57 protein-coding genes, 1 tRNA gene and 1 pseudogene (2 of these 59 cut by a window edge) are annotated in these 57,671 nt (G+C 39.6%); 20 read left to right on the plus strand and 39 right to left on the minus strand.

The window, feature by feature from the left end:
- On the plus strand, positions 1-338 hold the end of the coding sequence (porK, locus tag G0Q07_RS02360; protein ID WP_163344573.1) for a T9SS ring complex lipoprotein PorK/GldK. 1,024 nt of this gene lie to the left of the window's left edge; the window shows 338 of its 1,362 coding nt (coding positions 1,025-1,362); its start codon lies off the left edge, out of view; its stop codon occupies positions 336-338.
- 33 nt (positions 339-371) lie between these two features.
- On the opposite strand, the gene G0Q07_RS02365 is transcribed toward porK, so the two are convergent.
- Positions 372-2,210 carry a TonB-dependent receptor gene (locus tag G0Q07_RS02365; RefSeq protein WP_163344574.1) on the minus strand — a complete coding sequence of 613 codons (1,839 nt, stop codon included), beginning with the start codon at positions 2,208-2,210 and terminating at the stop codon, positions 372-374.
- A 59-nt stretch (positions 2,211-2,269) separates the two neighbouring features.
- Positions 2,270-2,671, minus strand: a complete 402-nt coding sequence (gene nikR, locus G0Q07_RS02370) for a nickel-responsive transcriptional regulator NikR (protein WP_163344575.1) — start codon at positions 2,669-2,671, stop codon at positions 2,270-2,272.
- 116 nt (positions 2,672-2,787) lie between these two features.
- On the opposite strand from nikR, the gene G0Q07_RS02375 reads away from it, so the two are divergent.
- Complete coding sequence (locus G0Q07_RS02375; protein WP_163344576.1) at positions 2,788-3,192, plus strand: OsmC family protein; 405 nt, start codon at positions 2,788-2,790, stop codon at positions 3,190-3,192.
- Between the two features lie 3 nt (positions 3,193-3,195).
- Here G0Q07_RS02375 and G0Q07_RS02380 read toward each other — a convergent pair whose 3' ends face one another.
- From G0Q07_RS02380 to G0Q07_RS21235, 4 genes are all read right to left on the minus strand, one after another.
- The gene (locus G0Q07_RS02380) at positions 3,196-5,124 is read right to left on the minus strand and encodes a M1 family aminopeptidase (protein ID WP_163344577.1); all 1,929 of its coding nucleotides are present in this window, start codon (positions 5,122-5,124) and stop codon (positions 3,196-3,198) included.
- A gap of 409 nt (positions 5,125-5,533) precedes the next feature.
- Entirely contained in the window at positions 5,534-6,241 is a 708-nt protein-coding gene (locus G0Q07_RS02385) for a hypothetical protein (protein ID WP_163344578.1), read from the minus strand.
- A gap of 90 nt (positions 6,242-6,331) precedes the next feature.
- A complete protein-coding gene (locus G0Q07_RS02390; RefSeq protein ID WP_163344579.1) occupies positions 6,332-8,677 on the minus strand; it encodes a TonB-dependent receptor in 2,346 nt (781 codons plus the stop codon).
- Between the two features lie 6 nt (positions 8,678-8,683).
- The gene (locus G0Q07_RS21235) at positions 8,684-8,914 is read right to left on the minus strand and encodes a DUF4249 family protein (RefSeq protein ID WP_394366530.1); all 231 of its coding nucleotides are present in this window, start codon (positions 8,912-8,914) and stop codon (positions 8,684-8,686) included.
- Positions 8,915-9,163: 249 nt separating this feature from the next.
- Here G0Q07_RS21235 and G0Q07_RS02400 point away from each other — a divergent pair, with 249 nt between their 5' ends.
- Positions 9,164-9,961, plus strand: a complete 798-nt coding sequence (locus G0Q07_RS02400; RefSeq protein ID WP_163344491.1) for an IS982 family transposase — start codon at positions 9,164-9,166, stop codon at positions 9,959-9,961.
- Positions 9,962-9,974: 13 nt separating this feature from the next.
- Here G0Q07_RS02400 and G0Q07_RS02405 read toward each other — a convergent pair whose 3' ends face one another.
- From G0Q07_RS02405 to G0Q07_RS02420, 4 genes are all read right to left on the minus strand, one after another.
- On the minus strand, positions 9,975-10,640 hold the full coding sequence (locus G0Q07_RS02405) for a DUF4249 domain-containing protein (protein WP_163344581.1): 666 nt from the start codon (positions 10,638-10,640) through the stop codon (positions 9,975-9,977).
- Positions 10,640-11,146, minus strand: a complete 507-nt coding sequence (locus tag G0Q07_RS02410) for a hypothetical protein (protein WP_163344582.1) — start codon at positions 11,144-11,146, stop codon at positions 10,640-10,642. The genes G0Q07_RS02405 and G0Q07_RS02410 overlap by 1 nt, the downstream gene beginning before the upstream one ends.
- A gap of 80 nt (positions 11,147-11,226) precedes the next feature.
- Positions 11,227-11,958 carry a hypothetical protein gene (locus G0Q07_RS02415; RefSeq protein WP_163344583.1) on the minus strand — a complete coding sequence of 244 codons (732 nt, stop codon included), beginning with the start codon at positions 11,956-11,958 and terminating at the stop codon, positions 11,227-11,229.
- Between the two features lie 18 nt (positions 11,959-11,976).
- A complete protein-coding gene (locus G0Q07_RS02420) occupies positions 11,977-12,168 on the minus strand; it encodes a hypothetical protein (protein ID WP_163344584.1) in 192 nt (63 codons plus the stop codon).
- A gap of 521 nt (positions 12,169-12,689) precedes the next feature.
- On the opposite strand from G0Q07_RS02420, the gene G0Q07_RS02425 reads away from it, so the two are divergent.
- The 9 genes from G0Q07_RS02425 to porX all read left to right on the plus strand — a co-directional run bounded on the left by G0Q07_RS02425 (position 12,690) and on the right by porX (position 24,309).
- Positions 12,690-13,958, plus strand: a complete 1,269-nt coding sequence (locus tag G0Q07_RS02425; protein ID WP_163344585.1) for a PSP1 domain-containing protein — start codon at positions 12,690-12,692, stop codon at positions 13,956-13,958.
- A 66-nt stretch (positions 13,959-14,024) separates the two neighbouring features.
- The gene (locus G0Q07_RS02430) at positions 14,025-14,495 is read left to right on the plus strand and encodes a gliding motility lipoprotein GldH (RefSeq protein ID WP_163344586.1); all 471 of its coding nucleotides are present in this window, start codon (positions 14,025-14,027) and stop codon (positions 14,493-14,495) included.
- A gap of 44 nt (positions 14,496-14,539) precedes the next feature.
- A complete protein-coding gene (trmB, locus tag G0Q07_RS02435; protein ID WP_163344587.1) occupies positions 14,540-15,280 on the plus strand; it encodes a tRNA (guanosine(46)-N7)-methyltransferase TrmB in 741 nt (246 codons plus the stop codon).
- A gap of 122 nt (positions 15,281-15,402) precedes the next feature.
- Positions 15,403-15,729: an MGMT family protein gene (locus tag G0Q07_RS02440; protein ID WP_163344588.1), complete on the plus strand. Its 327-nt coding sequence runs from the start codon at positions 15,403-15,405 to the stop codon at positions 15,727-15,729.
- A gap of 85 nt (positions 15,730-15,814) precedes the next feature.
- A complete protein-coding gene (locus G0Q07_RS02445; protein WP_163344589.1) occupies positions 15,815-16,534 on the plus strand; it encodes a fibrobacter succinogenes major paralogous domain-containing protein in 720 nt (239 codons plus the stop codon).
- 1 nt (position 16,535) lies between these two features.
- On the plus strand, positions 16,536-17,273 hold the full coding sequence (locus G0Q07_RS02450) for a fibrobacter succinogenes major paralogous domain-containing protein (RefSeq protein WP_163344590.1): 738 nt from the start codon (positions 16,536-16,538) through the stop codon (positions 17,271-17,273).
- A 136-nt stretch (positions 17,274-17,409) separates the two neighbouring features.
- Positions 17,410-18,525 carry an Mrp/NBP35 family ATP-binding protein gene (locus G0Q07_RS02455; RefSeq protein WP_163344591.1) on the plus strand — a complete coding sequence of 372 codons (1,116 nt, stop codon included), beginning with the start codon at positions 17,410-17,412 and terminating at the stop codon, positions 18,523-18,525.
- A gap of 211 nt (positions 18,526-18,736) precedes the next feature.
- On the plus strand, positions 18,737-22,426 hold the full coding sequence (gene porW, locus G0Q07_RS02460) for a type IX secretion system periplasmic lipoprotein PorW/SprE (RefSeq protein ID WP_163344592.1): 3,690 nt from the start codon (positions 18,737-18,739) through the stop codon (positions 22,424-22,426).
- A 326-nt stretch (positions 22,427-22,752) separates the two neighbouring features.
- The gene (porX, locus tag G0Q07_RS02465) at positions 22,753-24,309 is read left to right on the plus strand and encodes a T9SS response regulator signal transducer PorX (protein WP_163344593.1); all 1,557 of its coding nucleotides are present in this window, start codon (positions 22,753-22,755) and stop codon (positions 24,307-24,309) included.
- A 278-nt stretch (positions 24,310-24,587) separates the two neighbouring features.
- On the opposite strand, the gene G0Q07_RS02470 is transcribed toward porX, so the two are convergent.
- From G0Q07_RS02470 to G0Q07_RS02480, 3 genes are all read right to left on the minus strand, one after another.
- Positions 24,588-25,436, minus strand: coding sequence for a damage-control phosphatase ARMT1 family protein (locus tag G0Q07_RS02470; protein WP_163344594.1), 849 nt, complete (start codon positions 25,434-25,436; stop codon positions 24,588-24,590).
- Positions 25,437-25,577: 141 nt separating this feature from the next.
- Complete coding sequence (locus G0Q07_RS02475; protein ID WP_163344595.1) at positions 25,578-26,333, minus strand: ABC transporter ATP-binding protein; 756 nt, start codon at positions 26,331-26,333, stop codon at positions 25,578-25,580.
- Positions 26,330-27,034, minus strand: a complete 705-nt coding sequence (locus G0Q07_RS02480) for an MlaE family ABC transporter permease (protein ID WP_246222971.1) — start codon at positions 27,032-27,034, stop codon at positions 26,330-26,332. The genes G0Q07_RS02475 and G0Q07_RS02480 overlap by 4 nt, the downstream gene beginning before the upstream one ends.
- 202 nt (positions 27,035-27,236) lie before the next feature.
- On the opposite strand from G0Q07_RS02480, the gene G0Q07_RS02485 reads away from it, so the two are divergent.
- Complete coding sequence (locus G0Q07_RS02485) at positions 27,237-28,325, plus strand: mannose-1-phosphate guanylyltransferase (protein WP_163344597.1); 1,089 nt, start codon at positions 27,237-27,239, stop codon at positions 28,323-28,325.
- Positions 28,326-29,115: 790 nt separating this feature from the next.
- Here the strand turns inward: G0Q07_RS02485 and G0Q07_RS02490 are convergent.
- The 5 genes from G0Q07_RS02490 to G0Q07_RS02510 all read right to left on the minus strand — a co-directional run bounded on the left by G0Q07_RS02490 (position 29,116) and on the right by G0Q07_RS02510 (position 36,552).
- Positions 29,116-32,562, minus strand: coding sequence for an efflux RND transporter permease subunit (locus tag G0Q07_RS02490; protein WP_163344598.1), 3,447 nt, complete (start codon positions 32,560-32,562; stop codon positions 29,116-29,118).
- Positions 32,563-32,586: 24 nt separating this feature from the next.
- Positions 32,587-33,708, minus strand: a complete 1,122-nt coding sequence (locus G0Q07_RS02495) for an efflux RND transporter periplasmic adaptor subunit (protein WP_163344599.1) — start codon at positions 33,706-33,708, stop codon at positions 32,587-32,589.
- Between the two features lie 24 nt (positions 33,709-33,732).
- Positions 33,733-35,076 (minus strand): TolC family protein, encoded by a 1,344-nt coding sequence (locus G0Q07_RS02500; protein WP_163344600.1) that lies wholly within the window; start codon positions 35,074-35,076, stop codon positions 33,733-33,735.
- Positions 35,060-35,686, minus strand: a complete 627-nt coding sequence (locus tag G0Q07_RS02505) for a TetR/AcrR family transcriptional regulator (protein ID WP_163344601.1) — start codon at positions 35,684-35,686, stop codon at positions 35,060-35,062. Before G0Q07_RS02505 ends, G0Q07_RS02500 begins: the two co-directional genes overlap by 17 nt.
- A 194-nt stretch (positions 35,687-35,880) precedes the next feature.
- Positions 35,881-36,552, minus strand: coding sequence for a 2-C-methyl-D-erythritol 4-phosphate cytidylyltransferase (locus tag G0Q07_RS02510; protein ID WP_163344602.1), 672 nt, complete (start codon positions 36,550-36,552; stop codon positions 35,881-35,883).
- A gap of 239 nt (positions 36,553-36,791) precedes the next feature.
- Between G0Q07_RS02510 and G0Q07_RS02515 the strand changes: the two genes are divergently transcribed.
- The 4 genes from G0Q07_RS02515 (at position 36,792) to G0Q07_RS02530 (ending at position 39,930) form a co-directional block, all read left to right on the plus strand.
- Positions 36,792-37,445, plus strand: coding sequence for a DUF2461 domain-containing protein (locus G0Q07_RS02515; protein WP_163344603.1), 654 nt, complete (start codon positions 36,792-36,794; stop codon positions 37,443-37,445).
- Between the two features lie 247 nt (positions 37,446-37,692).
- The gene (locus G0Q07_RS02520) at positions 37,693-38,391 is read left to right on the plus strand and encodes a DUF5020 family protein (protein ID WP_163344604.1); all 699 of its coding nucleotides are present in this window, start codon (positions 37,693-37,695) and stop codon (positions 38,389-38,391) included.
- 20 nt (positions 38,392-38,411) lie between these two features.
- The gene (locus G0Q07_RS02525) at positions 38,412-39,704 is read left to right on the plus strand and encodes an NCS2 family permease (protein ID WP_163344605.1); all 1,293 of its coding nucleotides are present in this window, start codon (positions 38,412-38,414) and stop codon (positions 39,702-39,704) included.
- Between the two features lie 151 nt (positions 39,705-39,855).
- Positions 39,856-39,930 (plus strand) — tRNA-Val (locus tag G0Q07_RS02530).
- 223 nt (positions 39,931-40,153) lie between these two features.
- Here G0Q07_RS02530 and mnhG read toward each other — a convergent pair.
- From mnhG to G0Q07_RS02580, 11 genes are all read right to left on the minus strand, one after another.
- A complete protein-coding gene (mnhG, locus tag G0Q07_RS02535) occupies positions 40,154-40,435 on the minus strand; it encodes a monovalent cation/H(+) antiporter subunit G (protein ID WP_163344606.1) in 282 nt (93 codons plus the stop codon).
- Positions 40,432-40,704, minus strand: coding sequence for a monovalent cation/H+ antiporter complex subunit F (locus tag G0Q07_RS02540; protein ID WP_163344607.1), 273 nt, complete (start codon positions 40,702-40,704; stop codon positions 40,432-40,434). The genes mnhG and G0Q07_RS02540 overlap by 4 nt, the downstream gene beginning before the upstream one ends.
- A 3-nt stretch (positions 40,705-40,707) precedes the next feature.
- Positions 40,708-41,034 carry a Na+/H+ antiporter subunit E gene (locus tag G0Q07_RS02545; RefSeq protein WP_163344608.1) on the minus strand — a complete coding sequence of 109 codons (327 nt, stop codon included), beginning with the start codon at positions 41,032-41,034 and terminating at the stop codon, positions 40,708-40,710.
- A gap of 2 nt (positions 41,035-41,036) precedes the next feature.
- Positions 41,037-42,047: a proton-conducting transporter transmembrane domain-containing protein gene (locus G0Q07_RS02550; protein ID WP_246222972.1), complete on the minus strand. Its 1,011-nt coding sequence runs from the start codon at positions 42,045-42,047 to the stop codon at positions 41,037-41,039.
- Positions 42,038-42,526, minus strand: a complete 489-nt coding sequence (locus G0Q07_RS20180; RefSeq protein WP_203532654.1) for a hypothetical protein — start codon at positions 42,524-42,526, stop codon at positions 42,038-42,040. Before G0Q07_RS20180 ends, G0Q07_RS02550 begins: the two co-directional genes overlap by 10 nt.
- Before the next feature lies 1 nt (position 42,527).
- Positions 42,528-42,872: an NADH-quinone oxidoreductase subunit K gene (locus tag G0Q07_RS02555; RefSeq protein WP_163344609.1), complete on the minus strand. Its 345-nt coding sequence runs from the start codon at positions 42,870-42,872 to the stop codon at positions 42,528-42,530.
- A complete protein-coding gene (locus G0Q07_RS02560; RefSeq protein WP_163344610.1) occupies positions 42,863-43,288 on the minus strand; it encodes an MnhB domain-containing protein in 426 nt (141 codons plus the stop codon). Before G0Q07_RS02560 ends, G0Q07_RS02555 begins: the two co-directional genes overlap by 10 nt.
- Positions 43,285-45,294, minus strand: coding sequence for a hydrogen gas-evolving membrane-bound hydrogenase subunit E (gene mbhE, locus G0Q07_RS02565; protein ID WP_163344611.1), 2,010 nt, complete (start codon positions 45,292-45,294; stop codon positions 43,285-43,287). The genes G0Q07_RS02560 and mbhE overlap by 4 nt, the downstream gene beginning before the upstream one ends.
- Positions 45,291-45,497, minus strand: a complete 207-nt coding sequence (locus tag G0Q07_RS02570; protein ID WP_163344612.1) for a hypothetical protein — start codon at positions 45,495-45,497, stop codon at positions 45,291-45,293. Before G0Q07_RS02570 ends, mbhE begins: the two co-directional genes overlap by 4 nt.
- 160 nt (positions 45,498-45,657) lie before the next feature.
- Positions 45,658-46,806, minus strand: a complete 1,149-nt coding sequence (locus G0Q07_RS02575) for a universal stress protein (protein WP_163344613.1) — start codon at positions 46,804-46,806, stop codon at positions 45,658-45,660.
- Between the two features lie 873 nt (positions 46,807-47,679).
- Positions 47,680-48,594 carry a nuclear transport factor 2 family protein gene (locus G0Q07_RS02580; protein ID WP_163344614.1) on the minus strand — a complete coding sequence of 305 codons (915 nt, stop codon included), beginning with the start codon at positions 48,592-48,594 and terminating at the stop codon, positions 47,680-47,682.
- A gap of 368 nt (positions 48,595-48,962) precedes the next feature.
- Between G0Q07_RS02580 and G0Q07_RS21240 the strand changes: the two genes are divergently transcribed.
- The 3 genes and pseudogenes from G0Q07_RS21240 to G0Q07_RS02595 all read left to right on the plus strand — a co-directional run bounded on the left by G0Q07_RS21240 (position 48,963) and on the right by G0Q07_RS02595 (position 50,493).
- Positions 48,963-49,142, plus strand: coding sequence for a twin-arginine translocation signal domain-containing protein (locus tag G0Q07_RS21240; RefSeq protein ID WP_203532655.1), 180 nt, complete (start codon positions 48,963-48,965; stop codon positions 49,140-49,142).
- A pseudogene (locus G0Q07_RS02590) lies at positions 49,121-49,771 on the plus strand (ThuA domain-containing protein); the annotation flags it as partial. The gene G0Q07_RS21240 and the pseudogene G0Q07_RS02590, both read left to right, overlap by 22 nt.
- Before the next feature lie 17 nt (positions 49,772-49,788).
- The gene (locus tag G0Q07_RS02595; protein ID WP_163344615.1) at positions 49,789-50,493 is read left to right on the plus strand and encodes a hypothetical protein; all 705 of its coding nucleotides are present in this window, start codon (positions 49,789-49,791) and stop codon (positions 50,491-50,493) included.
- A gap of 6 nt (positions 50,494-50,499) precedes the next feature.
- Here G0Q07_RS02595 and atpG read toward each other — a convergent pair whose 3' ends face one another.
- The 10 genes from atpG to G0Q07_RS02645 form a co-directional block, all read right to left on the minus strand.
- Positions 50,500-51,375: an ATP synthase F1 subunit gamma gene (gene atpG / locus G0Q07_RS02600; RefSeq protein ID WP_163344616.1), complete on the minus strand. Its 876-nt coding sequence runs from the start codon at positions 51,373-51,375 to the stop codon at positions 50,500-50,502.
- Between the two features lie 82 nt (positions 51,376-51,457).
- Entirely contained in the window at positions 51,458-53,035 is a 1,578-nt protein-coding gene (gene atpA, locus G0Q07_RS02605; RefSeq protein ID WP_163344617.1) for a F0F1 ATP synthase subunit alpha, read from the minus strand.
- A gap of 30 nt (positions 53,036-53,065) precedes the next feature.
- Entirely contained in the window at positions 53,066-53,611 is a 546-nt protein-coding gene (atpH, locus tag G0Q07_RS02610) for an ATP synthase F1 subunit delta (protein WP_163344618.1), read from the minus strand.
- A 2-nt stretch (positions 53,612-53,613) separates the two neighbouring features.
- Complete coding sequence (locus tag G0Q07_RS02615) at positions 53,614-54,108, minus strand: F0F1 ATP synthase subunit B (protein WP_163344619.1); 495 nt, start codon at positions 54,106-54,108, stop codon at positions 53,614-53,616.
- Positions 54,109-54,174: 66 nt separating this feature from the next.
- Positions 54,175-54,474, minus strand: a complete 300-nt coding sequence (gene atpE / locus G0Q07_RS02620; protein ID WP_246222973.1) for an ATP synthase F0 subunit C — start codon at positions 54,472-54,474, stop codon at positions 54,175-54,177.
- 18 nt (positions 54,475-54,492) lie between these two features.
- Complete coding sequence (gene atpB, locus G0Q07_RS02625) at positions 54,493-55,647, minus strand: F0F1 ATP synthase subunit A (RefSeq protein ID WP_163344620.1); 1,155 nt, start codon at positions 55,645-55,647, stop codon at positions 54,493-54,495.
- A gap of 219 nt (positions 55,648-55,866) precedes the next feature.
- The gene (locus G0Q07_RS02630) at positions 55,867-56,247 is read right to left on the minus strand and encodes a hypothetical protein (protein ID WP_163344621.1); all 381 of its coding nucleotides are present in this window, start codon (positions 56,245-56,247) and stop codon (positions 55,867-55,869) included.
- Positions 56,244-56,495: an AtpZ/AtpI family protein gene (locus tag G0Q07_RS02635; protein WP_163344622.1), complete on the minus strand. Its 252-nt coding sequence runs from the start codon at positions 56,493-56,495 to the stop codon at positions 56,244-56,246. Before G0Q07_RS02635 ends, G0Q07_RS02630 begins: the two co-directional genes overlap by 4 nt.
- A complete protein-coding gene (locus tag G0Q07_RS02640) occupies positions 56,458-56,871 on the minus strand; it encodes a bactofilin family protein (protein WP_163344623.1) in 414 nt (137 codons plus the stop codon). The genes G0Q07_RS02635 and G0Q07_RS02640 overlap by 38 nt, the downstream gene beginning before the upstream one ends.
- A 311-nt stretch (positions 56,872-57,182) precedes the next feature.
- Positions 57,183-57,671: the final stretch of a beta-ketoacyl-ACP synthase III gene (locus G0Q07_RS02645; RefSeq protein WP_163344624.1), read on the minus strand. Its footprint extends 510 nt past the window's final position; the window shows 489 of its 999 coding nt (coding positions 511-999); its start codon lies off the right edge, out of view; it ends in the stop codon at positions 57,183-57,185.

A 57,671-nucleotide genomic window follows, 5' to 3' on the forward strand; every position in this document is an offset into this window, starting at 1 on the left:
CAACCATGAAAGTGGGGCAATTCGATCCTAATCCATACGGTGTTTACGATATGGCCGGGAATGTTGCCGAATGGACTTCAACAGCTTTTTATGAAGCAGGCTACAATGCTATCGACGATTATAACCCGGAAATTCAGTACAATGCCCGCCCCGATGATCCTGCGGTTATGAAACGTAAAGTAGTACGTGGTGGATCGTGGAAAGACATAGCTTATTACATTCAGTCGGGTACACGTACATTTGAATACCAGGATACGGCAAAATCATACATCGGTTTCCGTTGCGTAAGAACTTCTTTCCGCGATGATCTTGGTGGCCGACGCGGTATTCAAGAATAAAGTTTAATACTCGCGCAGTTCATTATTATCTTTTCAGAACGTTAAATTCAATCCGCCAAATACCGTAATCTCCGGCATGGTATAATATCGGTTCACCGCGTAGTTGGTGCTTAACAGATTCTCTCCACTAACATAAAGTTTTACATTTCTTGTCAGGTTGTAGCTGGCCTTGGCATTTAATAAGGAGTAACTTTCAAGGTTGGTAACTGCTGTTGGATCGTTATCCAGCCCCGAAACATGCTGCATATTGGCCACCAATAAAAGTTTCTTTATACGGTAGGAAGCATTTAAGAAAAGATGATGTTCCGGCGTAGCATAAACCGGATTTTTCATATTGGTGTAACTGTAAGTTGCATTAACTGTAAGTTGTTTAGTTGGTGAAGCATCCAGCGAGAATTCTATTCCCTTATTGGAAACCTCTCCGGTATTTTGGAAGCCGTTTGGTTGACCTGTATTTACAATCAAGTTATCGCCTTTAACCAAAAAAGCTGTTAGTTCAATCTGCATTCTACGATCGAAAAACGCTTGAATGATGCCTGTTTCGTAATTCCAGATCGTTTCCGGGTTGAGATTGGGATTTGGTCCCCACATAAATAATTCGCGCATTGTAGGGCTTCTAAAGCCTTTTGAGATGGTCCCCTTCCAGGTTGTTGATGGCGAAAATGAATTGGAGAAGCCAACTGAAGGAATCCAAACCGAACCATATTCGCTGTGATTATGGTAACGAATTCCGGCATTTATTATCAGTTTCTCACCAATGCTTTGTTGAGTAAATAAGTAAGCACCAACTTCGGTAATAGTGGTATCGGCAAAAGTCAGTCCCTTTCCACCCATTGCAAATTTGTTTTCTGCTTTACCCCCATAATTCATCAGATCCATTCCGGCAGTAAGATTATTGCCCTCAAAAAGTTCGAACGATTCATACAAATTCAATCCATAATTATGGTCGTTTGAATGAAATCCATCCGTAATTTTATGCTCTCCAAAATTATAAAAGAACTTAACTGCGCCCGATGCCTTGTCAAAATTGTTACGCAGCGAAAATGATCCGTATCCACGCAAAATGTCAATCGTTTGTCCGGGCGTAGCGTTAAGTGTATCGGGGCCGGGATCTGAAGCATCGAAAGCGGCCACACTAAAATCGGCTGCTGCATCAAAATGCTTGCTGATTTCGTACCCAAGTTTCAGATAGCCATTGGTAATTTTAAAATCAGAATTGGGGCGGTGGCCATCAGTCTGGTCGTGATTTGCTGAAATAAACACGCTGAACTTATCCTTTTTATAACCAACCGAGCCCATGTATTTTTGTGTGTTATACGATCCGTAAGATATGCGTGCGTTGCCATTAAAACCATCCGCATCTTGTTTTTTTGTGATAATATTTATAACGCCACCCATAGCATTCGATCCGTAGAGAATGGATGCTGGTCCGCGAATAACTTCCACGCGTTCAACATCCGAAGCTACATACGAATCAGGAAGTGGATGCCCCATAATTCCCATAAATTGCGGGTGCCCGTCAATAAGCATTAAAACACCGGTTGTCGGACTTCCGCCAATTCCCCTGATGGAAATCTGTCCTGCTGATCCGGCAGCAACGCCAAAACCGGTTACGCCCCGCTCGGTAACAAACAAACCCGGCACCCGGCCATTTAAAATCGGAAGCAATGCCGACTCGTCGCTTTCCTGAATTTGGGTGCGGTTAACCACCGAAACGGACATCGGAACATTGTTGCGGTTTACCTGAACCTGTGTTCCGGTAACCACCACTTCGTTGATGGTTATGGTGTCGTTGGTTGCAAAGTGCATTTGTGCCCGGCCAATTCCATGGGCAGATAGAATGATGAGAAAAATGAAGGTAAATATTCGCATTATTATAATTTATTGTGTTACGTATTAGTTTAAACGTGTTACCAATTGATCAAATTTTTTTATTCCGCTTTACTCATAACCAATTTTCCGTGCTCTATTCCTTTCAGACTAATCAGCAGATCTGAAATTTCAGTAAGTTTTCGCGATGGGCCTTTCACCGCAATAATTTCCATATAGTTTTTCTCATTTAAATGAAAGCCCTGAGAGGAAAGAATAAACTCCTTGTGTTCGAATTGAATTTCAGAAGATTTTTTAAGTATTTCCTTTTTCTTGTGATTGAAAACGATGATCACGGCTCCGGCCACAATGTTATCACATTTCCACTTTTCTTCCACCAGGTTCTTTTCTATAAGATGCCGGATTGCTCTTGAGCGGTTAGCAAAAGCATTGTCCTCAACATATTTATCGAGAGCTTCAAGGAGTTCTTCATCCAACGAAACGCCAAACCTCGAAACGGTCATGGTATTACTAATTTTAAAATTCGTAACACGAAAGTAGGAAAAACGAACGAAACTGTAGCCGTAAAATAAGGATTGTTTTAAATGCTATACCTTTAAACAGCACAAAATGATTTGGTATGACAACAATAAAAACAATTTATCTGGGCGAATTACGCACCGAAAATGAGCACCTGCAATCGGGCAATAAAGTGATAACCGATGCGCCAACCGACAACCGGGGTAAAGGAGAGTATTTCTCGCCAACCGACTTGCTGGCAACGGCTCTGGGAAGTTGTATAATGACTATCATGGGAATTAAAGCCCGCGATAATGGCATCGATATTGAAGGTACACAGGTTGATGTAACAAAAATTATGGCTTCTGATCCGCGGCGTGTGGCAGAGGTAATTGTAGAATTTACTTTTCCTGCAAAAAATTATACCAAGGAAGAAAAGCAACTGGTGGAAAGTGTTGCCGGAATTAGTCCGGTGCCATTAAGTTTGCATCCCGATCTGGTTCAAACCATAAAATTTAACTGGTAGCTTTTAGTGTTTTACAAACTTACTGCTGAAAATTCCGGAGGAATGTTCGGCATTTAACACATACGTTCCTACTGGAAGATCGGAGATATTTATGATTGGTTTATAGGCATTGAGATGTTTTACTTCAATCCCCGCCATATCAATAATCCGGATGTGGGAGATATGAATCGCTGTTGGAACAACCAAGGTAATTTCGGTAGTGGCCGGGTTCGGAAATATTTTGATCGAATGTGTACTGAGTTCATCCGTGACCCCAACAACCTCTTCGGTTTCTGAAAGCAACCAAAGATCCGGATCGATGACCAGCTCTGCAATATGGAAATCGGTTTCTAAGATAAATTGTTGTTGATTATTGGTATGTTCAAGCCTGGCATTTAGAGAATCGGTTCGGCCTGCATTGTACAAGCGCACAGGCACCGGCATTCCGAAAAAATCGACTGATTCATGAGTAGTGGACTGACTTAGCGTTATTAATGTTTTTCCGTAATCGGTTGGTTTAAAACTGGCCGAGTAAATGGGATAACCTTCGCCGTAAAGCCAGTCGTTAAAGAACCCTGTTAAACTGGTATCTGCAGCCTGTTCAAAATGTGATATAACGTCCTCCGATCGGGCAAAACCATTGGCAATTGCGGGATCTTCGAAATAATTTTTAAGCCCCTGGAAAAAGGCATCTTCACCAATTACCCAGCGTAACATGTGCAAAAGATAAGCACCTTTTGCATACGACAGGCGGCTACTGAAAAGGCGCTCAACAGAAGTGGTGTCGGTAACATATACTGCTCCACCGGGTTCCTCTTTTACTTGATCAGAATACACCTGTTTCCATACCGGCCACCATTCGGTTTCAATGTTTTCGTATGAAAGCCCGGTTAAATAGGTCGCAAAACCTTCGTTAAGCCAAATGTCTTGCCACGATCCCATTGTTATATAATCGCCAAACCACTGGTGCGCCAGCTCGTGCGCAATCAGTCCGAAGCCAAAACTTCCCATAAAACTCATGGTTTGATGCTCCATGCCGCCGCTCCAGCCGAACTGTGCATGGCCGTATTTTTCGGCAGCAAAAGGATATTCTCCTATCAGGTTTTCATACAGCTGCATAATTTCAGCAGTTATCGGTGTTTTCCTCTGTGCATCTTCAAAATCCTCGGGATATACGTAATTTAGAATTTCAATTGTATCGCCATTTTCTTTTTCCAGATAATCAGAATAGCGCTTGTAATCGGTTACAGCAATGGCAACCAGGTACGTGGCAATGGGAAAACGGTGTTGCCAGTGCATGATTCTGGTGGTGTCGTTCAGCTGCTCAGAAACTAAAATTCCGTTGCTTGCCGTTTTGTATTGTTCCGGCGTTGTAACAATTATATCTATCGAATCGATTTTATCGGCCAACGATTGTTTGCAGGGCCACCACTCCATTGCGCCGTATGGCTCCGAGAGTGTCCACAGAACAGGAGTGAATTCCGTGCCGTGGCTGCTGGTTTCAAACGAGCCAAAGCCCGATTTGGGAGGAGTTCCGTGGTAAAAAATCGAAACAGAATCGAGTTGATCGTTCGAAAGAGGATCAGTCAGTTCAATACTAATTTTATTATCCTGATGTGTGAAAATTGCTTTGCTATTTCCTGTGAAAACAGAGTCAACAGTTAATGAATCGCTTAAATCAAATTCAATACTATTCAGTAATTCTGTTTGGCTTTTAAAATAGGAGGTCACGTTGCCCGAAATGTACCTAACTGCCGGATCTACCTGCCACTCCATTCGTTGGTATATAAAATCAGTAAGTGTGTTGTTCCGGCTTTCAACAAAATTCGATTTCAACAGAAAATTCCGGCTTTCTTCAAGCGCTATTTTGTCTGAAATGAACAGTTCATCTTTCTGTGCGATAGCAGTGAAGCAAATGCACAGTAAAAGAAGTATATTGGCTAATCGAATCATTGCCTAAAGATAATAATAGCAGACAGAACATTATTGTAATCTGTTTCATGTTTTAATTGTTTGTAAGAGTTACCAAGGATATCATCTCTTTAGAAAGATTACATCCTTTTTAAAGAATAAAGAACTACTTGTTGAAAGAATACCGAATTCCCCATAAATGCCTCAGGCCAACAACGTCATCATTAAAATAAACTTCCGGGGCAAGTTCAATAACCAGCGAAAGCCTTTTAAACGATTGCAACGGAAAAATTTCTAAAGCCACAGGCACTGAAAAAAAAGCATCTTCACCTGAATAAGGTATCAATCCGAAACCCAGCCCGGCAGCGAATTGGTGAAATTCGCCCGGCTTGAATTTGTAGGTGCTGTTTAATCAGTGAGACTGTGGTTTCAGGAACAACGTGAACTGAAATTACCAAGCCGAACTGATCCCGAGCATAGCCGAGGGATCTTTTGGGTTATATTCCCCGCCCTCGGGGCGATTAAAAGAAGAATTCCTTATTGATTCCCCGTCTGCTCTGCGGCGGGGTAGTTCATTTATTCCGGTATTATATTCATTTCCTTCGAGAGAAGTTTCATCGCAATACTGAACCAGCGCTTCTCCTGCTTCATCATCTTCATCTGAAATTGTGGTTTTCGTTGTTTGAGTTATTGTTGTATCATCGTATTTAGACCTTGTAGTTGTCGAGAGTGCTGTAGGGTCACCGTCATTCATCTCTTTGTAACGTTTTGTGGAAAGGGGAGTTGCTGCTCCCCAATTCGGTAATCCACGAATTGTTTTTATGGATACCGGGTTGCGGATGGTGCGGCTGATTAAACGATAATACCTGACAGATAGCGAAAATATCACGCAAATTATTGAATAGAACACTGGAATAAGTGGAATTAACCCACAAGGGAGTGCATTGAAGTCGGGAGTTCGTGAATTTAACACAAGGGGTAATGAAAACAACTCCAGCGTTGATGCATTGATCTCCACGGTAAATGAAAACATCATAACAATTGATGAAAACAACACCCGAAGCAGTGAATTGAACCCGGCGATGAGTGAAAAGATCTCGGGGCTTAGTGAATTGAACTCTGCGGTTAATGAAAACATCTCGCGAGGTAGTGAAAACATTACGAAGGGCAGTGAAAACAACTCCGATATGAGCGCAAAGAACATCTGGTGAATGAGTTACGAATTTTTCTGAATGGTAATCACATCGTTTTAAAACCTCCAACTATAACTAATAGCCGGCAAAAAAGGTAAAAAACTACTCTTGTAAAGTTCGGTTGTATAATCGCCACGCCAGGGTTTTCGTTGTTTGTAAAAGTAGTAATACGGATTTTTTCGGTTGTACACATTGTAAATTCCAATGGTTAATGTGCGCTCTACTCCATAACTTTCTCGCGTTCTGGTAAAACCAATGTCGAGGCGGTGGTAACTTTGCATGTTAAACGAATTTTTAGCCCCATAATATTCGCCATATTCATCAAACTGATAGTAGTTATCCGAACCATTTGGGATATCATTCATTTCAATGGTATTCATTTTTCCCAAAGCAAGTGTGATGGGGTAGCCCGAACCATAAACCCAGGTACTCGAAAAATTCCACTCTTCGTTTATTGGGACACTTACCACCACGCTTACATCGTGTCGGCGATCGTATTTAAACGGGTAGGTTTCGCCGAAGTTAATTTCGTCAAATTGCCGGTCTGATTTTGCCAGTGTATAACTCACCCAGCCGGTTATTTTTCCGGTTTTCTTTCGGGCAAAAAATTCTATGCCTTCCGAGGTTCCTGTTCCGTTAATGGCAACACGGTCTTGCCAGTCGGTTGCATTTCCCTGGAAAACTTCTCCTTCTTTAAAAGTAACCAGGTTGTTTAGCTTTTTGTAATACGCTTCAATTCCGGCTTCAAATTTTGTGGTATTTTTTTCAATACCAACGGCGAATTGTCGCGAGCCGCTTGGCGGAACTTTTTCGGTTGCCGGAACCCAGAAATCGGTTTCGAAACCTGCTGTTGGATTCGAAAGCATATTAACATACTGGTGCATTTGAGTGTACGATGCTTTTACCAATGTTGATGGGGTGATGGGAATACCAAGTGACAGACGCGGTTCAGCATAAAAGTAATTTTTGCCGTCAACCAAAAAATGACTGAGGCGCGCACCAAGGTTAAAATTCAAATGCTTGAACGAGAATATGTTTTCGATATAAGCCTGGCTTTCAAAAGCATTTAACGAAGTACTTCCATAAGTGCTGTCGATGTATGTTTCGCCTTCGTTTATGTTGCTGGCCCTTGTTTTTCCCGGCATGAAAAAATGAAAAGTGGCACCGGCACCGGCCAGCATTTTATACGCATTCCCCGGCTGAAACTCAACATCGTTGTTAACAGCCCAGTCGTAAATACGGCTTTTAAATGCCGAGTTGTACTTTGTATTGTCCGATTTGTTCTTGTACAAATCCTTGTCGATAAACCGGTACTTGGTAAACGACACTTTTGTGTTGTTGATGAGGCCCGGTTTAAACGTATGATTCAGACGTGCAACAGCAAGTAGGTTTCCCCATTTTACCTTTTGTTTTGCTTTTTCACCAGTTCCTAATACCTTCTCCCGATAGCTAAATACCAGTTTATCGTCGCCGGAATACAGGCTTAAAAACAGTTTGTCTTTTTCTGATAATTGTAGTGTTGCTTTAGCGTTTACATCGTAAAAGCTATAGCCGAACGAAGCCTTGTCGAAAGCAGCGAAAGAAAATGGACGTGTTAGCAAATCGAGCCACATGCGCCGTACGGAAATGAAATAGGAACCTTTGCCTTGTTGCAATGGCCCCTGCATATTAAAACGACCCGAAATAGTCCCGATGCTTATAAATGTTTGATCTTTGTTTTTATTGCCTTCCTTCATTTGTACATCCAGAACCGACGACAGGCGGCCTCCGTAACGAGCAGGAAAACCTCCTTTGTACAATTTGAAATTGTTAACGGCCTCGGGATCGAAAATAGATGAGAATCCACCCAGGTGATTGACGTAATATAACGGCGATCCATCTAATAAAATAAGGTTTTGTCCCGGTCCTCCGCCCCGAACGTGCAACCCGGTTTTTCCTTCGCTTCCACCCTGCACACCCGGCAAAAGCTGGTAGGTACGCAGCAGGTCGACCTCGCCACCAAGTGCCGGAAGTTTTTTCAACTCCTGCACCGGAATTTCGGTAAGGTTTGCTCCCATTCGTTTCTCAGAAAACAGGGGGGCTTTTATCGTAACTTCATCAATTTCAACGCCCGGTTCAAGATAATAATACTGCGGTGCTGGATTCTTTAGGTTAATTTGTTCTTGCCTCGTTTTATACCCGATGTATCGTATTGTAAGCATGTTTTGTGTTGCATCGGCAAGGCGCAACGAAAAATAACCGGTGTTATTGGTTGACGTTCCGGTACTGGTTCCGCTAATTGAAATTGTGGCTCCAATCAACGGTTCGTTGTTGGTTTTATCTTTTATATAACCGTGAACAATTACCTGCGGCTTAGCTACGATACATGAGCAAACAAATAATATGGTGAGTAGTGTTTTCAAGTGGCGTTATTCTGAAAAGTTTAAATAATAAATATCGCGCTGGTACCCGGCAAAAATGCCTTGCCCGCCGGAAACATTGGAATAGAGAGGAATAGGAGAATAGGGTTTGAAAGGATCTTCGTATGAGTAGGGCTCGTGTTTTAGAAGACGTTTGCGATATTGATAGTAATTTGCTGTGCCAGTTTCCAATAGTACCCTTAATTTGTCATTGGATTCATATTCAGAGCTGGCATTCACAGTTAATTTATAGTTTCTAACCCGTTGTGCGGTTTAATTTGTTAATAACCTTATTAATATCTATAACTAAAAAAAGTTATGCATAATCATGATATTCAATATCTTAGAAGTATAAAACACCACATTTTTACTTCTGTTATGCATAACTTGAAATCAAATTACGACAGATTCTTTCTCATTACCAAATCTGTATTTAAAAATCGCATCAACTCTTTCGATAATTTCTATTCGTATAGAAACCGCCCAAAGATGTCTGATTGTCAAATTATTGCGTTCTCTATTACTGGCGAGTCACTCGGAATCGACAGCGAAGCTTTTTTGTGGGCTAAAATCAAAAGCGAACATGCTGATGATTTTCCCAACCTAATCGACCGAAGCAACTTTAACCGCAGAAGAAAACGCCTTTATCCTTTTATCGAAGAATTGAACAAGACTGTAGCCGGCTTTCTCAATGCAGGAGAAGACTGTTTCCTGGTTGATTCGATTCCCATCCCTGTTTGCAAGAACGCCCGTGAACAACGCAGCAGGATTTGCAAAGAAAACTTTGAGACAGCACCAAACAAAGGCTATTCTGCTGTTAATAAAACCTGGTATTACGGCTACAAGCTTCATTTGCTTACCTCTGCAAACGGGGTTTTTCATAGTATGGACTTAAGCAAGGCTAGTGTCCATGATGTTCATTACCTGTCGCAGGTAAAGCATTCTGGGCTAAACAATTGTATCCTGCTGGGAGATAAAGGATATTTATCCAGTTCTCAGCAAATTGACCTGTTTTCTTCCTGCAACGTTAAACTGGAAACCCCCATGCGGGCTAATCAAAAAGCTTACACTTTGTACCCACCTGTTTTTAAAAAGTTTAGAAAAAGGATCGAAACATTGTTTTCTCAACTTTGCGACCAGTTCATGCTTAAACGTAATTACGCCAAAACACTTATTGGATTGTCAGTCAGAATACTCACAAAAGTTACTTCGGTGACTTTACTGCAATACATTAATTTAAAGAACGGTAAACCAATTAATAATTTAAAATATGCCCTGGCAGTTTAAACCGCACAACGGGTTAGTTTCTATTAAAAAAGAGTGCGTCGTTAAAAACAAAATAGGAACAATAGTCATTTTTTGTGATGCCTTCGGCTATGATAACTGGATCAAAACTTGTCTGTTCAATCGGATACCAAATTACTTCCGAACCGGCTGGATAACCATTTTGATCATAAAGAGGTTTCTCCCATCTGGAGTAAATTTGAATAGAATAGTATTTTACATTTGGATGATCAGTAAATGAGGTAATAATTTCTCCATAAGGATCTCCTTCTTCGTCCACTCCTGCGTTTTGCCTGTAGTTACATTCCTGAATTGAAACCTTTTCTGGTATTGTATCGCTTGCCGTTGCAGTTGGATAACCTGACACATCTACTTTTATGGAATACATATTTCCGTATGTAGGGGAAATTGAATTTCTGGTGTAAATGCCATTTTCAGTGTGTTTTAAAGTACCTTTTAAAATGTCGTTTTCATAAATCGAAACTGTGGCATCTTCAAGGTTTCGATCTGTTAAATCGGGGTAGGCTGCCAGGCGGCTAACATTTACAACAAAAGGCTGGCCTTCGGTAAAGAAACAATTTACCACTAGTTCGTGTGGTGTTTCTTCCACATCCAGGTCAACAACCTCAATGCAAGCCGAAAATAATCCGATCAACAGTATAATAAAGAAGATTTTATGCATTAAAAACGGTATTTAATTCCTATGGCAAAAGTAGTTTTCATAGCTTGTCCAAAAACAAATTCGGTGTTTAGTCCAAAGTCTTTGTAGATGTAGCAATCAATGCCAGGGGCGTATCGAAAATTGTCAGTTATGTGACCTTCTGAAAAAACAACAGAATATCTGATACTGTTGTACACTTTTAAATTGTTAACCAGCCATTCGTTTTTCGTAAACCAGGGTAAAACATTGAGTTTGTAGCCTATGCTAATCGGAGCGTAAGAAGAATGAGTGTAATTTGTTGTTTTGATCTTTCCAATACGTTCTACCATCAATTCGGCTGATGAACAATTAGTAAAACTGTATTCGGCGCTTAAACGTGGGTAACTGTAGCCATCATAAAATTCATAAGAATTCATCGATCGATGCACAAAATGAGCTCCGATGTTCCATTTTTTAGTGCTGTTGTTTTCGGTTTGAGCAAAAGCCAGAACTGGAAAAAGAAGTAAAAAAGTTAATATTGTTTTCATGGGTATAAAATAATTTATTTGTTGTTTAAAAATAGCTTTTGGTATTTCATCTCCGGATTCCTCCGGAGATGAAATTTTTTTTAGTATTGATGGCATTCAATCATATTCGTATCGTAAGAAACTGTTCCGTAATTTGAGAATTTCCACGAGTATTTCATGTCTAAACGAAATCCTGTTAATCTTCTTCGATTATCCCACAATGTCTTTTTTAGATTATCTGTGTAAGAAAATCCATAAGAATAAATAATGTTATTTTGTTTACCAATTCTTCGATAAAAACATCTGGAGGTAATTGTTTTATAATCTCCTCCACTCGGAGGGACAATTCCTAAAGGCGAATCTATCGTTTCATGTTTTAGGTAAAGTGGTTTCCCCGAGAATACGGTATAAATTTTAGAGACTAAAGAATTATAAATGCCGTACTTATTGTAGTCAACGGATGTTACTATACCATCACCTGGTTCATGTACAGAGTTCTCTTGTCCACAATAACCTGCAACACTTTTTAAATTTTCACCTTTTAAGATTGCAAATACATTATCATCATAGCTAAATTCTTTCATTGAATTTGCATCTACACTCTTTAATTCATAATCATCATCGATAAACAGAGCTTCGACCTTTTCTTCATCATGATTCAAAGTGAAAAGGTAGTGTTCAATAATAATTTGCATTTGCGGATTCAATAATGTGGCAAATTTTTCATCTTCAATCGGACAAGTTTGCATTACGCTATTTGACAAAGCAAGAAGTGAACTAAAACCAACTTCTTTCTCAAACAATTGATAATCTTTCACCTCAATAGTTCCCAAAAAGTCCAGACATTTTTGTTAGTCCTCTTCAGTTTCAAATACCATTATATTATTCTCAACTGAGAATGCAATGGTGTCAAGTCCTGCAAACAAGGGATTGTTTGTTGTTTCTTGATCTACAGTCGGATCAATAAAATCATCACTCTTTTCGCAAGCATTAAAAATGCTTAAACATGCTACAGTCATAGCAAACAAAACTAATTTTTTCATTTCTTTGTAAAGTTTTGTGGAAAGGGGAGTTGCTGCTCCCCGTTCCGGTTTATAAAACAAGTTGTGTAACCCGGTTCTTTTAAAGGGCTGGGTTACTTTTTGCCCTTGGTTTTATGTTGTTATAATTGTTTTCTATCCTTAAAGTATACACCAACCTCATTAGGTATAATCTAAAAATCAAACGTTGTAAACACCTCTGTGCTTTACACACTCCACCCTAAAATTTATGTCCCTCGTTAAAATTGTGTCGAAAAGCAGGGGCCTTCCTGAATCAACGTTACGAATATAAATCATTCTGTATTTTTATTGCGCAAAAAATATGTTAAAAAATTTATGGGGGGGGTAATTTTTACTTCTTCTAAATAAATCCTTCTTTTTAGATTCATTTTAAAAACCAAGCCATTAGCTATCAAATTGCTATTAATCATTACTTTTGTAGGTTAAATGATTATATTGGCATTGCCATATAAAAGAGACCAAAGATCGCGAGTCTAAACGTCTCTGTACTACTAATCTACAAGATGAAAGAAGTAAATACCACAGATAGAGGGATTTGTCGAACGAAAGTTGGGAACTGCGGAAAACTGCAGGTAACCGACTGGCTTGGCGATGTTCAGCCTGCATACAAAGGCGAAGATATTGTTGAAATACGTTTTAAAAATACCCGAAAAGATTACTACAAAAACGTAAATAATTTAAAGCTTAAAGTTGGCGAGTTGGTGGCCGTTGAAGGAAATCCGGGTCACGATATTGGTATTATATCGCTAATGGGGGAGTTGGTGTTTGAGCAATTAAAACGCCACAAAGTAACCCTGAATAATGGCGAATACCGCAAAGTGTACCGACACGCCAAAACAGTTGATATTGATAAGTGGAAAGAAGCCATTTCGCTGGAACATGAAACCATGATTCGGTCGCGGCAAATTGTAAAAGATCTTGGCCTAAACATGAAAATTGGTGATGTGGAATACCAGGGCGATAAAACCAAGGCGATTTTCTATTACCTGGCAGATGGACGTGTTGATTTTCGTGAGCTGATAAAAGTGCTGGCCGAAACTTTCCGCATCCGTATCGAAATGAAACAGATTGGTGCGCGCCAGGAAGCCGGTCGTATTGGTGGAATTGGTCCTTGCGGACGAACACTCTGTTGCTCCACGTGGATGAGTAATTTTGTATCGGTAACAACCAATGCTGCACGTCATCAGGAGATTTCGCTAAACCCGCAAAAACTGGCCGGACAATGTGGTAAATTAAAATGCTGCCTCAATTTTGAGGTAGATGCCTACATTGATGCACAAAGAGATTTCCCGCCAAACCATATTCCGCTTGAAACGGAACACATGACATTCTCCTTTTTAAAAGCCGATATTTTTGGTGGCATGTATTGGTATGCACCACGTGGTAACGGACCAGGTACGTTGGTCGCTGTTCCGGTAAAACGGGTGAAAGAAGTGTTGCGATTAAACCGTAGCGGCAAAAAACCCGAAAAGCTGGTAGTTGAAAAATATGATGCCGGAGCTCAGAAAGACGACACATTCCATAATGTGGTGGGGCAGGAAGATCTGGATCGTTTTGACCGGGGAAAGAAAAAAATCCGTTCGAAAAAACGGAGTAACAGGCGTAATCCAAACCGGAATAGAAATCAAAATCAGCCAAAATCACAGGGTCAACAGCAAGACAGCACGCAAAACAATAATCAGGAAGGTGGCCAAAGCCGTAGCTCGAAACAAAACCGCAGGCCGAAGCAAAATCGCCGATCTAATCAAAATCGTAACCAAAACCGTAATTAAAGAAAACAACTTACGTATTATAACGTTTGATTTAGTAATCTTTTGAAGAATATTAGTTTAAGTAGAATGAGTCGTTTTTTTCAAAGTATACTTTTTGTGGGAATTGTGGTGTTGCTGGCAGCTTGCGATTCGCAAAGCGTTTTCGATAAATATAAACCAATAAATAAAGGCGTTTGGCACAAAGATTCGCTGGTGGTGTTTAATGTGCCGGTTACTGATACCCTACAAAATCATAATCTTTATATTAATGTTCGCAACAGTGTAGATTACCGCTACAGCAACCTTTGGCTGTTTGTTACCATTGGGCAGCCCAATGGCCAGGCGGTTAAAGATACCTTCGAAATAGTGCTGGCCGATCCGTCGGGGAAATGGCTGGGCGAAGGTTTTGGCGGATTAAAAAACCGAAAGGTAATTTACCGGCGAAATGTGTTTTTTCCGCTATCGGGCGATTACACGATAAGCCTGCAACAGGGCATGCGAAACGATGAGCTAAAGGGAATTTCTGACGTGGGTGTACGGGTGGAAAAAGTCAAATAAAAAATCAACAGAATTTATTAATACAAGCAGTTTATTTTTGAAAAGTGGGAAAAGGAAAGCTGAAAAAGTTTGATGAAATGAAAAGCTTTGAACATGTTGTTCAGGCGCCGTTTCATAAGGTTGGCCACGATGATTTTCATTTAAAAGGAAAATGGGCGGCCGAATTTTTTAAAAACGATAATCCCATAATTTTGGAATTGGGATGTGGTAAAGGAGAGTATACCGTTGAATTGGCGGCCTTAAATCCAACTATCAATTATATCGGTGTGGATATTAAAGGTGCTCGTTTGTGGAAAGGAGCAAAACAGGCTTACCAACGCGGGATGACAAATGTGGGGTTTTTGCGTACCAATATCGAACTGATTACGCAGTTTTTTGGTAAAGATGAAGTGGATGAGATATGGCTAACTTTTCCTGATCCGCAAATGCGAAAAGCCCGGAAACGCCTTACTTCAACAACATTTCTGAATAAATACCGGAATTTTTTGAAACCAGGCGGCGTGGTACATTTAAAAACCGATAGCAATTTTCAGTATAACTACACGCTGGAAATGGCCAAGCTGAATAAGTTCGAAATATTGGCCGAAACCGATAATTTGTACGAATGGGAAGGTTTGACTGATATATTGCGTATTCGTACTTTTTACGAAAAGCAGTGGCTCGACCGCGGAATTCCCAGTAAATACGTGGCATTTATTCCACACGATGGCGAATACATTGAACCCGAAATAGATATTGAACGCGACGAGTATCGTAGTTTTGGGCGTAGTGCACGAGATTTGTAGATAACCTGTTATTTCGAAGGAAGAATGATTGAGAATTGAAAATCAACGGAGTTAAATCTGTGACTACAGTGAATAATTGTAACAGATTTCTCACTACGTTCGAAATGACAAAAGACTAAACAGTGAGTGATTTTTTTAACCAGGTATACGAAGTAGTAAAGCAAATCCCGCCGGGACGAGTGACATCGTATGGTGCAATAGCCGCCTGTTTAGGATCGCCGGGAGCCGCACGAATGGTGGGCTGGGCAATGAATGCCAGTCATTCGTACCACGAGTTTGTTCCGGCTCATCGGGTAGTAAACCGCAACGGACTGTTAACCGGGAAACATCATTTCGATAATCCAAATGCCATGCAGGAGCTGCTTGAAGCCGAAGGCCTGAAGCTTGATGGCGACAAAATCCTTGACTTCAAAGAAAAGTTCTGGGATCCGGGGAAAGGGTTGGGATAGAGTTAAGTTTGTATCAAACAAGTGTTCCCAAACATGTAAGCCGAAAGATATTGTTCTTTCTAATATTTATAATATTGTAGATGCAATGAATAATATTAATAAATATGTAGAACTAAGCGCCGCTATGTGTAAATTCTATATCATTCTATTTGTACTACTTTTCTCCGCATGCGATAAAGATCAGTTTGAAACCAACAAGGGGACATTTACCGATGATCGAGATGGACATGAATATAAGTGGGTTAAAATAGGCGATCAAATTTGGATGGCCGAAAACCTGGCTTATGTCCCTTATGTTTGCAGCCCCAATTCTGGTTGTGGTATTTATGTGTACAGTTATTCAGGAGAAGGGGCATATGGTAAAAATTATACAAATTATGGTGTTCTTTACGATTGGCATACCGCACAGGAAGTTTGTCCAAAAGGTTGGCATTTGGCCACAGATGAAGAATGGATGACACTGGAACTTTTTTTAGGAATGGAATTTAACGATTTGGATCATCCGAATGGCAAAGGAGACGAAGTGAATATTGGAGGAAAACTAAAGGATGCTGATTCCGGACATTGGGATGAACCCAATATGGGAGCAACAAATGAAACAGGCTTTTCTGCTCTTCCCGGTGGATATTTAAATAAGTACGACAATAGATTTTATGGTTTAAATCGTGTTGCTGCATTTTGGACTGCTTCAGAAGATGAATATTACAGAGCAATGAATAGAAAATATTCGTTTCATTACAATGGTAGAGAGCGGGAAAGTGTCTTGAAAGAACATGGCTATTCAGTACGATGCATCAAAGATTAAGATGAATAAGAAAAATATCATATACTGTTTATTTGGAATTCTTCTCATTTTAATATCCTGTAATAAGGACGAGATTGAGATAGAATCGGGAGTATTTATAGATGCTCGGGACAATCAAAGCTACAATTGGGTAAAAATCGGCGAACAAATCTGGATGGCCGAAAATTTCGCTTATGCTCCTGAATTATTAGACGACACAATAAACAGTGGTGTTTGGCTGGCAAAATTGAGTTTGTTTTCCAGTTCTGATACCGGATTCTACGATAGACAGTTTATAAAGGAAACAAGAGGATGTCTTTACAGTTGGGAGAAAGCCATGGAATTATGTCCTGATGGTTGGCATCTTCCAACAGATGAAGAATGGATGGAGCTTGAAACGTTTTTGGGAATGAACAGTGAGGAATTAAATCAGGAAGGAGAGCGGGGAGTTGATGAGAACGTTGGCGGCAAATTAAAAGAAACTGGTACTACTTTTTGGGATCCTCCTAACATGGGAGGGACAAATGAGTCTGGGTTTACAGCTCGTCCCAGCGGTCATCATAATTATTTTGCGTATTACCCCGACGCTACTTTTAAATTTTATGATGACTATTTTGATGAAGTTGCCTTTTATTGGACTGCAACAGGTGAAAATGAAAATGCAGTTATTCGATACCTACGGGATTCCAGATATGGAATCTACCGACGAAAATTCATGAAGACTTTTGGCTATTCGGTCAGATACGTAAAGAATAATTAGCTGTATGCTTTTATCATGCGAACAAATGTTCGTATAGATTTCCCAAAACAATTCACCCTCCCGAATGTTTTTATAATTGCAATTATTACTTTTGCACACAAATAATCAGTATTAAACAGACAATAATCAATTGAATATGGCTGAAAGTCAAAGAAAATTAATTGTCCCGAAAGATGTAACCGACGCCTTGCGTACAGTAAAATATCCGGGAAGCGAAGAAGATGTGGTGCAACTGGAAATGCCGCAGGAAATCCGCATTGCCGGTCAACGCGTAAGTTTTTCGCTGGTTTTTCAGAAAAGCAACGATCCAAATATTGAAGCACTTGTATTGGCATGCGAAGAAGCCATAAAAAAATACCTGGGTGAGCAGGTTGAAATTGAAGACAATATTGCGGTGAAATTTATTCACGATATGGAGCGCCCCGTTTTGCCCAACGTTAAAAACATTGTGGCCATTGCATCGGGTAAAGGTGGAGTTGGAAAATCGACTGTTGCCGTTAATACCGCTGTTGCATTAGCCAAATCGGGAGCAAAAGTTGGTTTGTTAGATGCCGATATTTTTGGCCCCTCAATACCAAAAATGTTTGGTGTTGAAGGCGAACGTCCGGCAGGTGTAAAAATTGGCGATCGCGAAATGATCAACCCATTGGAAAAATACGGTGTAAAGTTTCTTTCGGTAGGCTTTTTTGTTGATACCGACAGTGCCATTATCTGGCGCGGACCAATGGCATCGAACGCCTTGAAACAATTGATCTCGGAAGGAAACTGGGGCGACCTGGATTATTTACTGATCGACCTGCCTCCGGGCACCAGCGATATTCACCTGACTTTGGTACAAAGTGTTCCGGTAACCGGAGCAGTTATAGTTACCACTCCTCAGGATGTGGCTTTGGCCGATGTGGTGCGCGGAACAAGCATGTTCCAAAGTAAATCGGTTGATGTGCCGGTATTGGGTTTGGTAGAAAACATGGCCTGGTTTACACCGGAAGAACTACCTGAAAATAAATATTATATTTTTGGAAAAGAAGGTGGTAAAAGACTAGCCGATAAACTCGGCTTGCCTTTGTTGGGGCAAATTCCAATCGTTCAGAGCATTCGCGAGGGTGGCGATGAAGGAACTCCGGTAGCTGCCAATGGCGATACAATTACCGGGCAGGCTTTTGCCGAAGTAGCCGATAAAGTAAAGCACCGGGTTCATTTGCGCAACATTCAGATGGCGCCAACCAAAAAGGTGAAAATATCCCGAAAATAGAACCAAAAAAGTAGAGATGTACCTTTGTGCATCTCTACTTTTTTTGGTCCTCAATCCCTAAAAATATATTATTCCTGCCTGGCGATAATTAATTCTTTTGCACATTCATTTTTTCTTATTTTTGCAGCGTTTATAAAATGCAATAATTCAGTATTCACAGGCAATAATCTTGTGATTCCTGAGTTTATTCAATGAGTTAACAAAAAACTGTTTGAAGAAACGACTTTTACATACTATATTTCTGTTCTTATTGGTTTCGATTTTTGCCGGCTGTTCCACTGAAAAAAACACCCGCGCATCACGAACTTTCCATAATGTTACTTCGCGTTACAATGTTTATTTTAATGCCAACGAGGCAGTAAAAGAAGGCGTTGCAACCATTGAAGAGCGCATTGAAGACGACTTTACCCGAATTTTGCCCATCTACAAAGAAAGCGATCCGTCGGCTACGCGTTTGGTAAAATCAGATATGGATTACGCTGTTGTAAAATGTTCGAAACTGATAGAGATTCATTCCATTACAAAAAAACCGAAACGTAAAAAGGGTGGTGGTTCGCGTAAATACCAGGAATTTGCCAGTCAGGAAGAGTTTAATAAGTGGATTGACGACAGTTACCTGCTAATGGGGAAAGCCTATTTCTACCAACATAATTTTTATGCTGCTATCGATAATTTCTCGTATGTGGTTCGTAAATACCCCGACAATGAAACTGCCGATGAGGCACAGGTATGGCTGGTCCGTGCTTATACCGAGTTGGAACGATACATTGAAGCCAACGAAGTAATTCAGGCCATTCAGGCCTATGATGATTTTCCGAAAAGTTTGGAGCGTGATTTTGCCATCGCCACTGCGTTCTACTATAAAAAGCAATTTGAATATGACAATGCCATTCGCTTGCTCGATATTGCTATTGACAAAACATTTTGGAAAAAGGATAAAGCCCGCTTGCAATACATTGTGGCTCAGCTCTACCGGGAACTTGGCCAGAATGAGGCCGCAGCGACAGCCTTTAAAAAGGTAACCAAAATGAATCCTGATTACACCATGGCCTTTAATGCAATGATAAATGCTGCAGGTGTATTTTCGGGCGAAGGAAATATTGAAGATCTGAAAAAGCAGTTAAATAAAATGCTGCGCGACAAAAAGAATGTCGATTTTCGCGACCAGATCTATTATGCTTTAGGTAATATCTTTTTCCGCGAAGGAAACAGCGATGTTGCTAAAGATAATTACAAACAATCGGTAGCAAGCAGCTTTAAAAATCAGTACCAACGGGCGCTGTCGTCGATAACACTGGCCGATATTTATTTTGAAGATTTGAATTACCGTGGTGCGCAGTCGTATTACGATAGTGCGATGATCATTATCGACGAAACGTACCCAAATTACGAAAATGTGTCGGCACGTTATAAAAGTTTAAGCAGTTTGGTTGATAACATCCTTACCGTTGAACGTGAAGATAGTTTGCAACGAGTGGCACAAATGCCCGATGTAGAGCGAGAAGCACTTATTGCCAGTTTGATGAAAGCCGAGCAGGAACGTCAACGAAACATGGAAAACCTGTCGATGCAAGGTGCACGCAGTCAAGGCTACTATCGCTCAAACCGTTACCGAATGGGAATGGGAAATTCGGGTGGCGGTGGCTGGTATTTTTACAATCCGCAAACCGTAACCTATGGGCGGGTGACTTTTCAGCAACAATGGGGACGACGAACACTGGAAGACGACTGGCGCCGTTCGAACAAGAATACCATGTCGATGGAAGAAGGCGAGGAAATGGCAGAAGCAGAGGAAGAAGAACAGCGCATACAGGATCCGTTGAAAAAAGAATTCTATACGCAGGACTTGCCATTAACCGACTCGCTGATGACGGTGTCGCACGAGCGAATTCGCGATGCACTGTATAATGCCGGAAAAATATTCAAATCAGAATTTGAAGATTATGAACGTTCAGCCGAGGCTTTTGAGGAGCTGATAGAACGTTATCCAAACAATATTTACTTGCTGTCGGCCTATTTCGATTTATACGATTTGTACGAATTAATGGGCGATATTGCAAAATCAAATTATTACCGTAATCTCATTATTTCAGATTATCCGAACAGTAAGTTTGCACAGTTTCTGCAAAATCCAAATTTCTTTGTCGAGATGGCAGCCAAAACGGATAGCCTGAACCGCTTGTATCAGGAGACTTTCAGAAATTACAAACTGGGAAGGTATCAGAATGTAATGTCGCTTACCGGGCAAATGAAAAACATGGAACCGGACAGTGTGATTGTTCCAAAAATTGATTTTATGCAAATGGTGGCCGACGGAGTTTTAACCGATGTTCACAATTTTGAAGCCCTGCTAAAAGGCTACTTGGCACAATATCCGGCAAAAGAACCTTCGCCGCTGGCACAGGAAATACTTACGCTTATTCAGGACAGTACGCTCACCGACTACCAGAAACTGGTGGAAATGGGTTACATCAGCGAAGAGATTCAAAATGAAGAATTGTTGCCCGAAAACTTTATGGCTGATGACGAGTTTGGTGGGAAGTTCAGTTACGACGAAGATCTGTTGCATTACTTTGTAATTGCTTATCCACGCGAAGATGAGGATGATATTGATTTGAATCGCCTAAAGTTTGACATTGCCAATTATAACATCGATCATTACACAAAAATTGATTACGATATTGAAACAGAATACCTCGATGACAAACTGGCTTTTGTGCTGGTGCGCTCAATGACCAACAAAGAGAATGCACTGATTTATCATGGAGCGATTATCCGAAAAGCTTCTGTTTTCAAAACCTTACAGGGCATTGATTACATGAACTTTGTAATATCGTCGACTAATTACCGCGCGGTTATGCAAGAACGTTCAACGGCCGATTATATGAAGTTCTTTGTGAAAAATTACAGCCGTTTTATCCGCTCAAATTTCTCTGACGACGAAATGGATATTTCGCCTGAAGAGCTAATGGCGCGTGCCGAAGCAGAAGATAATGCGCTGAAAGAACGAGGGACTTTCGTAACGGTAAAATCCGGGCCGCAAGGATTGTATAATACCACCGTTGATACCACCCAGAATTTTGTGATTGCTGTTAAAGACAAAGGTCTTTCGCTGCGACCGTTAATGCGAGGATTTGCTGACTTTAACCGCGACGAGTTCCGGTCATGGAATCTGGCGCTACAAGTAAAAGAAGTGGGCGATTACCAGTTGCTGGTTATTCACGGAATACCTGCGCTGAACGAATCGATGTCGTATTTCCGCAGGGCAAATACCACACGTAGTTTGTTTGAGCCGCTCGGACAATCAACGTATCGCAACTTCCTTATTACGGATGAAAACCTGGAGACTTTGCTCGACGAGAATAAAGTGGATCAGTACATCACTTTCTTCCGCAACAATTACATCCAGCGCAGGGCTTCCAGTTCGTCATCGGCGGCTGAAAGTCAGACTACAACTCAACCAACAACTACGCAGGCAGCAGAACCATTACCGGCTGTTGAGGCAGACGATACCTCAATAGAAGATTTACCTTACAACCAGGAAATTGAAGGCCCACACCGTATTGTGTTCGTAATTCCAGCAGTAGGTGTATTTAAAGATGCTTTTATAAAAGGAATTCAACAATATAACCAGTCGAATTTTGCCAACTCAGGCTTTACCATCGAAGAACAACAACTCGATCAGGTTCGCCAACTGATTATTGTAAAAGGGATGGAAGACCAGGCAACGGCTCGCCTGTACTTTAGTGTGGTGGTGCGTAACCGCGATTTGTTCGACCCGCTTGGAACTGCCCAGTACCGTAATTTCCTTATTTCGGATGAGAACTTCGAAATTTTCCTCCGCGAGAAGAACATTACCGACTACATGGACTTCTACAAAAAGGTATACCTCGAGAAATAGTCATCGTTTCGCATTAATTTTTTGCGATTGATAACGTTGGAACAGAACTCTTAAAGTTTGTTAAGCACATACTTTAACGGTACCTTTTTTGTTGTTACCTTTAGGTAGTGTTGTGTCATGCCTGCTCTAACGGCCCAAGTTTTGTTCTTTTTCGTTTTTGCTCATCATAAAAAGATTCACGTAGCTATGGCTATGCTTACTTTTTATGATTTCGTAAAATTCAAAAAAATAACTGCAACTTAACCGTCATTTCAGACATGACACGACACTTCTTTTAATTGATTAGGACATTAGAAAACAGAAATAGAAAACAAAAAGAATTACACATGAACAAGCCAAGAATACTTTGGACAGACGACGAAATAGATCTCCTGCGTGCACACATTATATTTCTGCAGGAAAAAGGATACGAAGTAGAAACCGCCACCAACGGACTCGATGCTATTGAGAAAGTGGAATCGGGGTATTTCGATATTATTTTCCTCGATGAAAATATGCCGGGCATGACCGGTTTGGAAACGCTGACAAAAATTAAAGATATAGCGCCCAATGTACCGGTGGTAATGATTACCAAAAGCGAAGAGGAAAATATTATGGATGAGGCAGTTGGCGCAAAGATTTCCGATTACCTGATAAAACCGGTAAACCCGAAACAGATTTTATTGACGCTGAAAAAGAACATCGACCAGAAACGACTGGTTACTGAGCAAACAACATCGAAATACCAGATGCAATTTGCCCAGATTGGGATGAAATTGAACGACCGCCTTACTTTTGACGAGTGGAAAGATATTTACCGGCAGCTGGTGTATTGGGAGCTGGAATTAAGCGAGTCGGAAGATTCAGCCATGGATGAGATTCTGACCATGCAGAAAGAGGAAGCCAACAAAGCTTTTTTCCGGTTTATAAAAGAAAATTATCAGGATTGGTTTACTACCGATTTTGAAGATCGCCCGATGTTGTCGACTGATATTTTCAAGCACCGTGTTTTTCCGCATCTCAACGATGGTAAAAAAACCTTTGTACTGATAATAGACAACCTGCGTTACGACCAGTGGCGGATATTAAGCCCCGAAATTAATACCTACTTCCGTACCCTTACCGAAGATCTGTACTGCGGAATTTTGCCCACTGCAACAATGTATGCCCGTAACGCTATGTTTGCAGGGTTAATGCCTTCTGAAATTGAAAAGTTATACCCGCAATTGTGGCTCGATGATGATAATGAAGGACACAAAAACAGAAATGAGCAAGAGTTGTTACACACGCAGTTAGATCGATTTTCGCGCAAAGAAAGCCTGTATTTTGAAAAGGGGTCAGGTGCTAAAAAAGAGCGTTGGGTGCAGGATAATCTGAATAATATTCTGAAAAACGACCTTTCGGTGATGGTGGTAAATTTTGTGGATATGATTTCGCATGCCCGTACCGAAATGGACATGATACGCGAATTGGCCAACAACGAAAAGGCCTATCGCTCCTTAACTTTAAGCTGGTTTAAAAACTCATCGTTACTGGAGTTGCTAAAGTTGCTTGCCGATGAAGATATCCGGGTGGTAATTACTACCGACCACGGTGCGATACGTGTTGAAAATCCTGTAAAAATTATTGGCGACCGCGAAACCAATACCAACCTACGTTATAAACTGGGTAAGAATTTAAACTTCAAATCGAAAAATGTATTTGAAGTTCGCGATCCAAGAAGTATATTTTTGCCGTCGCGGAATGTGAGTACCAGCTATGTTTTTGCACAGGGAACCGATTTTTTCGCCTATCCGAACAATTACAATTATTACGCGAATTATTACAAAGATACTTTCCAGCACGGAGGAATATCAATGGAAGAGTTGATTATTCCGGTAATCACGCTCGAGCCTAAAAAGTAGTTAAGTTGTCATTTCGATGGAGGAACGACTGAGAAATCTGTAGTTCGCGATGGTTCGATACAGATTCCTTTCTTCGTTTCCAAAGACAAAATTTTGAGCAAGACCCTGAAACAAGCTCAGGGTGACGTTTTTAGCGAGTAGGGGAGGCATGACCTAATACGTCATGCTGAACTCGTTTCAGCATCTTTGTCATCTCCTCATTAAGCACAAAAATTTTGAATGGACTTTTGCAAAAAGACATAAAGCCATTATTCTTAGTGTCTTGGTGACTTTGTGTTCTACCCTTTACTCCGTTTTACCACAAAGTCTCCTTTCTCAGCACCCACTTTTTGGCCTATAATCGGGCATTTTACCATTAACAGATAAAACAATCGAGGATCACTTTCGTCCATTAAACCTTCAAAATTGCCCATGCCTTTTGAGATAATCAGATCAGCCGAACGGTAGATCTCCAGAAACTCTTTACTAACACGGTGTAACAGTGTTGAAGGTGCATCATCGCCATTTGTGATTAAGGTGGCAACGTTCTGCAAACCTATTTCTTTAGCTTCTTTTAAAGTAGCATCGTTTAAAATGGGTTGGTCGCGAACGGCAAATATCACGTTGGGGTGATCAATCGTTTCCAGGAATAGTTTGTCCATTACAATTTCGCCGCAGTTATCGCCCAGGTATAAAATGGTTTTCGCTTTTTTTATTTCGGCTTCCAAAGCTTCCGAATCATCAATGGCAAATTGGGTTTGAAAGACCTTCTCGATTGTTCCATCCACATCAAAATGATGCGTTGGGCCAAAGTCGATAATGTTGCCAGCTATGGCGTAGCGTAATGCTGTATCAAATTTATTGTCCGACTCTTTCACCTTTTTCCTGAACTCGCTGTAGCGGTTTAGCAGTGCCTGGTTGCTTTCCTTTTTTTCAGCGCCATACGGATCTTTTATTTCCGATTCTTTCTCCAGTTTCTTTAAAATATTACGGGTAATTTCGGGAGAGTAACTATCGTCGAGGTCAATGCCGGCAATACTTGAAATAGCCTGACTAACAATTGCATTTCGTTTTTCCTCCACAATTTCGTATTTGTCCATACGTTTTTGCAGCCCTTTAACCTGGCAAATAAGGCATTCGTAGTTCATGCGATAAAAGTTTGAAGTCGGAAGGCAAAAGACCGAAGTTCTGGTTCCGATGTTTTTGGTAAAGATAGCATAAGTTTAATTCAATAAAGAGTCAATACTTTGGAAAGGGTAGAAAATAAGAATGAAATAATTTGAATGAAACTATTGCCCCTTCTTCATTTGCGCATAAAGTTTATTGGCAAAAATAAAATCATCCAGTTTTTGGTTGCCTGAGTTTAGAATTTCCTTATTGGTGCCTTTCCATTCCGTTTCGCCTTGCGAGATAAACAGAACCGATTCTCCAATTTCAATCACCGAATTCATGTCGTGGGTGTTGATAATGGTGGTCATATCAAACTCTTTGGTCAGGTTTTGAATGAGTTTATCGATAACCGTCGCTGTTTCCGGATCGAGCCCTGAATTGGGTTCGTCGCAAAACAGGTATTTCGGATTTAGTGCAATGGCACGTGCAATGGCTACACGTTTTTGCATCCCACCGCTAATCTCGCTTGGAGAAAGCTTAAAGGCTTGTTTATCAATATTAACATGATCGAGGCAAAAATCAACACGTTTTTGTCTTTCAGCTGAACTCATCTGGGTAAACATTTCCAGCGGAAAGCGCACATTACCTTCCACCGAAATACTATCGAACAAAGCACCACCCTGAAAAACCATTCCAACCTCGCGACGCAGGATTTTACGTTTCTTATGATTCATTTGAGTGAAATTGCGGTCGTTGTACCAAATTTCGCCACTGTCAGCCTCAAAAAGGCCTAGTGTTGTTTTCAATAAAACGGTCTTCCCCGAACCACTTCGTCCAATAATCAGGTTTGTTTTTCCCTGCTCGAATACGGTTGAAATTTTGTTTAAAACCGTATTGCCATCGAATGTTTTTATTATGTTTTTAAGTGTAATCATGTTAATAGCAGGCGGGTTAAAATTAAGTCGAAAAACAGAATCAGGATATTTGTATTTACAACAGCTTTTGTACTTGCTTTACCCACTTCAAGTGCGCCACCCTGCACGTAATAACCAAAATAAGCCGGCACCGACGCCACCAGAAATCCAAAAAACAGCGATTTTATAATCGAGAAAGTGATGTAATACGGGAAAAACAACCACTGAATTCCACTAATGTAGTCGGGGATGGTTATTACCCCGGCAATTGGGCCCGTTACCAAACCGCCCAGCAAACCAAAAAATACACTAATAATATACAAGAACGGAAAGATAAAAACTACTGCAATAAGTTTGGGAAGAATAAGAAAACTAGCCGAGTTAACACCCATAATTTCCAGCGAATCGATTTGTTCGGTAACGCGCATGGTGCCAATCTCGGAAGTGATATTAGATCCCACTTTTCCGGCCATAATAAGCGCCAGCATGGTTGATGAGAATTCGAGTAACAAAGTATCGCGGGTTCCCAAGCCTACCAACTCCTTCGGGTACATCGGATTCGCCATACTGTAGGCAAACTGGATGGTCATAATTCCGCCAATAAATATTGAAATGATGATAACAATCCCTACCGAGTTTACACCCAGGTTGTCAATCTCGTGAAACAATTGCCTGATATACAGTTTGTGTTTCTCGGGTCGGGCAAATACCCGTTTCAGCATCGAAAAATATCGGCCTATATGAAAGAAAAAACCCATTGTTTAAAGTTTCTTACTAATGTATTCGGCTAAAATTACAACTTAATAACCGGAAACAAAATTTTTATGAATTTGAATCGGGCTGAGGCAACAATAACAAAATAATTCCGTATTTTCAAAGTTACAATCTTAGTACAGATTGATATTACGAACAAAACACATTCAGATGGCTAACAATTTTTGTGTGATTATGGCGGGTGGAGTAGGAAGTCGGTTTTGGCCACTTAGCCGTACAGCGCGCCCAAAACAATTTTTAGATATTTTAGGAACAGGTAAGACCTTTATTCAGCAAGCATACGAGCGGTTTCAGGAGATCGTTCCTAAAGAAAATTTTATTGTAGTTACAAATATTTTGTACAAAGACCTTGTAAAAGCGCAGCTTCCGGAGCTAAACGACGAGCAGATCTTACTGGAACCCTTGCGTCGGAATACAGCACCGTGTTTGGCTTATGCAGCTAATAAAATTGCTTTGATTGATCCGGATGCCAATATTATTGTATCGCCGTCAGATCATTTAATTCTGAAAGAGGAGGAGTTTAAAAGGCAAATCCGCAACGGATTGGAGTTTGTTGCTGAAAAACCGGCTTTGCTAACGCTTGGTATTAAACCCAATCGCCCCGAAACCGGTTACGGTTATATTCAGGTGAAACGCAAGAAAGAATTTCGCGATTTGGAAAACCTGTATAAAGTAAAAACCTTCACCGAAAAGCCAAACGAGGAAATGGCGAAGATTTTTATCGAAAGTGGAGAGTTCTACTGGAACTCCGGCATTTTTATCTCTTCGCTGGCTACCATGCTTGAATCGCTACAGCAGCATCTTACCGAAATTGCCCTGAAATTTGAGCATGGCCGCGGGAAAATGAATACGGCGAGCGAAGAACCTTTTATTCGGAAAACATACTCGGAGTGCCAGGCCATTTCAATTGATTATGGCATAATGGAAAAGGCAAAAAATGTATATGTGCTGACGGCCGATTTTGGTTGGAGCGACTTAGGAACCTGGAGCTCGTTGTACGAGAACAAGGAAAAAGATGTGCTGGGAAATGTAATAAGGGCAGACAATGTGATGCTGTATGATACTGAGAATTGTATTGTCGATATCTCGAAAGATAAGATGGCTGTAATTCACGGAATGGATGGTTTTATTATTGCTGAATCAAACGATACATTAATGATATGTCGTCGTGAGGATGAGGACCAGGTAAAGAAATTTGTTACCGATGTACGTATACAAAAGGGCGATTCGTTGGTGTAGTAATATCGCGAAAACTAAACTATTTGTTAGTTAAGGCTTGGGAGATTACCAAAGCCCGGAAGTTTGCCAGCGGCTGTTTGGGAGTTGTGCAAAGCTTAAAAAGTTGCTAGCCGATGTTTCGGACTAGTCCCAAAGCCGAAAAGATTGCCAGTCAGCATTTGGGAGTACTCCAAAAGCTCAAAAGCTTGCTAGTCGGCGTTTGGGATTACTTACATGACAAAAAATGTTTTTTGCTTTAGGAGTTTTTGTAAGAATATTACGATATGGTACGCAGATAACGCAGAATTACAATGAGCGGGAATCAGCGTAATCAGGGATCCCGTCAAATCACGTGAACTACGGTTTGGGGCTACAATAAAACTAATGGAATTTTCTGCCTGCCAACGGCCTTCATCTTTGCCTTAAAGCAAAGACGAAGCAGAAAATTCAAGGCTGCTTTTGATCTTCACCCTCCGTTTTCATAAAACCTAAGTTCGGACGGGTGATCTCCTCGCACACTCGGAGCTTCCCGTTCTCACTAAGGATTTATTTCAACTCCGGGTAAAGCCCAAAAGAGGCCGTCCACTGATGTAACGATTGCAAAAAAAGGCGCTGAAAGTTATAATGTCACAATTTTAATCGGCCGGCGGAGATAGTTGAACCGAGCTTGTTGGATGTTCCGGACGAAACTCTTATAGAACCATTTATTACAAAAGATGTGAATAAAGGATGCTGGCAGGGAAGGATAAGAATTTTATTTAAAAAAACGGGTAGCCAAAGCGACCACCCGTTTTCTTTTAAAAGCATCGGTTTATTCCGACACTTCAGGTTTTGCATGAACATTATTTTCCGGTAAAGTACCGGTCCATTTTTTTATGGTATAATTTATCCGGATTGTAATCATATACATTACCGGAGACAGTAACAGCGTTAAGAAAGTGGCAAAGGTAAGACCAAAAATTACGGTCCACGACATTGGCCCCCAGAAAGCCACACTTTCGCCGCCGATGGTAATCTGCGGATCGAAACGCGAGTATAACGTAAAGAAGTTAAAGTTTAACCCAATGGCCAGTGGCAGCAACCCTAAAACAGTTGTAATTGCTGTTAGCAATACCGGGCGTAAACGGGTTTTACCGGCTTCTACCAGTGCATCAATCTGAACCTGTTTGGGTAAGAAAGCTTTTTCTGAATAACCAAGTTCTTCTCGTTTGCGTTTCCGAGTTAGGTCAATGTAATCAATTAGTACAATACCATTGTTTACTACAATTCCTGCCAGCGAGATGATACCAATACCGGTCATAATTACCACAAACTCCATTTGAAAGATTCCTAAACCAAGGAAAACCCCAATGGTACTGAACAAAACAGTAGCAATAATAATTGCCGGACGGATAAACGAGTTAAACTGTGTAACCATAATAATCATGATCATAGCCACTGCAATAATCAGCGCATACAACAAAAACTCCATGCTTTCGGCCTGTTCTTTTTGTTCGCCTGAAAACTCGTAGGTGTAACCTTCCGGCATATCATAGTCTTGAAGTAGCTGTTCGATACGATTATTGATTTCGTTGGCATTGTAGCCTTCCACAACCCCCGATGTAATGGAGATTACGCGTTTGTTATCAACCCGGCTGATTTTATCGTAAGAGGTTGAATATTTAAACGATGCTACCGACGAGATAGGAATTTTGCTATCGTTAACCGGAATTTTCTGGTTCATTAAAGTAGAAACATCGTTGCGGTATTTTTCTTCCAGACGAACAAAAATGTCGTACTCATCCTCGCCATCTTTAAACTGACTGGCTTCGTAACCGTATATTGAGTTACGGAATGCCATCGCAATTTGCTGCGTTGAGAGTTCGTATAAACGTGCCTGTTCGCGATCAACCTGAATAAGCATTTCCGGTTGATTCGTATTAATGTTCAACTGTAATTCGTCAATTCCCGGAATGTTATCTTCTTCAACTATTCGCAAAAAATCGTCGGTGATCTGGATCAGCTGATCGAATTCATCGCCCGACACATCAATACTAACCGGATCGCCTGTTGGCGGCCCCTGATCATCTTTCTGAACGAAAATTTTTGCGCCAACAAAACCATCAAGGTTTTTGGCAATATCCTGCATTACAATCGATGTGTTGATGCCATCGCGCAGTTTGTATTCAACAAACGAAACCGAAGTGAGCGATTTATTCGGGCTTTCCTCATTATTCGAGAACATGCCTCCACTCATACCAACACCAACATTAGTAGTAACCGACTTTACAATGTGATTAACCGGCTTAATGGTTTCTTTTATAATGTTTTCCACTTCGCGCGAAACTTCATCGGTTCTTTCGATCGAAGTTCCCAGCGGCAATTCCATGGTAACATAAATGGTTGTTGGATCGGTACTCGGAAAGGTAACCACTTTGGGATTGCTCACGAAGAAATAAAAGAAGATAGAAAATAAGAGTAACAAAGTAGTTCCGCCAAAGTAAATGTAAGGCCATGGTCCGCTTAAAGCATGTCGTAATTGTTTGGTATACACGTTCTCAATCCAAACCAGGAATTTAGTTTGAAACCAGCGTGCCACCGGTCGTAAAACAAACAGGTTGGCTACCATTAAAAAGGCTACGGTTGCCAGAAGATTTCCCAATAAGAAAATTTTGGCCACGTAAAACAAGACCGAGATACCGGCAAATATTGCAGCATTTCGCAACACTTTTTTCACATTGGCTTTACGGTTAATGTCATCCACTTTCATAAAGGATGAAATAAACGCCGGGTTAATTATAAGTGCCACAAATAACGATGAGGCAAGTACCACGATTAATGTTTGCGGTAATATTTTCATAAACTCGCCGATAATACCTTCCCAGGCCAGCAGCGGGAAGAAAGCGGCTAGTGTTGTTAATGTTGAAGAAATGATGGGGAACGCAATTTCGCTCACCCCTTGTTTGGTTGCTTTTTGCAAGGGATTTCCCTCGCTTAAGAGGCGGTACACATTTTCAACCACAACAATGGCATTGTCTACCAGCATACCCAGTGCGAGTATCAGCCCGTATAAAACCATGGAGTTTAAGGAAATTCCGCTTTGCTGCAGAATAACAAACGACAGGAACATGGACAGCGGAATTGCCAGACCGGCAAAAAGTGCGTTACGGAATCCCAGGAAAAGAAACAGTACAAAGGTTACCAGAATCATTCCCAGGATAATACTGTTTTCGAGGTTCGAAATAGTATCTTCAATGTAGTGGGTCATGTCATCGGTAACAATTACATCCAGATCTTTCGGAATCTGACCACGTGCTTTTAACTGATCAATTCCGTTGATCACATTCTGGGAAGCTGCAAGAATATTCTCGCCCGATTTTTTGGTAACCGACAAGGTAATTACCGGTTGGTCGTTCAGGCGGGCAATCGTTGACTGTTCTTTGTATCCATCAACCACGGTTGCCACGTCGCGAATATAGACCGGTTTGCCCATGTTTACCTTAATAATGGTATTGGCAATCTGGTCGATACTGGTATAATTGGCATCAGTACGAATAGTTCGCCGGGTTTGGTCGGCAGTAAATTGCCCTGCTCCCATACTGATGTTTTCCAGTTGAATAGCAAAAGCTACGTCTTCAAAGGACAGTCCAACAGCATCGAGTTTATATGGATTGATATTGATCTGGATTTCGCGTTCTTCAATACCACGAATGTTGGCTTCCGATATTTCTTTGTAGCCTTCAAATTCGTCTTGCATTATTTCGGCATACTTTTTCAGGTCGCGCATGTTGTACTCTCCCGAAACGTTGATATTCATTATCGGGAATTCCGAAAGGTCGAAATCGCTTACATACGGATCGCTGGGCAGGTCGTTTGGTAGTTCTGATTTTGCCTGATCGACACGGTCTTTTGTATCCTGAAGTGCCTGTTTTATGGTAACATTTGTATTGAACTCAACAATAATGGTACTTACATCCTGGTAGGATGCCGAGGTAACTTCTTTTACGCCTTTAAGCCCTTTCAGCTCTTTTTCAATAGGGCGGGTACACAGGTTTTCAATATCAACCGGCGAGTTTCCGGGATACAATGTTTGAATAAAAATATACGGAACAACAATCTCGGGCATTGCCTCGCGAGGCATTTGCTGATACGAAAAGATTCCAAACAAAACCAGCAGGGCAGTAAAAATATACACCGTGGTTTTATTTTTTAGCGCAATAAACGTTGGCGTAAATTTGCGCGTTATTTCAGTTTTATGTTTTTCAGTTTCTTTCTCCATTTTGAAGAACTTTTTGGTAGGTGTTTAATTGATGTTCACAACTGTTCCGTTAACAACCTGGTTGTAACCTTCGGAAATAACCTGTGTTCCGGCTGTTAGGCCTTCCGTAATTTCTGTCATGTTGTTATTGCTAACGCCCGGTGTTACATAAACTTTTTTAGCTATATTTTTCCCATCGGCCTTTTCAACAATATACAGGTAGTGTCCTTTAAAATCTTCCTTAATGTAAAGCGAAGGCACCACGATGGCCGAATCGTTTACATAATCGCGCATTGAAAGAACCGAAATCAGGTTCGGTTTTATCTGATTCGACTTGTTACTGATGTTAATACGTACGCGGAAAGTGCGGTTATTCGGATCGATGGTATTCCCAATTTGGTTAATGTTTGCATCAACGGTTTTGTCCAGAGCCGGGAAACGAATTTCAACATCGTCGCCTTTATCTACTTTGGTAATGTGCGACTCGGAAATGTCGCCATAAATTTTAATGTTACTGGTATTAATAACCTTGGCAAAAGGAGATTGCGGACTTCCAATATTTCCTTTCTCCTGGTATACAATATCGACTACCCCGTTTATTGGAGACTTTACTTCGGACATTTCAATTTGAGTTTTCAGGCTATTAATCCTTTTCTCCAGACTTTCTTTATTGTTTTTGGCTTGCAAATACTCCATTTCAGAACCTATATTCTGATCCCACAGATTTTTTTGTCGCTCATAATTTGTTATGGCCAAATTAAGTTGTACCTGCAGCTCTTCAATTGAACGTTCCAGTACGTCAGTATTCAGGCGGGCCATAATCTGACCTTTTCTTACCTGCTGCCCTTCAGTTACCAAAACTTCTTTAATAACGCCAGCCGATTCAGGGCTTACATCCACATCCTGTTCAGCTTCAACTTTACCGGTTACTTCAATAAAGTGCTCAAACTTTTGGTTCTCCAAAAGTGTGGTTTTTATATTTACCAGTTCTTCTTTTTCGTTTGCTGCCAATTCGGTTTCCAGTGTATGAATTTGCTGCTCAAGTGCGTGAACTTGCTGCTTTAGTTCCTGCAATTGCTTTCGTTTTGCGGCTTCGTCGGCAACATTGGTATTTCCGCAAGCCGTAACTATGAGGGCCGTTGTGAGAATGAATAAAATCTTTTTCATTTTATGTAATTTTTTGTTTTTCGGTTATAATGCGCCGGCTGCCTTTTTTAAATTTAAATCGGCTTGAAGCAACGACATTGTTGAAGTTATTAATTGTTGCCAGGTAGTAATATACTGGCTTTCCTGTTGCGATAGTTCAGCACTACTTATCATTCCGTTATTGAATTTAATATGGGTTTTATCCAAAATACTTTGTGCCAGATCGAGGTTTTCGCGTGTATTCAAAAATTGTTCGCGTGCCGTTTCCATTTCTGCCGATGCTGTTAAATAATCTTTTTGTAGCGTGATTTCGGAATAGCGCATATCGTTTTGAGCTTTGTCAAGCTCGATACGAGCCATTTGTACCTTCGCACGTTTGTTTCCTGAATTGAAAATTGGAATGGAAGCCTGAAAGCCAATCAGCGACGACGGGAACCAAGCTTCTTTAAGCAGATTGGCTTTGTTTCCGTACGAGGTTTTGGAGTAGCTGTAAAATGCATCAAACTGAGGCAAATAAGCCACTTTTTCCAATCGGTACAATTTATCGGAAACTTCAAAATTCGACTGAGCCAAACGATAATCGATATGATTGAACACGTCGAGATTGATGGTATTCATTTCCCGAACCAATGGTGAAACAAAGACGTCCAGTTTGTCGCTCAGGTCAATCTCCTGGTTGAGGTCGTAGCCCATGGTGTATTTCAAAACTGTTTTGGCAATTTTCAATTCTCTTTCCGAGCGAAGTACCTCGTTCTCGGCATTTTTCTGTAATATCCTCAGTTGGTCAACATCTTGCTGCTCGCGAAAACCATTTTCGTAGTAGACCTTGGTTTCTTCGTACAATTGAGTAGTGTTTTCAAAGCTTTCGAGCATAACCGTGCGGTAACGTTCGCTAATTAATACGGTATAGTAGGCTTGTGCTACCGCACTGCGAATATCAATCTCCGTTTTTTCATTGGCTTGTTTTGCCAGGTTTAAATACAGTTCTGCCGACCTAACCCCCACAATCCACGAACCGTCGAAGATTTGTTGCGATACGCTGAATCCGAAATCTGCACTGTAATCCTGACCAAATTTTACCGGGATGTAAGTGCCCGGATCTTCTCCAAAAAATTCTCCGGGAAGAAGTGAAACCGGAAGATTCAGAAACATACTGTAATTAGCTGTTGCCGATACTTGTGGTAATCCGGTTGTTATGGTTTCCCAAACTTGTTTTTGGGCAATGGTTACATCTTGTTTTGTATTGAATAAAACATACGAGTTTTGCATGGCATATTGTGTGGCCTGATCGAGAGAGAAGCTTGTGTTCCCTTCCTCCTGAGCTTTCAGCGACAGTCCCACAACTAACAAGAATAAAAACAAGATTAGATGGTTAATTTGTTTCTTCATACTGAACTTTGTTTAGCTGATTTTTATAATATTTTATTCCTTTTTCGTTGCAAATGGCATTCATATGGTAGTCCATCATGCTATCGAAAAATGCGAGCGAGTTTACTTCGTATTCTTCAAAAATTCCATAATCCGGATTCATTGTAAACAACATCCTTCCAACTTGCAATTTGGCTATCAGGTAAGGATCCAGGTCGGTGCGATACATGCCCTGTGTCATTCCTAATTTCAGGTTGTCGATTGTACTTGTAAATATTCGTTCGCGTTTTATTTCGTTTATCTTTTTGTACAGTTCTGGATAATACTTTTTTAAATCCTTATCAATGCCGTTGTTGTAGAATTTATATATGAATGCAACATGTTTACGTATAAGAAGAATACTGTCGACAGCGTTTTTATCATCCAGTTGCTTAAACGTTTTGTTACTTTCCTCAATAAAAAATTCGATAACCTGGGTAACCAGTCCCTTTTTATCGGAAAAATACTGATAAAGTGTTTTTTTTGAAATGCCAAATTCGGCTGCTACATCATCCATAGTAACTGCTCGTATGCCTTTTTTGAAATAGAGCCGGCCTACGTTTTCAATGATATATTTTTTCTTTTCTTCCACGAGGCAAAAGTATTCTTTTTTTTGTTAGGAAACTTTGCGGGGGTTAAAAGTTTTCTTAAAGTTAAACTTACAATATTCCTAAAATTGAGAACTCTTTGCTGAGTTATAAGTAACTACAAAACTATTTGGATTATTAAAGTTTCCTTTAGCCAAATCGGTAAGTAGCGAATATTTACCAATAAACGCCGATTATACTATTGTGGAAAAAGAAAGGTTTTGGCGATGATAAGATCCTGAGGCCAGGTAATTTTTATGTTTTCGCGGTTGCCATTAACCAGATGAATTTTATGTCCTGAACTTTCCAGAACTGAAGCATCGTCGGTAAAATTTTCGTGCTGAGCTTTTTTGTAAGCTTCTTTTATTGATTGTGCATCAAAAGTTTGCGGGGTTTGTACCAAAAAGTATTTACTTCGGTCGACAGCTTTATTGCCTTGTTCATCGGAATAGCGGATCGATTCCGACGAAGGAACTACCGGCAAGGCGTTGCCCGATTTTTGGGCTTCCGAAAAACAGTGCTCAATGGTTTCGTTAGAAACAAGCGGTCGAACTCCGTCGTGGATAAAAACAATGCCGTTACCGTTGATCTGTGCCAGCCCGTTTTTTACTGACTGAAAACGATTTTCCCCACCAAAAGCAAGTTTGTACGATGTTGTGAAAGCATGTACTTTGCAAAGTTTCTTCCAGTGTTCAACCTGTGTATCAGGTAAAACGAGAACAAATTCAATGTTGGGATCAAAACGTAAAAAGGCTTCAAAAGTGTACATTAAAACAGGCTTTCCCTCAATTTCAAGAAACTGTTTTGGAACGGAAGCTCCCATTCGGTTTCCGCTGCCACCCGCAACAATTAAAGCAAACTTTTTTAGCATCAATTCTGTTTTTTTACCTAAATTGAAATTTAACCTGATTAATTCACAAAAATGAATTAATCATCCGAAGGACTGACGAAATAATTGAAAAACAATTATTTATCAGGGTTAACCTTGACATTGAAAATCTTTAGCTTGATTCATTTAAAACGTATATCTTGCAGATTTTCAATCGTCAACACATTGTGTGAAAAATTTATAAAATTTTTCAGGTTAAAAATAGTGCAAAATATTCTACTATGGAGAAAGTTCTTGAATTTTTAAAGCAGCTGGGAAAAAACAACAATCGCGAATGGTTTAACGACAACCGGAAATGGTACGAGGAAAGCAGGGAAAAAGTACTTTTTCTCACCGATGTTTTGATTAATGAGATTGGTGAATTCGATCCGGCGGTGCGTGGTTTGTTGCCCAAAGACTGTATTTTTAGGATCTTTCGTGATGTGCGATTTTCAAAAGATAAACGTCCTTATAAAACCAATTTTGGAAGCTTTATTTGTAAAGGTGGTCGAAAAAGTATGAATCCGGGTTACTATATACATATTGAACCCGGTGGATGTTTTGTTGCCGGAGGAATTTATATGCCGCCATCACCGGTATTAAAATCGATTAGGAGTTTTGTGGCTGATCATGCCCAGGAATTTCTGGATATTACCAACGACCCAGATTTTAAAAAACAATTCCCGGAAATGTATGGCGATAAATTAAAGCTGGCACCAAAAGGTTTTCCTAAAGATCATGCGTACATCGATTTACTGAAGTACAAATCGTATATTTATTCAAAAGCACTGAAAGACAGGGTAGTAGTCGGTGATGATTATATTGAAGAAGTGGTGCAACTGTACGAACAGCTTTATCAGGTTAACGTTTTTTTATATGATGCGCTGGCTGAGTAATTATTTTTTTTTGTATTAAAATAGTGGCCAAAAGGGTTACTTTTTCAGCTTCTACGGAATATTATTATATAAGACCCTTATTTTTTATCTTCCCGATTTCAATGAAATGCCCCGGTTATTCTGACCGGGGTTCTTTTATTTATAACCGTTCAATACTGAGATGGTTAGCATTTTTTTCTGTTTTCTGTTTGGAAAGAATAATTACTTTTGCAGCCATTAAATATCAAATTCTTTTAATTTAAAAACTATGAAAAAAGTACTACTTGCAATTGCTATGGTTGCATTCATGTTCTCTGTTAAAGCCCAAAATGTACAGTTGCATTACGATTTCGGCGAAGGCCGTAAAATGCTGACCTCAACAGTTGAAATGTTTCGTCCTGATGCGTATGGATCGACATTCTTTTTCGTTGACATGGACTATGGTGCTGATGGTACCGGTATCGACAATGGTCTTTCATTGGCCTACTGGGAAATTGCACGTGCTTTTAAATGGAATGAAACACAGAAGTTTATGCCGCGTGTTGAATACAACGGTGGAACAATGAGTGTTGGTGGAGGTATTTGGATTCCGATTGAAAATTGTTGGCTGGCAGGTTTGGAACGTACCTGGGCATCGGGAGATTTTTCTAAAATTCTAACCTTGCAGGCCAACTACAAGTACATTAAGGATAAAGAAGATGCGGCTTTCCAATTAACAGCCGTATGGACCGTACAAATGGCCGATGGTAAATTTACTTTCACCGGTTTTGCCGATTTCTGGAAAGAAGGTATGGATTGGACTTTCAACGGAGAAGATGACACTGATTTCCGTTTCCTTACCGAGCCACAATTGTGGTATAACCCATGCAAAAATTTCTCGTTTGGTACTGAGATCGAACTCAGCAATAATTTTGTAGGAGACAAGTTTGCCGTTAAGCCAACGCTGGCAGTAAAATATACATTCTAATAAACTAATACCAGGTAAATATGTTAGAAAAATTTTTCAAACTAAAAGAAAACAATACAAGCGTTAAAACGGAAATAGTAGCCGGTATAACAACGTTTATGACCATGGCTTATATTTTGGCTGTTAACCCTGATATATTGAGCGCTACAGGAATGGACAAAAATGCATTGTTTACAGCTACTGCGCTGTCGGCATTTGTAGCAACACTGGTAATGGCACTTGTGGCTCGCCTACCTTTTGCTCTTGCTCCGGGTATGGGATTAAATGCATTTTTTGCATTTACTGTTGTGCTAGGCATGGGGCATAGTTGGCAGTTTGCATTAACTGCGGTTTTTCTTGAAGGTATCATATTTATTTTGCTTACTGCATTCAATATTCGCGAGTTAATTGTAAATGCAATACCACTTCCTTTAAAACATGCGGTTTCGGCGGGTATTGGTTTGTTTATTGCTTTTATAGGACTGCAGAATTCGGGGATAATTGTAAACAACGATGCAACTTTAGTTGGGCTTGGTGACATTGGGTCAGCAGCGGTATTGGTGGCTATTGGCGGTGTTGTATTAACAGCCGTTCTTTTGGCGCTCAAAGTTAAAGGTGCTTTACTTATTGGTATTTTCGCTGCAACAATCGCAGGTTTGCCATTTGGTGTAACGGTAATGCCAGAAGGAACTTTGGTTGACACTCCTCCTTCGTTGGCTCCAATTTTTTGGAAATTTGAATTTTCTCAGATTTTCACGTTCGATATGATGATTGTACTTTTCACTTTCCTTTTTGTTGATATGTTCGATACGGTTGGAACGCTTGTGGGGGTTTCTTCTAAAGCAGGAATGTTAGACAAAGAAGGAAGAGTACCACGTGTAAAACAGGCTCTTTTTGCCGACTCGATTGGTACTTTTTTTGGTGCTATTTTCGGAACAAGTACGGTTACAACTTATGTTGAAAGTGCCTCGGGAGTTGCCGAAGGAGGAAAAACAGGTTTAACTTCATTGTCGACAGCAGCCTTGTTCTTAGTTGCATTGTTTTTTGCGCCAATTTTTACAATGGTACCTGCTGCAGCCACGGCACCCGCTTTAATTTTGGTGGGTTTCTTTATGATGTCGCCAATTTTAAATATCGATTTCGACAATTATACCGAATCGATACCTGCATTTATAACCATTATTGTAATGCCATTAACCTACAGTATTGCTGAAGGTATTGTATTTGGTATGCTTTCGTTTGTGTTCCTGAAAGTTTTAACCGGAAAATACAAAGACGTTTCAGTGGTAATGGCTATTTTGTCGGTATTGTTTATATTGAAGTTTTTTATTTAGAGTAAAATCGAAATGATGATAGATAAAAGAGGTGCAGAAATGTACCTCTTTTTTGTTTTTTACTACTTTTGCGTTCACAACGAGACATTAACTCAGTTGGTTTAGTCCGTCAGTTGACGGATGACAGGGTGGAAGTTGTTTTTCATAGAGAGGGTTGTTAGTTCAGTTGGTTTAGAACGCATGCTTGACAGGCATGAGGTCGGCAGTTCGAATCTGCCACAACCCACATTGATTATAAGGGAGTAGGAGAGAATCTTGCTCCTTTTTGGTTTTGACGGGTGCTACATTTCTATTGATTTATTATACTGCTTTCAATAAAATCTCCATTACAAATTCCCAATACCAATTGATCACTGTGTTCTATTTTTTTGTGATATAATTTGAAAAAAGTTGAATACAAAAGTTGCCATGAATTTATGCCAAAAGTTGAATAATTTACCAGGAGTCGACTAATCTTTTCGATGGTTTTTTTTTGTTTGGGCAATAGAATGACTTGCCAGAGGAGTGGTTAAATATATAAATATAATGACCAGAACTGACTTTATCCAAACAACATTCGAATTGAAATATAAAGCCGTGCCCAGAATGATGAGTAATATACCAAAAGATGTAGCTTTAGTTGTGGCATGCATTCTTGTATAGAGGTCGGGGAAGCGAACCAGTCCAATGGCTGAAACCAGAATAAAGAACGCTCCAAGCAAAAATAATAGCGCTGTTATTAGTGTTGTCATTTTTTTTGTTTTAAATAGGTTGAAACGGCTACTGTACTAATAAATGAGATTAATGATATCACAATAACAATATCGAAGTAAATGGCCTTTTCGACCAAAACACTATAACTTAAAATAAAAGCCATTGTTACCGAGGCAATTAAATCCATTGCTGCTATACGATCACTAATATCCGGTCCTTTTAACATACGAATAAAAGCCAGTACGAAAGCCAAAAGCAGCATGGCAAAAATCAGATATAATGCTATTGTTGATATGGTAGATTCCATTTGTTATTCAGTAAAGTGTTTAATTTTATTCTGCATCTTTTGCACTTCATCGTAAATCTCTTTTTCGCTTGTTGAATAGATAACATGTATTGTTGCCATGGTTTTGGCACTATCAATATCGGTTACTAAAGACCCCGGGGTCATAGAAACAAGGTTGCTAAAAAGCAACAATCCGAAATCTGATTTTAGACTTAAAGGCACCTGAATAAAACCGTATTTAATATTTAATTTGGGCGATAGCGTTATACTCGCAAGATAAATATTTGACCTCAGTAGCTGAAACAAATAGAATCCAAAAAACTGGATGGCGTAAAATATTTTCCGTATCATATTTAAGGTTTTATTCCATTTAATACAGTTTCAATATAATGAGCAGGTTCCAAAAGTTGCTCGGCAGCCTGCATGGTATACGCAAAAATTGTAGCAGCAAAAAGGCCCATAAAAAGGCTGGCTGCCCCAAGTAGCAAAGAGGGCATAAGTTCGGCAAACCGCGGTTTGGGAAAGTTTCCGGGTTTTGTTGTTTCTATTTCTTTTTTAAGAAAAGCTTCATTCCAGATTTTAATCATCGAATACAGTGTTAGCATTGCAGTAGCAATGGCTACAGCCACTATTCCAAAGTGGCCATCTTCAATACCCGCCTTTATTAAAATAAATTTGGCAAAAAAACCTGATAAAGGAGGTACTCCTGCCAATGCAAAAGCCGGAAGAATAAATAATACAGCAAGTATTGGGCTTTGCTTGTATAAACCACCAATACTTTTTAAATAGAATGAACCTTTAGCTCGGTTGATTATACCGGCAACTAAAAATATATTGGTCTTGGCAATCATATTATGTATGGTGAAAAATATAGCTCCCGCAATAGCCAGGGGAGTATAAATACCCAGTCCCATTACCATATAACCAATTTGACTTATGATATGAAAAGACAAGATACGACGGGTATCGTAATGTGTTGATGCTGCCATTCCTCCAACTACCATCGTTAATCCGGCAATAATTAAAAACAAGTTCAACCAAAATTCCTGGTCTTGCACAAAAAATAAGGTAAAAAATCGAATTATAACATACACGCCCACCTTGGTAAGCAAGCCCGCAAATACCGATGTTACGGTAATATTTGGCGTATGATAAGAAGCAGGTAACCAGAAAAACAAGGGGAAAAGTGCTGCTTTTATACCAAATGCCATAAAAAAGAGTGTTGCTGATGTATTGATTAGAACCGGCTGTTCACTTGCTCGTAAAATATGAGCCAGGTGAGCCATGTTCAGGGTTCCTGTTTTTCCATAAAGCAAACCCAATCCGGCTAGAAAAAATAAAGAACCAATTAAATTTAATGCCATATATTTAATTCCCCCTCTAGCTGTTCTTTTGAGTTTCCGATGGTAATCAGAACAAACGAGGAAATTAAAATTACCTCGAACCAAACATATAAATTAAATGCATCGCCGGTTAAAAAGGCACCATTCACCCCCATCGTAAGCGAGAAAAAGAAAACATAAAACCGATTATCCCGATGTTGGCCTTCCATAAAATAGATGGAATAAATAGATAAACAGAAGATAATAAATGACGAAGTAACCAACATGAGCGCACTAAAATAATCGAGGACCAAACTTATGCCAAAAGGAGCATCCCACGAACCAATATTTAGCGAGCGAATTCCAGTGCTTTTTAAACTGGCGAATAAAAGAATGCTTACCACAAGAAGTATGGCACTACCCCAAACACTAATCCACTGTGCCACACGGGTACGACGAACTAACATCAATACAAGTAGTAATGCAAAAGGAATTATAATAGGTAGTACTATCGCGTTCATTTTATTTATCTGTTTGTTTTAGCTGATCTAAATCATCAGTTCCGGTGGTTTCAAAAAACTTATATTTTAATGCCATCGAGTAAACAACAATCCCAAATCCAATTACAATGGCAGTAAGAACAAGAGCTTGTGGCAAAGGATCGGATAAACTACTTGCCGAATCTGTTGCACCATCAACAAAAGCAGGTTGTCCATCCGTTATTCCTGCAGAAATGAACACCAATAAATTGGTAGCATTACTTAAAAATATTAATCCGATAATAAATTTGAGGATACTTCTGCGCAACACCATGTACACACCAGCGGTGTATAAAACGCCAACCAATATAGCAAGTACTATTTCCATTTTGCCACTTTATTAAAGGTGAAAAAAAACAGGAGTGTTACTCCAATAACCGCCAGAAATACGCCAATATCAAAAACAAAGGGAGTCCCAATCTTTAGTTCTCCCAATAGTGGAAATGGAATACTGAACCAAACTCCGGTCATAAAAGTATCTTTCAGAAACAAACCGGGCAGTGTACTGATAAGTATAAATAACAAGCCTAAAGAAATGTACCCCTCGGGTTGAATTTTTAGTTTATCTTTTGCTGATTGGGCATTGCTGGTCAGGCTTTGAAATACCACCGATAAACCAATCAACAAACCACCGATAAATCCTCCTCCCGGGTGGTTATGTCCCCTGAAAAGAGCAATAAGTGCAAATACCACAAGTATCCACTTTAAATATTTTGTTGCTATTTGTAGTAATACTGAATTCATGCTTTTTTCGTTTTTAATAATACAAATACTCCCAGTGCAGCAACAACCAGTACTACCACCTCTCCTAAAGTATCTAAAGCCCTAAAGTCAACTAAAATTACATTGACCACATTTTTACCAAAAGCCTGAGTATAGCTGTTTTCAATCATATATTTTGAAATGGGCTGGTTAAAATCTACATTAATCGACTTTAATGCCAACATTGTCATTGCTAAACCAAAAGCGAGCGCAATAACCAAATCTCTTAATCGCGAAGTTTTTGATGATAATTTGGCAAAAAGTGGCAAGCGTTGCAAAATCAATACAAACATTACCACAACCAAAGTTTCTACAATAATTTGGGTAATCGCCAAATCAATGGCACTATAATACATAAAAAGTAACGCAATTCCGTAGCCAGTTACCCCCATAGTTATAATGGTTGTAATACGCGATTTTGAGAACATACTAAAAATCGTGCTGATAATAATAATTAATACCAAACCAGATATATAGAAAGGTTTTAGCGAGAATACATTCGCTAAATTCCAACCAATGGTAACATAAGCCTGGTACCATAAAAAAACAGAAGCTACAACAAAAATGGTAAGTATATAGAAGCGGTGATAACCGTGTTGTACAAGTTGTGTTTTACGTTTAGAAAAGGTCAGAAATCCATTCAGTGAATTATCAAATACATCTACCAATTTTATGGTAAAAAACTTACGATTGGCAGCTCTCCATTTCCGCAGCACATTATTATTTTTGTAAATAAGTACAAAAAACGACAAGCCTAAAAACACCGTAAATAAACTTAAAAAGAAAACGGTATTAAACCCATGCCAAATTTTTAACTTAACATCGTAGGCTTCTTTGAGTATATTGGTTAATGCCGGTTCAACAATTGTTTTTCCCAGCACTGCGGGGAAAAGTCCAAAAAATAAGCTTAGTAACGCCAACAAAGCCGGACTAATTATAAATGCCCAATCGTTTTTAAACGATACTGCAACCTTTTTCTTTTGCTTACCCAAAAACACTTTAAAAAGAAAAAACAAAGCGACTGCTATCATCAGTGCATTTCCTGCTACACCTAACACAAGTACATAAGGTGCAATTACGGGTGCTTGAACTTTGGCTTCGTAAATTAGCTCTTTACCTAAAAATCCGAGCATAGGTGGCAAACCGGCCATCGATAACAAGGCCAGTAAAGCAACAATAAATGTTACTGGCATACTTCTGACAAGCCCTCCCAGGTTGCGCCAATCACGGGTCCCCGTCTTTTTATCGATATATCCCGCAATCATAAACATGGTGGCTTTGTAAAAAGCATGGACATAAAGAAAGAGCATGGCAGCCTTTACAGATAGTGCTGTATCAATTCCCAGTAACAAAACCAAAACACCAAGAGAACTAATTGTGGTGTATGCCAAAATTGCTTTAATATCGGTTTGGGTAATGGCAAAATAAGCGCCTAAAAACATTGTTATGGTTCCAGCTAAAGATAAAGTATAAGTCCAAAAAGATGTACCTCCTAATACCGGACTAAGCAAGGCTAATAAAAAGATACCTGCCTTTACCATTGTTGCCGAATGTAAATAAGAACTTACAGGTGTTGGAGCCTGCATAGCACCTGGCAACCAAAAATGAAATGGGAATTGTGCTGATTTGGTAAAGACACCTGCGAAAATTAAAATCAATCCGGGAGCATAAAATTTATGTGCTTTAATTACGGCAGATTGTTCCACCCATTCTGAAACAGAATAGCTGTCAACAATACTTCCCAATAAAACGACCCCGGCAAGCATTACAAGTCCGCCAATACCGGTAATAAATAAGGATTGAAATGCAGCCTTTCGAGCCGCCTCTTTTTCATGAAAAAAGCTAATCAACAGAAACGATAAGAAACTGGTTAGCTCCCAGAACATAAAAAGCTGAATAAGGTTTCCGGATAGAACCAGGCCAAGCATTGCCCCACTAAATAAAAACAAATAAAAATAAAAGATACTTAGGTTCTTATAGCTTTTCATGTATGCATGGGCGTAAAGAAAACGAGTACTCCTGTTCCGGTAATAAGCAAGGCAAAGGCCAGTCCTAAACCACCCAAAACCAGTTCAATATTTATACCTAATTGGGGTATCCAGGCAATCGTATCATTAATAATTTCGCCACTGGCAATTTCCTTAATCTTTGAAAAAAAGTAAACAAATGCTCCCAAATGAATTGTAGCCAAAAAGAATGGAGTACTTTTTTTGAGTGATCGCGGAATAAGCAAGCACAAAAAAGAAGCAAGCAGGAATATGAGCAAAATATTTTGCATCCGTTAATCGTTAGCTGAAATTGATTTTTATTAACTTAGCTGTAATATAATCGAAACAATGATTCAAAATACATCAATCATCTGATTTATAATGTCGCCTTATTTCATATTCAATTTTTTTGTCCCACAATCGACTTAAAATGTCGCTGGCCATCTCTTCGTAGTAATCCATTTCTTCTTTATTCCCCAATATCTTGTATAGCTTGGCTAATTTATACATCGATGGCACATGCATATCGTTAATTTGCAGACATATTAAATACTGATCGATGGCCTCCTTATACAAACCACTTTTATGCAGTTTGATCGCATTAGTAAAATGGGTTTCTATTTCTTTTACCTCATTATCCAGACGTAATTGATAAATATTTTTTGTTTTAGTAGTAACAAACGAACATGGTAATTCACGAATTACTTTTTCCGTAACACTCCCCATCAACATTCGGCTTAAACCCGATCGCCCGTTAGTACCCATTACCAAAAGATCAACACCTCCCTTTTGTATCCTATTCAAAATTCTTTCATGCGGAACACCTACTACTATTTCAACTTTATGATTCACTCCTTTTAAGCTAAAGTCACTTAAAAACTCCTCCATCCTATTTTCAAATTGTTGTTTGAGTTTTTCGTTTTCCTTATTCTGATCAAATTTAATCCGTGGCGAAGCAGTAAAAAAAGGCTCAAATACTCCTAAAATATATAGTGTTGCGTTAAAGGTTTTGCTCAACAAAATTGCATTTGTCAAGGCTCTCCTGGATGGATCAGAAAAATCTATAGGACACATTACTCTATCTATTTTTATTTCTTGCCCTGATTTTATTACCAATACAGGAATATCAGATAACTGAACAAGTTTTTCAGCTGTGGTTCCCAATTTAAATTTGTCGTTTCCCTTACCTTCACCCGAGGAAGCTAATATCAGATTTACATTCTGATCTGTAGCTACTTCCAGAATGTTGTTAACTGGATCTCCATTTCTGGTAATCGGTTGCGTGCAGGCAACATTTTGTTTTTCCAACGAGTGGACAACTTTGTCTAAAGTTTCGTTAATATACTTTCTTAAAAATTTATCAACATCGGCATGCAAATCAGACTCAGGCAATACGTAAATGATAGCAACTTCAGAATTAAATTCTTTTGCAATTTTGGTAGCTGCCCTAATTTGTTCTTCGTTAATATCATTAACATCAACAGGCATTAATATTTTTTCCAGTAATTTCATAACTTTTGCTTTTAAATTATTTCACTTACGATAATTTATCCCAAACAGGTAATTTCTTCTTAAATGAGCCACATATAGTGAAAGACAAGGTACAACCGAAAACAATCCTCCATGTTTAAACATTTATTAAAATTCTTAAACAATTAAATTGAAAGGTTGTTTCGGGTATCAACAATTTTTAACTTTTTATTTCCAGACTAATTAAGTTCTTAATCCATTTATATGATCTTTGTAGTTAGGTTCTGCACTGGTAGCAAGATTTTTCTTTGCCGATTTGCTCATATTTTACGCCAGTTTTTCTGTCAACAGGATTGGAATCCATCTGGTTAATATCTTTTGCACGTGTAATAAAGAAAGGGCGCTGCTGGTGAAAATGATACCGTCTCTTAAATCGATGTAAGCTTTAGTGATTATAAAAAAGTTTCCAGGCTCATATGAGATCCGATTAAGCGCATTAACAGCGTGCTTTTTTGTATTTGAGATATACAGGAACGTTAGAATTGATGTTTCTACATCATACAAGTTGAGCAGTTTTAAACCATCTTTGTTTTCCGAAACTCAGCCACCAAAATACACTAAGACAAGGATCTATTGTTGATGAATGAAATGCATAAACATGGCCTTCAACATTGATCTCAAAATCCGATCTAAAAAAGCTTTTATGTGCTTCCTCAATGAGAACATATGCAAATTCTTAAAAGATTTTACAACTGCGTTTTTTATTGGTTTTGCTGAGGTTTCTCTGTGATACAGTTGAACCAAATTTGTGTAAAGCTTTCGAAATGAGCAAAAAAATACCAAGGATTGAACCCTCGGTATTTTCAACTTACACAGTTTATAAGCTATTTCTTTTTTTTATGCTCATATTATACTTTATTCTTCTAAATGATTAGTACTGAAGTAAGCCATTTCCTGAACAATTTTTCCTTCATCATCAAATGAGTGCGACAACATTAGTGGCATTACCACTTTTTTTCCACTTTCCTCTTCGGTGTACGAATAATTCCACCACGAATAAACCACGTAACCGTTATTCAGTTCATAAAAGATACAATCCGGATAACCGATTTGCTCGAAGTGTATGTCTTTTCTTGTGTCAAAATGATTGGTAACATCTGCGGTTCTTTCTTCCAGATTCATACTTTTATCCCAGCCGCCTGCCAAACTAGTAAATGTTACGTCCTCAGAAAAGAATGATTTCGTAGCTTCAATATCTTCGGCAGCATAGGCGTTTAACAGCTTTCGTACCGTTGCTATGTGAGGATGGTTAATGTAAACATCTCCATTTTCGCGGGTAGTTTGTGCATTTCTAATGTCTTCAAAAACATTATTATTATAGTATTGAATAAAAGTTTTAATTTTTCCGTCGTCGTCAAAAGCATATAAACAGTGAACGTGCAGATCCAGGTTTATGCCTGTTTTTTCGTGGGTTCCGGTAAACGTTAACCAGTCTTGTACCCACATATTTCCCTCGTCATATTCAATGGCATCGGGATAAGCACCGGGCGTATCTTCAATGTTAAAATTTATGAAGTTATCCGTCCACCAACCTGTGTTTTCGCCAAACACCTCTGCGGTTGTTTGCCAGTCGTTGCCATTTCTAATAACCATTAATGAGTCGGCAAAAAAGGTTTTAGCCTTTTCTTTGTCGCCATTTTTAACGGCTTCCCAGAAAGCTTTTGTTTTGTCAATGGTTTCGTGTTCGTTAAACACAGTGCCATTTTTCTTTTGAGCGATTGATGTGCTTGCAAGGAGGGTTAAGATCATCAAAACAACAAAATTTTTCATAATGTAATCTTTAGTTAATTATTTAAAAAAATGCTGGTCTTATTTCACTTAACTTATTGGACTCTATTATACAATTTACGTATTACTAAGATAAAACGAAAATAAAAATGATGTAAGGATCAGAAATACAGGATTGTAGGGCTTTTGTGAGAAATGCTTTGTATTTTATAACAGAAGTAAGGTGCTGATATTTAATGCTATAAAAAACAAGGATTTGAAAATAGTATAATAAAGAATTGTCAATTGATTTTCAGATAACTGAATTATTTTGCTCATATATCTGACATTAACAAAGAAGTAAGCTCGCCTGATGTTTTTTAGTCCAACAATTTCCTTTATTTTTAGAGAAGTATTAAATCAACTAAACTATGCTAAACAAGTCTCGAAGAAATTTCATAAAAACCTCCGCTTTGGCGGGAACAGGTTTATTTTTTTTATCTCCAAAAATTTATGCTTGGGAGAAAATGCAAAACGTTAATTCAATGAAGGGGAAGAATGTACTTTTCGTTTATGGGGCTGGCCCAACCATGAACCCAAAGAATCGGTAGATGTATTTGTTCCGTGGTTACAGTCGGAGGGAGCCGAAGTAATTGTTTCTGATAGTTTGGACAGTTATCTGGATGAAAATTTGATGCGTTCTGTTGATCTGATTATTCAGACGTGGACAATGGGGACGATTACAAATGAGCAATTAAAAGGACTGTTGACAGCCATTAAAAACGGAGCCGGTTTGGCTGGTTGGCATGGTGGAATTGGCGATTCTTTCCGAAATAATCCCGGATATCAGTATATGGTTGGCGGGCAGTGGGTAGCGCATCCCGGCGGCGTAATTGATTACTCTGTACAAATTACCGATAAACAGGATCCTGTAACGAAAGGATTGGATGATTTTAAAGTGCATTCCGAGCAGTATTATTTGCATGTTGATCCTAACGTAAAAGTTTTGGCAACAACGCAATTTACATCAGAACATGATTCGTGGATTGACGATTGTGTGATGCCGGTAGTTTGGAAAAAATATTATGGCAACGGACGGGTATTTTATTCTTCGTTAGGACATGTGATGACTGATTTTGAAGTTCCCGAAGTATTTGAAATTATGAAACGAGGTATTCGATGGGCAGCAGAAAGTAAATACGCCCCAAAAGAAAAGTGGGTGAGCCCGGTATATAAGTAAGAATATCAGATTTGTAAATGATTTATTTCAAACACATTCTTATAATTCTTGCTTCATTTTCATTGGTGTGTTCTGTTCAAGGCCAGAATAATGAGGCTAAATTAAGGTTTGAGGCGGTTTTTGGAGAAGAGAATTCAGAAGCGTTAACAAGCCTAGTTAATTTGTTTGAATTATCACTTAAAACAAAATATTCAAACAATATTGATGTAGCCTATCGATTTTATCTTACAGAAATTGAATCAGGTAAAAGTCCCGCAATCTGGCATAAGGAAGAAAAACACAAATGGGTAAGAAAATATCTCGTTGATACTGAAGTGTGGAATGAGATCTGGTTAAAAGCTGATTCGGTTTGGATGGAAGGAAATGAATGTTGTTGCAAGTATCGTTATAACGATTTTGCACGTGAGACAAGATCATTTTCACTTTCCGGGGATACTGTCTGTTCTTGTGAGGTCCTGCCTAATAAATATGGGCTGTATTTTGATGCTTTGAGAGTTGCTTCTCAATTTGATGAGAATGTTCGTGATTATTTGGAAGCCGTTGAAATTGCCGGTGTCATTTCGCCATCTGTATTGGCTTCAGGTTTGTCCTCTGAGAATACAAAATATTATCATGAGTACTTTGCAAAAAGATTCATTCTGCTTGGTATTTATTTGAGGGGTATTGGATTGAATAAAAAACCGCTCTTTTTACAAAGAACGGTTTCTGAATATTTTTCTTAAAAAGGTTTATCCGTTTAGTGCTTCAGCACCACTTACAATTTCCAGAATTTCTCCGGTAATCGATGCCTGGCGAGCCTTGTTGTATTCCAATGTAAGCGAGCCAATCAAATCAGTGGCATTATCGGTGGCCTGGTGCATGGCCGTCATGCGGGCACCGTGTTCAGCTGCGTTGGAATCTAGTAAAGCCTTGTAAAACTGAATTTTAAGTGAACGAGGAATGAGCTCCTTAATAATGTATTCTTTTGATGGTTCGTAAATAAAATCGTAATTACCATCATCGTCTTCTTCTTCCATTTCAACCGGAAGAAATTGCTCTGCAGCCTGCACCTGAACTGCAGCATTTTTAAACTGGTTGTATACCAGTTCAATGCGGTCGTAATGTTCGTCGGCAAACGATTTCATACATTCTTCGGCAACTCTCGAAACGTTTTCAAAAGTAAGTGCGTCGAACAAGTCATTTTCGTCGGCCACAACTTTGTACCCGCGGTGTTTTAACTGGCGGACTCCTTGTTTTCCAATACACATAAAATCGAGGTTGCCCAATTGCAATTGTTGTGCATATTTTGTGTTAGCTACCTCAACGGCCTTTTTGGAGATATTGCTGTTAAAACCACCGCATAAACCACGGTTTGAAGACACCAGAATCAGAAGCACCTTTTTTGGTTCGCGTGTATGCGTATAAACTGAATCTTCAACATTTTCAAGGCTGGCACTCAAAGAAGTAAGAATCTGGTGCAATTTATCCGCATACGGTCTGATCTGTAAAATGGCATCCTGTGCCTTTTTTAATTTGGCAGCCGAAACCATTTTCATGGCACTGGTTACCTGCCGCGTTGTTTTTACCGATGCTATTCGAGTGCGTATTTCTTTTAATCCAGCCATATTTAGGAATGTTGGAGTGTCAGAATATTGGAGTGATAGAATTGTTCCATTCTACTATTCCTATATTCTAATCATCTCATATTTATTTATATTTTTCCGCTGTTTCTGCAGCTACTTTTCTAATCGTGGTTTCAATTTCCGGTGTCAGTTTGCCGGTTTTCAGTTCATCAAGAACCGGGCGGTGTGACATTTCCATCGTTTCCAGAAAGTCGGCTTCGAACTCTTTAACTTTTTCTAATGGAACATTACGAAGCAGCTCATTGGTTCCGCAATAGATAATAGCTGCCTGGTGCTCAACTTTAACCGGTGAATACTGTCCCTGTTTTAGGATCTCCACGTTTTTACGTCCCTTGTCGAGCACACGCATTGTTGCGGCGTCAAGATCGGAACCGAATTTGGCAAACGCTTCCAATTCGCGGAACTGCGCCTGGTCGAGTTTTAATGTTCCCGAAATCTTTTTCATCGATTTAATCTGAGCACTACCACCAACACGCGATACCGAGATACCCACGTTAATCGCCGGGCGAATACCCGAGTTAAACAAGTTCGATTCGAGGAAGATCTGTCCATCGGTAATTGAAATTACGTTGGTTGGAATATATGCAGAAACGTCGCCGGCCTGTGTTTCAATAATAGGAAGTGCCGTTAACGAACCTCCACCTTTTACTTTGTCTTTCAAACACTCCGGTAAATCGTTCATGTTTTTAGCCACTTCGTCCGATTCGATGATTTTTGCTGATCGTTCCAATAAGCGTGAGTGCAGGTAGAAAACATCACCAGGATAAGCTTCACGGCCCGGTGGGCGACGAAGCAACAGCGACACCTCACGATATGAAACGGCTTGTTTTGAAAGGTCATCGTAAATAATTAATGCATGACGACCTGTATCGCGGAAATATTCGCCAATGGCGGCACCTGCATACGGTGCATAAAACTGCAATGCTGCAGGATCTGATGCGGTTGCCATAACAATTACTGTATAGTCCATTGCACCTGCTTTTTCAAGCGTGGCGGCAATGTTTGCAACCGTAGAACCTTTCTGGCCAATTGCTACATAAATACAGTAAACCGGATTTCCTCGTTCGTAGAATTCGCGTTGATTAATAATGGTATCAATAGCCACTGCTGTTTTTCCCGTCTGACGGTCGCCAATAATCAACTCACGCTGACCGCGGCCAATGGGAATCATGGCGTCAACAGCTTTTAATCCGGTTTGAAGCGGTTCTTTTACCGGCTGACGAAAAATCACACCCGGCGCTTTGCGTTCCAAGGGCATTTCAAAAAGTTCGCCGTTTAAGGCTCCTTTTCCGTCAATTGCTTCGCCAATGGTGTTTACCACGCGGCCAAGCAAGCCTTCACCTACATTAATTGATGCAATTCGGCGCGTACGTTTTACCGTGTCGCCTTCTTTTACTTTTTCTGAAGACCCCAATAGTACAACACCAACGTTGTCTTCTTCAAGGTTTAACACAATACCTTTTATGCCGCTATCGAATTCGATCATTTCGTTCGATTCAACGTTCGAAAGTCCATAAATACGGGCGATACCATCACCAACTTGTAATACGGTGCCAACTTCTTCCAGTTCGGCAACCGATTTAAATCCTTCAAGTTGTTGCTTCAGAATTGCAGATACTTCAGCAGGTTTTATATTAGCCATGTTCTATTATTTTTTGCTTGTCGCTATCGTTTATAATTCGGTTTCTAACAAGGTTTGTTTTACTTTTCGCAATTGGGTTGCCACGCTGGCATCGTACTGTTTATCATCAAGGCGCAATACCAAACCGCCAATAATTTTGGTGTTTATCTGCGCGGTTAATTCAACTGTGGCCTTCAATTCTTTTTCAAGTAGTTCTTGTATCTTTTTAAGTGTTGAAGAATCAACCTCAGAAGCAGTTGTCAGCATTGCCGATTTAATATTGAGGTCTTTTCGTGAAAGATCCAGAAAATTGCGGCAGATGCCGGGAATGTGCTCTTCGCGTTTGTTTTGAATGATTAGCAATAAAAAGTTAAGACTGATCTCTTCAATCTTGCTTTCGAAAATACTTTTTATCAGGGCTGCCTTTTTTGATGATTTTACGATCGGGCTTTCCAATAAAAGAATAAAATCTTCTGATGCTTTGGAGACATTCAGAACCAACTGAATATCGGCTTTTAATTTATCAAGTAATTTTTTCTCCTTAGCTGTTAAAAAGAAAGCTTTGGCGTACCGTACATTTATTGTGCTTTGGTCCATACTTAATTCAGCTTGATGTCGTCGATTAAACCGTCAACCATTTTTTTCTGTTCGGTTTTGTTGCTCAATTCCTTGCGAATCACTTTTTCAGCAATACTTACCGAAAGTTCGGCTATTTGTTTTTTAATTTCGCTTAAGGCAGCCGTTTTTTCAGCTTGGATTTGCTGGCGTGCCTGAGCAATGGTTTTTTGCACTTCTTCAGTGGCTTTATCTTTCGCTTCGGCAACAATTTTATCCTTTAATTCTTTTGCCTCTTTCAGAATTGCTTCTTTTTCGCGTCGTGCTTCAGCAATAACTTTTTCGTTATCGGCTTTTAGTCCGGCTACTTCTTTTTTTGCTTCTTCAGCCGAGCTTAATGCAGTAGAGATCGACTCTTCCCGTTCTTTTAAAGCAGCAAGAATTGGTTTCCACGCAAACTTCTTCAATAGAAAAAGTACGACCCCAAAAGCGATGACCATCCAAAAAATGGTGCCCGTATTTGGCATTATTAATTCCATAATCTAAAATTTTAAAGTGGCAACTGCATCCCGGGCAATCCCCGGGATGGTTGCCAAAGTTTTTTGCTACACAAAAATGATAAGCACACAAACAATTACGGCAAAGAAGGCAACACCTTCAATTAAAGCTGCCGAAACAATTAGGTTTGACCGAATATCACCGCTGGCTTCAGGTTGACGAGCAATAGCTTCCATGGCACTGGCACCAATTTTCCCAATGCCAATAGCAGCAGCAAGCGCAGCCATCCCAGCTCCTAATGCGGCACCTAGTTCAGCTCCACCTACTTTTGCGGCCATTACATCTGATGATGCTGAGGTCATCACTTCCGTTGCTTGTAACAATACTGATAAAATAGCTGATAACATAGCTTTTAATTTTAAATATTAATGATGATCTGCTGTCGCCATTCCAAAATAGAGTGCCGACAACAGTGTAAAAACATAAGCTTGAATAAATGATACTAAAACATCGAGTAATAATATAAATACCGAAAAAAGAATGGACACCGGGCTTACCCCAAGACCTACCGCTGTTCCGAACTGGCTGCCAAATACAAAAATAAGCCCAATAAATACGGTAACAATCAGGTGCCCCGCCATCATATTTGCAAAAAGCCGGATCATTAAAACAAATGGTTTTGTAATTACACCCGAAAGCTCAACGATAGGCATTAAGGGAATTGGGAATTTTAGCCACCACGGTACGTCGGGGTTGTAAATTTCTTTCCAGTAATGTTTGTTGCCATTAATTGCGGTAACAAAAAAGGTAAACAAGGCTAACACCATTGTTACCCCTATGTTTCCTGTTACGTTAGCTCCAAATGGCGGAACTGGTATCAATCCCATGATGTTGTTAATCAATATAAAAAAGAACAGGGTTAACAGAAACGGCATAAATTTTTCGTATTTCTGATCGCCGATGGCCGGTTTTGCCACTTCGTCGCGAATAAAAAAGATAATCGGTTCCAATAAATTTTGTATGCCCGTTGGTGCTCTGCCAACATTTTTCTTTGCCAATTTAGCTACTGAAAATACCAGCCATAATAAAATGATTATGGATACAAATATGCCGGCAACTGTTTTTGTTATTGAAATATCGATGGGTGCACCAATCTCCTGTCCATACGCATCCACTTCAACCACTTTGCCTTTAAATTCTTCGCTTTCCGAAATCTGAAATCCTTTGTAAGCGCTGTGCCCGTGGTGGAATTTAGAAGACATAAAAACATGAAATGCTTTTCCTTCGTGTAATTCCGGTTGGTTGCTGTAAACTATTATCGGAAGAGGTATGCTAATGTGCTTATCGCCAAAAGATGCAATGTGCCAGTCATAAGAATCGGATACGTGGTCGATCACAAATTCTCCAGCATTGAATTCTTCTTCAAGGTGTGTGTTTGAAGTATGTGCATCGCTTTCATCTGAATGACTTTCTGTTGTGTGTGTGCTTTCTTCCTCCAGCCCGTGCTGAGCCTGAAGCTGGCCATAACTTAATAAGAAAAAGGCAAAGAATATAAAGATGGCTTTAGTAAGCTTAAGCATGGTTTATTCCGTTTATCTTTGTTTTAACTTCTCTGTATACATTTGAAACAAGCACTTCCTGACAGGTATTATACCAAGTTGTTAAGACGTAATTTTCTTCATGAATGTTCACAAATTTAAAAGATTTTTTGAGCTATAAATGCAAAATGCAAGTTTTCATCATATAATTAATAATATTAGGAGTTCATTTGGTGTGTCAAAAGGGGAGGAAGCGTTAATTTATTTTTTGCCTGCCGATTTGGTTATTCTGGTAATTTCAATTACTTCAAAAAAAGTGTAGATAAGGTAGAGTAGCATTAAACAAATAACAAATGGTAGGGCATTTTTTTTATCAAATACCATGTAAACAACTGCTAATACCGAATATCCAAGTAGTTTTAGCGTGGTGATGAGCATATAACTGCGGGTAAATTTTCCAAGATCTTTTTTTGCCATTTTCAGCAGGTATGCATGAATGCCCATTGTTGTGAGATAGAAGAAGAGCAACAGGAACGGAAGCACCTGAATGTAGTATTCAGGGAAGGCCAACGAAAATACTAACCCGCTAATTATAGCAATGGCGAGCGTTATTCCTGTAAGTTTTACGATGAAAGATTTCATTTTCTCTTTGGCTTTTTAGATTTGTGATCTGTCCTTAAAAGGCTTTTCGTCCCATAAACGATGGACACAACAACACCAAATATAACCAAAGCAAGCGTAAATCCTTTAAACTCGTTGTGCATCCATTGGTCGATTTTATAGCCCAGGAAGGTAAAAACTCCTATAATGGCCATCATTTCGAATCCCAGACTGGAATAGCGAATAAAAGAATTAGTTTTTTGGGTTGTATACGGTTTTTTCTTTTTCATCTTTCTTCGCAGGTGCACTGGCTCCTCCCATTGCGCAGGTTCCGGTAAAAGTTGCACCGGGTTCTACTGCCAGTTTGCCGGCAATAATATCGCCTTCAATTTTTGCCGAGGCTTTCATATTTAAAAGCTCATCAACAGTTACTTTGCCTTTTATAAAACCGGCTATTTCAACATTGTTGCATTTTACTGTGCCTTCGATTTTGCCTTTTGGGCCGATTACAACTCTTCCTTTTGCTTCCAGGTTGCCAACAAGTTGGCCATCAATACGAATATCACTGTTTGCAGTAATGTCGCCTTTAATGAGTGTACCTTCGCCTAAAATATTGATTGCCTGATCGGGGGTTTCGCCAAACGTTCTTGCGTTTTGTTTTGCCATGGTTCTTTCTTCTTAACGGTCCATTTAAATTGGGTGCTTGAAGATACAATAAAATGAATCTTCAGCAAAAAAATGATTTAGCCTGATTAATTCATTCTTATGAATTAATTACCCGCAGGGCTGACGAAATAATTGTGTTTCAATTATTTGTCAGGGCTTACCTTGACATTGAAAATCCTCAAATCCATTTATTCAGGGCATGTATCCTGCAGATTTTCAATCGTCAACACTTTGTGTGAAAAATTGAATCAACTTTTCAGGTTAGAATCACCAAACTTAGAACGGCGATGTTCAGAAGATGTTGTTTGCTTTTATTCCGAATCGTAAGCCCATTTTAAATAGGTGCTTCCCCAGGTAAATCCGGCACCAAAAGCAGCAAGAATAATGTTGTCGCCTTTTTTCAATTTCTTTTCGTAATCCCACAAACAAAGTGGAATTGTGGCAGCTGTGGTGTTTCCGTACTTTTGGATGTTAATCATCACCTGATCTTTGCTTATTCCCATTCGCCGGGCTGTAGCTTCAATAATGCGCATATTAGCTTGATGTGGAACCAGCCAGGCAACATCTTCAGAGCTAATGTTGTGCTTTTGCATAATCTCAACAGCAACATCGGCCATGCTTGAAACGGCAGCTTTAAAAACGGCCTGTCCTTCCTGGTACAAATAGTGTTCTTTGTTTTTCACGGTTTCTTCGGAAGCCGGTTTTAACGATCCGCCTGCTTTTATGTGCAGGTGATGACGGCCCAAACCATCAACTCGATTGATGTAGTCGATAACACCAACATCTTCGGTGGTTGGTTC

The organism is Draconibacterium halophilum, from assembly GCF_010448835.1.
GTDB lineage: Bacteria > Bacteroidota > Bacteroidia > Bacteroidales > Prolixibacteraceae > Draconibacterium > Draconibacterium halophilum.

Bases quoted from the DNA above. Each gene is read 5' to 3' on its own strand.
- atpG (WP_163344616.1), bottom strand. From the start codon at position 51,375: ATGGCTGGATTAAAAGAAATACGCACTCGAATAGCATCGGTAAAAACA.
- G0Q07_RS02580 (WP_163344614.1), bottom strand. From the start codon at position 48,594: ATGAAAAATTTTGTTGTTTTGATGATCTTAACCCTCCTTGCAAGCACA.
- G0Q07_RS02630 (WP_163344621.1), bottom strand. From the start codon at position 56,247: ATGAAATCTTTCATCGTAAAACTTACAGGAATAACGCTCGCCATTGCT.
- G0Q07_RS02405 (WP_163344581.1), bottom strand. From the start codon at position 10,640: ATGCATAAAATCTTCTTTATTATACTGTTGATCGGATTATTTTCGGCT.
- G0Q07_RS02420 (WP_163344584.1), bottom strand. From the start codon at position 12,168: ATGAAAAAATTAGTTTTGTTTGCTATGACTGTAGCATGTTTAAGCATT.
- G0Q07_RS02480 (WP_246222971.1), bottom strand. From the start codon at position 27,034: ATGCTGAAACGGGTATTTGCCCGACCCGAGAAACACAAACTGTATATC.
- G0Q07_RS02640 (WP_163344623.1), bottom strand. From the start codon at position 56,871: ATGGCAAAACAAAACGCAAGAACGTTTGGCGAAACCCCCGATCAGGCA.
- atpH (WP_163344618.1), bottom strand. From the start codon at position 53,611: ATGGACCAAAGCACAATAAATGTACGGTACGCCAAAGCTTTCTTTTTA.
- mnhG (WP_163344606.1), bottom strand. From the start codon at position 40,435: ATGACAACACTAATAACAGCGCTATTATTTTTGCTTGGAGCGTTCTTT.
- G0Q07_RS02400 (WP_163344491.1), top strand. From the start codon at position 9,164: ATGTCTGATTGTCAAATTATTGCGTTCTCTATTACTGGCGAGTCACTC.
- G0Q07_RS21240 (WP_203532655.1), top strand. From the start codon at position 48,963: ATGCTAAACAAGTCTCGAAGAAATTTCATAAAAACCTCCGCTTTGGCG.
- G0Q07_RS02615 (WP_163344619.1), bottom strand. From the start codon at position 54,108: ATGGAATTAATAATGCCAAATACGGGCACCATTTTTTGGATGGTCATC.
- G0Q07_RS02445 (WP_163344589.1), top strand. From the start codon at position 15,815: ATGAATAATATTAATAAATATGTAGAACTAAGCGCCGCTATGTGTAAA.
- G0Q07_RS02560 (WP_163344610.1), bottom strand. From the start codon at position 43,288: ATGAATTCAGTATTACTACAAATAGCAACAAAATATTTAAAGTGGATA.
- nikR (WP_163344575.1), bottom strand. From the start codon at position 2,671: ATGACCGTTTCGAGGTTTGGCGTTTCGTTGGATGAAGAACTCCTTGAA.
- porX (WP_163344593.1), top strand. From the start codon at position 22,753: ATGAACAAGCCAAGAATACTTTGGACAGACGACGAAATAGATCTCCTG.
- atpB (WP_163344620.1), bottom strand. From the start codon at position 55,647: ATGCTTAAGCTTACTAAAGCCATCTTTATATTCTTTGCCTTTTTCTTA.
- G0Q07_RS02410 (WP_163344582.1), bottom strand. From the start codon at position 11,146: ATGAAAACAATATTAACTTTTTTACTTCTTTTTCCAGTTCTGGCTTTT.
- G0Q07_RS02515 (WP_163344603.1), top strand. From the start codon at position 36,792: ATGGAGAAAGTTCTTGAATTTTTAAAGCAGCTGGGAAAAAACAACAAT.
- G0Q07_RS02490 (WP_163344598.1), bottom strand. From the start codon at position 32,562: ATGGAGAAAGAAACTGAAAAACATAAAACTGAAATAACGCGCAAATTT.
- G0Q07_RS02595 (WP_163344615.1), top strand. From the start codon at position 49,789: ATGATTTATTTCAAACACATTCTTATAATTCTTGCTTCATTTTCATTG.
- G0Q07_RS02500 (WP_163344600.1), bottom strand. From the start codon at position 35,076: ATGAAGAAACAAATTAACCATCTAATCTTGTTTTTATTCTTGTTAGTT.
- G0Q07_RS02520 (WP_163344604.1), top strand. From the start codon at position 37,693: ATGAAAAAAGTACTACTTGCAATTGCTATGGTTGCATTCATGTTCTCT.
- G0Q07_RS02525 (WP_163344605.1), top strand. From the start codon at position 38,412: ATGTTAGAAAAATTTTTCAAACTAAAAGAAAACAATACAAGCGTTAAA.
- G0Q07_RS02380 (WP_163344577.1), bottom strand. From the start codon at position 5,124: ATGATTCGATTAGCCAATATACTTCTTTTACTGTGCATTTGCTTCACT.
- G0Q07_RS02385 (WP_163344578.1), bottom strand. From the start codon at position 6,241: ATGTTTTCACTACCTCGCGAGATGTTTTCATTAACCGCAGAGTTCAAT.
- G0Q07_RS02510 (WP_163344602.1), bottom strand. From the start codon at position 36,552: ATGCTAAAAAAGTTTGCTTTAATTGTTGCGGGTGGCAGCGGAAACCGA.
- G0Q07_RS02495 (WP_163344599.1), bottom strand. From the start codon at position 33,708: ATGAAAAAGATTTTATTCATTCTCACAACGGCCCTCATAGTTACGGCT.
- G0Q07_RS02365 (WP_163344574.1), bottom strand. From the start codon at position 2,210: ATGCGAATATTTACCTTCATTTTTCTCATCATTCTATCTGCCCATGGA.
- G0Q07_RS02430 (WP_163344586.1), top strand. From the start codon at position 14,025: ATGAGTCGTTTTTTTCAAAGTATACTTTTTGTGGGAATTGTGGTGTTG.
- G0Q07_RS02635 (WP_163344622.1), bottom strand. From the start codon at position 56,495: ATGAAAAAGAAAAAACCGTATACAACCCAAAAAACTAATTCTTTTATT.
- G0Q07_RS02545 (WP_163344608.1), bottom strand. From the start codon at position 41,034: ATGATACGGAAAATATTTTACGCCATCCAGTTTTTTGGATTCTATTTG.
- G0Q07_RS02450 (WP_163344590.1), top strand. From the start codon at position 16,536: ATGAATAAGAAAAATATCATATACTGTTTATTTGGAATTCTTCTCATT.
- G0Q07_RS02475 (WP_163344595.1), bottom strand. From the start codon at position 26,333: ATGATTACACTTAAAAACATAATAAAAACATTCGATGGCAATACGGTT.
- G0Q07_RS02470 (WP_163344594.1), bottom strand. From the start codon at position 25,436: ATGAACTACGAATGCCTTATTTGCCAGGTTAAAGGGCTGCAAAAACGT.
- G0Q07_RS02485 (WP_163344597.1), top strand. From the start codon at position 27,237: ATGGCTAACAATTTTTGTGTGATTATGGCGGGTGGAGTAGGAAGTCGG.
- mbhE (WP_163344611.1), bottom strand. From the start codon at position 45,294: ATGAAAAGCTATAAGAACCTAAGTATCTTTTATTTTTATTTGTTTTTA.
- G0Q07_RS02555 (WP_163344609.1), bottom strand. From the start codon at position 42,872: ATGGAAATAGTACTTGCTATATTGGTTGGCGTTTTATACACCGCTGGT.
- atpA (WP_163344617.1), bottom strand. From the start codon at position 53,035: ATGGCTAATATAAAACCTGCTGAAGTATCTGCAATTCTGAAGCAACAA.
- G0Q07_RS02575 (WP_163344613.1), bottom strand. From the start codon at position 46,806: ATGAAATTACTGGAAAAAATATTAATGCCTGTTGATGTTAATGATATT.
- G0Q07_RS02455 (WP_163344591.1), top strand. From the start codon at position 17,410: ATGGCTGAAAGTCAAAGAAAATTAATTGTCCCGAAAGATGTAACCGAC.
- G0Q07_RS02550 (WP_246222972.1), bottom strand. From the start codon at position 42,047: ATGGCATTAAATTTAATTGGTTCTTTATTTTTTCTAGCCGGATTGGGT.
- G0Q07_RS02425 (WP_163344585.1), top strand. From the start codon at position 12,690: ATGAAAGAAGTAAATACCACAGATAGAGGGATTTGTCGAACGAAAGTT.
- G0Q07_RS20180 (WP_203532654.1), bottom strand. From the start codon at position 42,526: ATGAACGCGATAGTACTACCTATTATAATTCCTTTTGCATTACTACTT.
- G0Q07_RS02540 (WP_163344607.1), bottom strand. From the start codon at position 40,704: ATGGAATCTACCATATCAACAATAGCATTATATCTGATTTTTGCCATG.
- atpE (WP_246222973.1), bottom strand. From the start codon at position 54,474: ATGTTATCAGCTATTTTATCAGTATTGTTACAAGCAACGGAAGTGATG.
- G0Q07_RS02375 (WP_163344576.1), top strand. From the start codon at position 2,788: ATGACAACAATAAAAACAATTTATCTGGGCGAATTACGCACCGAAAAT.